The sequence below is a fragment of the Microcoleus sp. LAD1_D5 genome (assembly GCF_036702115.1).
In the GTDB taxonomy this organism is placed as follows: Bacteria; Cyanobacteriota; Cyanobacteriia; order Cyanobacteriales; family Microcoleaceae; genus Microcoleus.
The window spans coordinates 1-46,456 of record NZ_JAUBSA010000050.1 but is presented as its reverse complement, the minus strand read 5'-3'; the positions used below and the strand labels follow the sequence as shown (position 1 = coordinate 46,456).

Sequence of the window (46,456 nt, the reverse complement as noted above, 5' to 3'; positions counted from 1 at the left end):
GTTTTGGAGTAACAGCTTGCCGGATATTTAAAGGCAGCTACTTTTAGATGCGCTCGTTTTTTAGTCTAAACTCCAGTATTTTATAGCAATTTGAATTCACCCAAGTTTGCCAGCACATTGATATGGTGCGTCTGACACAAAAAATTTGTTTAAATCAAAACAATAGATTTCTGACACACCATACAAGTTGATTTAACTATTATATTATCCTTGAAATGAGGCAACCGAAACCCGATCGCGCCCTGCTTCTTTCGCCCGATAAAGCGACTCGTCGGCGATCGCAATTAGCTCCCCCGGCTGCGATATTGGCGCCGGAATGGAGCAAGCTACACCCAAACTCAGCGTCACGTATTCGCTGACAGCAGACTTAGCGTGAGGTATGTGCAAACCCCGCACCTGTTGTGCGATCATTTCAGCTACGCAAGTCGCACCTTCAATATCCGTATTCGGCAAAACTACTACAAATTCTTCCCCACCGTAACGCGCTACTAAATCTGCCGGTCGCTTTACCGAATGTTGGATAACCGCCGCCACTTGCCGCAAACATTCATCCCCCGCTTGGTGACCGTAAGTGTCGTTATAAAGTTTGAAATAATCAATGTCGCACATAATCAAAGACAGCGGTGCTTCTTCCCTTGCCAAACGCCGCCATTCCGTCTCGAGGTATTCATTAAAAGAGTGGCGGTTTCTTACCTCAGTCAAACTGTCGTAAGTTGCCAAATAGTGCAAGGCTCGATTCACCGTTTCTAACTGCTTTTTCTGCTGCTGCAACTGACGGTTGAGCTCCGCCAACTGCTGTTCGGCTGAGTGCGATCGCAACAAATTTCTCACCCTCGCCAGCAATTCCCTCTCGTCAAAAGGCTTTGAAATATAATCATCAGCACCCGCATCCAAACTTTCGATCCGAGCTTCCATCCCCGCTCGCGCTGTCAAAAAGATTACCGGAGTCGATTTCAATTCTGGCGTGTTCCGAATCTCCTTAAGCAAATCCAGTCCGTTTTGTCTGGGCATAACTTGGTCGCTCACAATCAAATTTGGCTGCAAAGTTTTGGCTTTTTCTAAACCTTCAACCCCGTCACTCGCCACGGCGACTCGATAGTACGGAGTTAATAAAGTTTGGAGGTAAGCCACCAAAAAATTGTTGTCTTCTACTACCAGCAACAGCGGTAATTCTCTGCTGTCAGTTGTTAATAGTTCCTCATTATTTTTGTCGTCAGAACTGTTAGGTTCCGGCAGCGGGGTCTGGAGTCCGCTCGCCCCGACATTTCCCGAACCCCACTCTCCGGCGCCGAATCCAGTCAGTCCCGCCAATTGGGCGATCGCGCTCACTAACTGATTCGCTTCCACCGGCTTCGACAAATGCCTCTGAAACCCCGCCTCCAGCGCCGATGCCGAATCTTCTTCCTCGATGCCTTCGGTCAGCGCCACGGCCGGCAGCAGTTCCCTGTGCTCGGAAATTTCCATTGCTCTGATGCGGCGGATCAAATCGCCGCCGTCGGCTCGCGATACCGTCATATCGCTCACCAACACGTCGGGCCGCGACTGTTGCAACTCGGCCATCGCTTCGGCGGCGCTACCCACCGCTGTTACCTTGGCTCCAAATGCTTCCAGGCCAGTTTTGAGAAATTTCCGGATCTCGGCGCTGCTTTCCACCACCAGGACTTGCTTTCCCGCTAGGGGTTTGGAAACCGATCCGGGTCTGCTTTCACTTTGGGCGATCGCAGCAGTGCGATCATCGGCTGCATTTTTGTTGGCAATCGGTAGCAGCACCCCAAAGGTGGCCCCCTGACCGATACCGGGACTCGAAGCCCAAACACTTCCCCCGTGCAGTTCCACTAACTGCTGCACAATTGAGAGCCCCAGCCCCAGCCGGTGGTGTTCCTTGCTCTGGAAGCTGTCTGCGGGGCGGAAGTAGTCAAAGATGTGTGGCTGAAATTTGGGGTCGATGCCGCAACCGCTGTCGCTGACCCGAATCAAGACGCCGGACGGACTAGGATCGAGGCGCACTTGAACTGGGTATGCTGTCGATTCTGGGGTGAATTTGATGGCGTTGGTAACGAGGTTCCATACTACTTGTTGCAAGCGTTCTGCATCTGCCAAAATGTAATCGACGGCGGGGTCGAAATGTTTTTCTACGCGGATGTTTTTAGCCTCGGCGTCGGGACGGAGGGTATCGATCGCAGATTCTACGATCGACGGGAGGTGAACTCGGCTGATGTTCAGGCACACTTTCCCCCGCAGCAGCCGCGAGAGGTCGAGGAGATTGTCTATTTGTCGGTTTTGTAATTTGGCGTTGCGCTCGATGATTTCCAAAGCGCGGCTGGTGGTGGCTTCGTTGAAATTGCGCGATCGAGCTAGCTGCGCCCATCCCAAAATCGCGCTCAGGGGCGATCGCAGTTCGTGGGAGGCGATCGCCAGAAATTCGTCTTTTGCCCGGTTGGCTTCGATTTGGGTGGCTTCAACGGCTTTGCGATCGGTGATGTCAAATCCGATCGCCAAATACTGACAGGGTTTTCCCTTAGAGTCCAACAGCGGAACTACTGTTGCGTACACCCAATAATCACTTCCATTCTTGGCTTTATTCTTAATATCTCCTTGCCAAACTTCACCTTTGGCAACAGTTGATAGCAGCTTTTTGATTAATTCCGAAGATTTATATTCCGAATGGAGGATGCCGAAGTGGCTGCCGATTAGTTCGGCCTGGGAATAGTTGGAAATAGAGCAAAGTCGTTCGCTGACATAGTTGATAATTCCTCGCGCGTCAGTCCTCACCGCAAGTGCCGATCGGTCGATCGCTATTTTAAAATCTAAACATTCTTGCAGCAACGAATCTCGTTCTTTTGTCGTAGAAATATAGCCTGGGCTATCAGGCGCGTTTTGTTGCTGGCGAGCGGGCTTATCCTTGTTCCGTTGTTGGATTTCCATTGCTTCTATCTTCCCCTGACGGCTGACACCTAATCTAATCGCATCCTGATTCATTATCACTATTTTCTTTCCCGCGCCGGCGGGTGCAATATTTTGTATCTCTTCATCTTCCGGAAAAATTGGCAGACACCACATCCACTCGGGAGTCACATCAATTTTTGTTTATAGGGGACTAAATTTTGTCAATCTGAGGACTGATTTTTTCCTATCTAGCCGATCATCGGCTGCTTGCTAATTCCCTTTTATATTTTATATTTTCTAGTTTACTATGTGGAATTACTGATAAATTTATGGTGGGAGCACGCGCCTAGAGTTGCATTCTTGTTTTAAACGGGTATCATAACCGTCAACTTTTTTCTCACAATTACTCCTGCTAGCTGGCCCAAAGTCTCGTCTTCGGCAGGCTTTCGGGTCTGTAGCATTCTGCCTCATCTGCACTGAAAGACAATATGTGCAGGGCTAGACAGTTCCGAAATCATGGGCGGGTTGGGGTGCACGAAGTCCCTATCTGGCGATCGTGCGTAACTTCTTTTAAATTATTTTCTTCTACATCTTGACAGGTCTGTAACTTTTTTGTATTATAAATGTAATATAACCTCGAACGATAGAACCGCCCAACTGCATTGACGCACTCAACTATTAACAACTTGAGGAAAATAGTCTGTGAATTTAGACAGGGTACGCGAGCAATTTGAACAAAGAGCATTTGATTATGACGGCTTAATTCCCCGCCTCATTCCGCGCTATCGCGAACAACACGATTTAATATTGCAGTTAATCCCTTTTAAAACTAATGCTAACATAAAAGTTCTGGATTTAGGCGCGGGGACAGGCATACTGTCGGCAATGATTTTGTCAGCATTTCCTCAAGCAAATGTCCTAGCCTTTGACATTGCCCAAAATATGCTGAAAATTTGCCAAACAAACTTGTCCGCTTTCCGAGAACGGCTGACCTTGCAGCAAGGAAACTTTGCCGAAGATGATTTCGGCAGCGGTTACGATTTGGTAGTTTCAGGCTTGGCAATCCACCACCTCGACAGCGCATGCAAACAACAGCTATTTCACAAACTTTTCCACTCGATGAATCCAGGGGGAATCTTGCTAATTCGAGATATTGTGACAGGTGCTACTCCCCGGCTGACTGAGCAATACGAACAGTTGTGGCGGCAGTACATGAAAGCTAACGGAGAAGACCATGCAGCATGGTTTCACAACTATCTAAAAGAAGATATTCCCTCCTCTGTGGAAGAGCAGACCAAGTGGCTTGCAGAAGCTGGTTTTGCCGACGCTGGATGCCACTGGCGCTATCTAAATTTTGCGGTTTTTGGCGGACTTATCCCAAGGTAAAATGTATTCGGCCGAAGGTAAAGTTTGTGATAATTATCAAAAGATAAATTTCGTTAAAAATCGCACACCGAAGATTTTTTAATTTCACAAGGCAGAACCTAATTATGTAGATACTTAAAGGCGCCTTTTTCCGCTAGAAGTCGCGCCTAAACTTATTTATACTAGGAAATTTAATTTTCCCTAAACCTGTAGGGGCAGGTTCAGTCAAGCGTCATCTAGCAGAGCCAACAGATTCACTCTACCCGCCCCCACCAAACGATATAACCCGCTAGTGACATTTTGCAAAATGTGATTTAAAAACTCAATAAATAAATTAAAATTATGAACCCTTCTCGATTAGTAAAAATCAGCCGATATCTCAGCAAACACCTGCGTCACGCGCCCTCGCGCATCGGCATTGAACTCGCTCCCGGTGGCTGGATTCCTGTTAGCGAACTCCTCGATGCCTGCCAAAAAAACAACTTTCCAGTTCAGCTTGCAGAACTCCAGGAAGTAGTCGCGCAAAACGACAAGCAGCGCTTTTCATTTGACTCCACAGGCACTCTAATTCGTGCTAACCAAGGACACAGCGTAGAGGTTGACTTGCAGTTAGAACCTGCTGTTCCCCCGGATATTTTATATCACGGAACAGGTACCACTGCCGTCGAGTCTATTCTCAGTCAAGGAATTAGGAAAATGTCGCGCCATCACGTTCATTTGTCCGTGAATATCCAGACGGCGCGCCAAGTAGGTGCAAGACATGGCATCCCAGCAGTCTTTACTGTAGATGCCGCAGCCATGCAACGTGATGGTCATACATTTTACTGCTCGGAAAACAAAGTTTGGCTAGTAGATTTTGTGCCGCCCACGTATCTCAAAATAAGTTGATAATTTTCACTTTTTTGTAGAATGTGTACCACAAAAAATGTAAAATAAAAGTAAGTCGGAGTTTTGCCAAATGAGTGCGGAAGATATGGGCGATCGCGAAAACAATTTTCATCAAAACAATTCTCAAAATAGAGGTCTGCTAGGCTCTGGTTGGCGACCTTTTTACCGTCAATTTGATTTGGAACACCTGGTACATTTAGCGTCGAGCGACCCCTTAGAACTAGCTCAAAAAACTTTAGGGGCAGCTAGCGACATTGCCGACGCAATGGGACGGCACCAATATACCTGGTGGGCAAATATTTTAAATGTATTTTCGGAAAATACTCGCTACGAAATTGATGAATTTTGGGATTACATTACTCCGCAGCCAGTTTACCCGGATTACCGCTACAAAGACGTTTTAGTTACCGAAACGCCTGTGGTGCAATTGGTCAGCCGCGCTAGCATTCCCATCGACTACGTTCTCAACAAACTCCAAGAGATTACTGTTTTCAAAGTTCTGGATTTGCTAGGAAAACCGGATGCAATTACCCAGTCTTTTATGGAGCGACATTTTTCTTATCCTTCGGAGCGGTTTGTTAGCTGGGAACGCTTGGAAGTTTTGGGTACTGTTTATGCTTCTTGGGCTCGATTCGGCTGCTGGCTACAAATTGACAGCTACGACAGGGGAAGACGCTGCTACACTCTAATTTGCCAAGATATTGCGCCGCTCGTTAGCAAGGCAACTTACAATTTAGCGGTGATTCTGGGGGGGTACAAAAGCCGCGTCGGACAGGTTCACAGCCAGTTCCCAATTCGCACGTTTTCTGCGGAGGTTCAAAGTTTTACCGATACAGTTCAGCAGGCAATTTTGGATCAAAATCAGTTGGCTGTTTTGGTTAGTGGCGAACCGGGTACGGGCAAAACTGCTTGGACGCAAGCGGTAGCAAAGGAAATTTTAGTGCCGCTGGGTTATGTAATTTTTATCTTAGACCACGATGCTGTGGAAAATTTTGTGCCACCGAGTTATTTAGAGCGGATTTGTATTATTATCAATGAGGCTGATAATTTGGCTCAAGATCGATCGACTGCCGAGGCCCAACGCACTAACAAAACTGAACACATTTTGAGTTTGCTGGATGGAACTTTGTATCAAAGCGTCATCGACGAACACGGCATTCAATTTCAGCAAAAACTCGTAGTTTTGATGACTTGCAACACCACTGAAAGATTAGATCCTGCAATGTTACGGAAAGGGAGAGTGGATTTTACCAGTGAATTTACGCACAAATTTGTTTGAGCGCTCTCTTGCATTCTCAAGCTATCTGGCGATCGCACTGGCTACACGCTCTCATACCATGTTCGATGTGGGATTTTCAATTAATGAATTGGGAATGACTGAGGAAGCTCATGGTTTGGATCACTGGCCTACAGTTGCATTCTTTTGGGAACTTGTATAAAATATCCCACAATTACCAGGAAATCTTCAGACTCTCAAAGTGTGGGGGAAAATTTCTTGAGTACCTATAGACCATTGGTGTCAACAATCGCCTATAACCCTTTTTCTCTCTTGTTTTTTGCCTAGTCTCGCTGCCCTCTTGCGCCCCGGAATAGTCGGGGGAGACAAGAGATCACTCCAGTCCCCTCCGACAATTATTCGGGGGGCGGTTGCGCGATATATGCCTAATCGTCAAACAGCAACCGGGCACTAGCTTTGGTCTTAAATTGACACTAATGCCTATAGACATATCCCCATCAAAAATGATATCAATGATGGGTGATACCCTCTAAGGGGATCGTCCGAGAGAGCAAATCAGGGGAAAACAGCATTTTTGGTCTCAAACAGAATTTTTCAAACTTGACAGCTATGGAGGAAATCCCAAACCGTGCAAACTAAGCCAGTTCAGCAAAAAAGTCAGGGACTGGGAAGGTACGTTGACGGGACTTTCCCCATCGCGCAACAACCCGCAGAGGCAACCGTGTCCGAGAGTAAAGACAGATTTCGGCGGTTTGTGGAGCGCTCCGCCGAGGCCGTGGCAATGGTAGATTGTGAAATGCGCTATCTGTCGGTTTCTCGTCGCTGGGAAACAGATTGCGGGTTGGGCGACGGCGAGGCGATCGGTCGATATCATTGGGAACTGTTCCCGAATCTCCCGGAATATTGGGAGCAAAATGCCCAAGCTTGTTTGACGGGAGTTTTGGAATACAGCGAGTTTGTGGCAGGGCGATCGATCGCATCTGTATCAGGAAAAATCGCAAGCGGCTGTGTGAGCGAGTCGGTAAGATGGGTATTTCAGCCTTGGACAAATAGCGAAGGTGCGATCGGCGGTTTGATTTTGTTTGCATCTAAGATAGCTGAGGCTCCCGCTCAAACAAATTGCTCTAATAAATTTCAGTCCGAGGTCAAAAGCAAGCAGTTAGAAACAATACCACAACTAACTCAAATTGCCCTCGAAAATGCGGCTGATACAATCTTTTTTAGTACCTCCGACGGTCAAATTTGTTACGCGAACAAAGCCGCTTGCCATCTTTTCGGCTACTCGGAATCGGAACTGCTAAACATGAGGGTTAGCGACATCGATTCGCAGTTGCCAGCATCGGCTTGGCCCGAACACTGGGCTCAACTCAAGCAGCAAACCAACCTCACTTTTGAAACCAGCTACAAAACCAAAGACGGCGCCAGTTTTTCCGTCGAAGTTAAAGTCAATTATTTAGAATACGGCGGCTGCGAATACCGCTGCGCGATCGCCCGCGACATTTCCGCTCGCCTCGCAGCAGAATCAGCGCTCGTAGAGGCAAAAGAGCAACTTCAAGCCGTTTTGGACGCCGTGCCCGGATTAGTTTCTTGGGTAAGTTCAGATTTGCGCTATTTGGGAGTAAACCGACATTTAGCTAGCGCTTACAAAATGCCGGCAGAACTATTTATCGGTCAAAAAGTAGGTTTTTTAGAGACAAGTCCCAAATTTAACGATTTAGTATACGATTTCTTTGCCAACCATAAAAAGAAAACATCTCAAGAAGTAACAGCGAACATCAGAGGAGAAAATAAAACTTATCTAATAGTAGCTCAAAAATACCATAACAATACGGCGGCGGTATTTGTGGGATTGGACATTACAGAAAGCAAACAGTCTCTTTTTGCTTTGCAAGAATCCGAAGAACGCCTGCGACAACAAGCGGCTAAATTAGAGCATACGCTGTTAATTTTGCAGCAAACTCAAACTCAACTGATTCAAACAGAAAAGATGTCATCTCTGGGGCAGTTGGTAGCAGGAATCGCGCACGAAATTAACAATCCAGTTAGTTTTATTTCGGGCAATGTCAGCCACGCCACTGGCTACATTCAAGAACTGCTGCGATCGATCGACCTTTACCAAAAATATTATCCCCATCCCGTGCCGGAAATTCAAGATTTGATGGAAGAATTAGATTTAGACTTTATCAAAAAAGATTTGCCAAAACTGCTAAATTCAATGAAAGTTGGTTCCGAAAGGATTCGCGATGTCGTGCGATCGCTCCGCTTGTTCTCGCGTACCGACGAAGCCCAAATGAAGCCTGCGGATATCCACGAAGGTTTGGACAGCACTGTTCTGATCTTGCAAAATCGCCTGCAAGCTAAAGGGGGACGACCGGGGATTTCTCTAGTTAAAGAGTACGGAGATTTGCCGCGAGTTCACTGCTATGCGGGACACTTAAACCAAGTGTTCATGCACTTGTTGACAAATGCGATCGACGCTTTGGAAGAAGGGGGGAGAAATCCCGAAAAGTATGGTAAAATGCAAAATCATTCTTACTTGTCTTCAGCCAGGTCGGGCTCTAAAATATTCAATCCCGAAATTCGGATTCGCACCTCCGTAGTAGGGGAAAACGAAGTTGCGATCGCCATTAGTGACAACGGCCCTGGGATGACTGAAGAAGTCCTCGGCTGCATCTTTGACCCTTTGTTTACCACTAAATGTCCAGACACGAGCACAGGCTTGGGTCTAGCAATATCTCAGCATTTAGTAGTAGAAAAGCACGGCGGTAAGTTGCACTGTGTTTCGCGTCCGGGAGAGGGAACTGAGTTGATCATTAAAATTGCGATCGGCAAAGATTAATTAGCTATTTACAAATAGGAAATAAGATGGTAATTGAGTGGCTCAAATTTAAAGTACCTCAAGAAAAGTGGGAGCAGTTTATTCAGAGAGATCAGGAAGTTTGGACGGCGGGACTAAAAAGTTGGGACGGTTTTTTAGGCAAAGAAATTTGGGTAGATCCGGTGGAAAATGAGGTGGTGATGTTGATTCGCTGGGAAACTAGGGAGAAGTGGAAGTCGGTGCCACAAAGCACAATCGATGAGTTGGATGCCAAAATGGGCGATTTGCAAATTGCGATCGCCGAAAGTCGCGAATATCAAGTTCGCTAGTTTTTGCATTAGTTAGTCAGCAGTCAGTTGAGCGTGTTAATTTTTGAAAGATTAATCATGAGTTTTACCTTGATTGTACCGCAGACATCGACTTGGTATTTGGTGTGAAGGGCGATCGCTCTCGGTAAAATCATTGCAGTGTTTGGTATTTCCTGTTAGGGGCGATCGGGCCACCCCTTGCTTTCCACCTATGCAACCACAGATAACCTGGAAACTTTCGGATCTGATTTGTTGTGCGGTGTGCGCTACCTAGACAGTGACAGACTTGGCAATTTTTGCCAGCAATCGCAACGCTTCATTGACAGAAGCTGAGTCTCGAAATATTTCTGCTACGTCTGGATCGAGAATCACAACATTACTTGATTTCATATAGGCTTCATAGTATTTGCCACGGACACCACCTGAAAAATCGTATTCAGGTCTCATCTCGTCATTAATTGTTACTTCAGGTTCCTGACTCATAGCTTTTTCTCTCTTGTCGGGTGGCTAAACGGGCGCTGATTAAACGCACTTCACCTTCTCGTTCTGTATGGGACACAACAAAAAGGCGCTGTAAATTTGACTGATCGATCGTTAAAAGACGGAACTCACTTACAGAGTGGTTAGGGTCAGAAATTGTAATAGCCAGTGGATCTCCGAAGACAGTGACAGCTTCTTCAAAAGACACACCATGCTTTTTGGCATTACTACTCGCTTTGCTTGAGTCCCACTGAAACTTCATAGATCTATTCTACTCTCAAGCAGAAGAGGGAGGTTGGTAATTGCCTAGCTTACTGGTCTATTTTACTATTTAGGGCAAAATGGCGAAAATCAAAAATGTCAATGTGACTGACTTCTAGGAACTCATAGACTCTGAGGAATGTTGAACTGCTGCTGTAGCGCTGTCATCGCTTTCTCGGCTGGGATTCCTTCACCTCGATCGGGCGATCGCCACCCGTACAATCATCGCAGTGTTTGGTATTTGGTGTGAGGGGCGATCGCTCTTTCATTTTACGCGATCAGTCATCAGAAACAAGAAAGGGCGATCGCTATCTGTGCAAGCCTTGCACTGTTTAGTATTTGCTTTGCTGAACAGTTTTGAGGTAAACTATAATTGCTCAAAGTTTCTGGAGTCTGACATGGAAACAATGAAACTGATCTCGCATATTGGAACCGATGGCATATTGCTTCTCCAAATGCCCACTGAGTTTAAAGATACTTCTGTTGAAGTGGTAGTAGTTGTACAGAGTCTACCATCCGAGGAAATTAAACCGAAGTATAACGCTTGGGGAAAACTGACTACTAAAAAATCAATTCAAGCAGCAATTGCGGGAATGCTACAACTGCGGCAAGAAATTGCCTTGGATAAAAGCTCAATCCGTTCCATGATTGAAGAAGGGCGCAGGTTTTAATGCAGTTTGTATTGGATTGTTCTGTAGTCATTAGTTCGTGCTTAGTCGATGAAGATAACGATTATGCCAATGCTATACTCGCGATGATGCCAGATTGCGAAGCATTTGTACCAGGCATCTGGTCACTAGAAGTTGCTAATACTCTCCTGGTTGCCGAGCGACGCAACCGCATGACAACCGAGCAATCTGAGATAGCTATTGCTTTGTTACAATCACTTTTAATTCAGGTTGACGAAGCCACGGATAGCAGCGCACTATCGTCAACTCTGGTGCTAGGAAGACAAGAAGGTTTAGGTGCTTATGATGCAGCTTATTTGGAGTTAGCACTACGATTGGAATTGCCGATCGCAACTCTTGATAATCGCTTGGCGGAAGCGGCAACTCGCTGTGATGTGGGGTTGGTAGCTGTTGGTGGAGAAATGCCAGAGATGGAGCCGTAATGCAATTGACAACAGATAATTGCTGCATTGGTTTCATGCGATCGTTCTTTCATTTTAGGCGATCGGTCATCTGAAAAAAGAAAGGGCGATCGCATCGGGCTGAAAAAATAGTAAGGGCGATCGCTCTTTTATTTTAGTCTATGGATCATCAGAAACAAGAAAGGGCGATCGCTCCGGGTTGAAAAAATAGTTTAGACTCTATCAGGACAAGTTCCCTGCCAGCTTCTCTGAGTACCAGCCTGATCGCCCTTTGGCAAGTTCTCAACTTTAGTAGCTCCCCCAAGTTTTTTTAAGTCGGAGTCACTGCTGACACCACAGGCATATAACAGCAAGTGTTTAATGCCTATCTTTTTAAACGGAAATCAGTACCGCGATTTGGGAAGCGGTTGTAGAATTCCTCTCTACCGATTTTAATCGAGTCTCCACCGCCAACCGCTGTTACAAACTCAATGCTATTAACGTAATGCCTATAGTATTGACCGTCACGATGACGAATTACCAATGCACCAGGTTCACCCGCTGGGGCATATGGATCGACTGAACCATTACAAGGGATGTCAGCGACTACAGGATTAACACTCATAATCTGGTTAAACAAAGTAGAATTAACAGTCCGTTGAACAGGAACTCGACTCCAAAGATTTCTGAAGCGTGGGCAACCAAGTGCATAGGACTGTTTAACATCTTCAAAGACTGCAATAGCTGGCTTTCCTTGATACTCGATGATGTAGTCAGGAACACCATTGCCAGCATAAGCAATTGAGGCTGGAATAATGCTGAGAATTGAGATACCTGCTGTAAGGTAAGCTTTTAGAACCAACTTCGATTTCATAGTTATTTAATAGGCGAAAAGGTATAAAATGGCAAGCAGTTAGTCTCTGCTTTGCTCCTTATTACTTCTTCTATGGTATTATAAATCAGGGATTGATTTAGTAAAAAAATGTTCAATTTAGTATACAAAATTTCCCCAGTTTCACTCTCTTCGATCTATTTGTGTAGAAAAATGTACAAAAAAGTTCTCAAAAGCAGACAAAGGTGAGCTATAATACACACAGCTCTCACATCCCTCGCTCCGATGAATCTTAAAGAAATGTTAAATCTCGCCGATCGCATAATCTTTGAGAAAACGGGTCAACACCTTGACGATTTACAAGCAGCGGTACTCCGGGGGACTCTAGAACGTGAGACATACAAGCACATAGCCAAAGACTTTGATTGTTCGGAAAGTAGTGTTCGGAAAGTGGGATCGGAATTGTGGCAAATACTTTCAGAAGAGTTGGGAGAAGATATCAGTAAATCAAATTTACGATCGGCAATGGAGAGGTTGCAAGTCTCGATAGTTTCACATTCTGCACAAGACTCTGTGCAAATAGGCTTCGTTAATTTTTGTGGAGAAAACAGAGACCCGCCAGATATTCCAAACTCACAGCCACCAAATCAGGAAACATCTAATCCAAAACAAACCAAAACTTTGCATCAAGATTTAAGCGAAATGCCGGAGTTAGGTAATTTCTTCGATCGCACCCCCTCTCTTAACACCCTCACAACCTGGATTCTACAACAAAACTGCCGCCTCATCACCATCACCGGCCGACTCGGTATCGGCAAAACATCCCTAGCAGTACAACTCGTACAACAAATCAAAGACGAGTTTGAATACGCAGCTTGGTTCACACTAGACGAATTCCCCACCATCGATAAATTTCAATCTAACCTAATACAGCTTTTTTCCAATTCCGAAAATCTAGATTCATCCCTAACAAACCAGAAACGCTTACCGCTGATTAAGTATTTACAAAGCCATCGCTGTTTAGTAGTCTTAGATGACGTTCACAACCTTTTCTGTAGCGGCGAATTGGCAGGAAAATATAAACCAGAATACGAAGAATATCGCTCCCTATTCAAACAGATAGAAAAATTATCCCATCAAAGTTGCTTTCTGCTAATCGGTTGGGAACCACCGAAAGAAGTTCCTCAACTCACAAGCGAAAATACTCCCATTCGTACCTTACAACTCACTGGTTTAGACACCGCGGCCGCACGGGAAATACTCAGAAATAAAGGATTAGCAGAACTAGACAACTGGGAAACACTCATTCAGGGCTACCAAGGCAACCCCTTCTGGTTAAAAAGCGTGGCGACTCTGATTCAAGAGTTGGGAATCGGCGCGAATGACTTATTAATAGCTGTTTGATCGAAAAACAGGAAAGTCTTTACACTTTGCCACCTGTACTGAAGCAATATATCAAAGGGTTATAACTCACATCTTGCACTATTCTCAAGAACAGGCAAGATGCCTGTTCCACAAAGAGTGAATTTTCTTGTGGAACAGGCATCTTGCCTGTTCCTAAAAAGCTTATTGACAATGGTGCAACATCTCAGTTATAACCAAATTAGTCCTGGACGCATAAATACCAAAGAAACCGGGTTTTTTACCGAGTCTGCGGGCTGCGACGAAGTATTTTTGTAAAAAAACCAGGTTTATGAACCCCATGCGTAAATCCTAATTTTAAGAAAATTTTGCATAGAGAGCTGAAATAAAATTCACGCTTAAAAAGCCTACTCCTAGTATGAGAATGATAAAGATGGCGATACTGAAAATAGACTTTAGCCGATCGCCAATTCCGCGTTTTTCTGAGTTCATTGGTCAATTTTTGCAGTAAATTTGAGAGGGGCAATTGAGAAAGTGTAAATTTTATACCAATGCGCGAACAAAAAGGCAACTCCAGACACGCTCCAAATCCTGATCGCGCTCAGTAGGTCGCATTTTTTTAACTTTTAATCTAAAATCTAAACTCTAAAATAGTCTTAGGCATTTTTCGGTTAGCCCGGGCAGCTATTGTCGATCGCCCGAACCCGATGGCGCTAACTCCTGTAAAATAGAGGGCGCGTTGGGGCGAACCTTTTAACAGCCGGAATTAGGGGCGATCGTCACAGGCTCCCAAATACATAATAATATGGCAGTCATCCTTAACTTACTCACAAAGGTAAAAATAGAAGAGTGCCAAGAAATAATCTAAAACATATAACTGAAAAAAGGATAGAAATCGATGCTCCACCCAGTCGCGCAACCTTACCAACAACGAGCAAATACTATGACCCAAAGAGCCGTGCGGAAGCCAAAACCCTCTGTTGCAAACCACTTGAGACCAAGTTTTCCTCAAAGGCACTGGCTCGAGCTGGCAGAGTACGCCTCTCTGGCGGCCTCTGGTGTGGGTTCCCTGGCGGTGGCAGTGTCGGGTCAAGCTTTTTACGGGGTGGCTCCCCTAACTTTGGCTTTGTCGCTGAATGTTGCTAACCGGTATCGATTCGAGCAGCAAGTGCGGGTGCATCAAAATTCGGAAATGGCCCAAGTCCAAAAGTCTGTAAATAAGGTCGAAAAAACGGCCGTGACGGTAATTGTTAAATTACGCAAGCAGTTGTCTGCAGATATTGCAGCGCTGCGCCAGCAAATGGCTGCACTGCCTAGGCATGAGGCTGTTGAGGAGTCGATCGACATCCAGCGGCAGTTGCTGAGTTTAGGAGAGTCGGTAGCTTCTTTGCAAGAAATCGTAGCGTCTGCTGTGCTCGATGTCCGCCAGCAGGTGAGCGAACAACTGCAAGATTTATCGGTTGGCCAACAGGCGCATCTCCAAGCTGTAGAACAGGCTATAGAGCAACTGCAAAGCGCGACGCAAGGCTTGGTAGAAACTTCTATCACCAGAGACGATTGGGAAGTAGTAAATACTCGATTTTTGGAAATCCAGAAAGTCATGGCCAATTTGCAAAGCCAACTGCAAGTTCCCGCGCACCAATCAACTGCGGATTTGTCGATAGTCCAAGCTCAAATCCACCGTTTGGAACACGAGCAGCAAGAAGTTGTCAAACCTCACCTCAAGCGCTTAATCACGGTTGTCAAGGAGTTGCAGCACACAGCAGAGAACCGTCAGTAGTCATTAGTCAGCAGTCATTAGTCATCAGTCATTAGTCAGCAGTCATTAGTCATCAGTCAGAAGGAAGATTTTTTCTCTCGGACACTGAGACACTCAGACACTCTCCGACTGTCGCCCGATCGAGTCCAAATTTTTGGACAACTGTGTTACAAAATGAAAAGCTAATCTGTCTAGTTCACCTGTTTTCAACCTGTTACAAGAAAATTAAATGACTGCAACCGTAACTATTGCTGATAACCCGTTACTAATCGGTCAAGGATTGCCCCCATTTGACGCGATCGAACCAGAACACGTAGTCCCCGCTGTTACCCAACTGCTGACCGAACTAGAAGCCTCGCTAGCTGACTTAGAATCGTCTGTAGAGCCGACTTGGAGCGGCTTAGTAGAACCATTGCAGCGACTCGGAGAGCGTTTAAATTGGAGCTGGAGCATTGTCGGACATTTGATGGGCGTGAAAAATAGCCCGGAACTGCGATCGGCTCACGAAACAGTGCAGCCGGAAGTAGTAAAATTTTGGAGCAAGCTCAGTCAAAGCAAACCGCTTTATGAAGCTTTTAAAGCGCTGCGGGCTAGCGAAAATTGGGACAGCTTAGAGTCAGCTCAAAAGCGAATTGTCGAAGCCGCTGTCCGAGACGCCCAACTCTCCGGCGTCGGTTTAGAAGGCGAGCAAAAAGAGCGTTTTAATGCCATTCAATTAGAATTGGCGGAAATTACTACCCAATTTTCCAATCACGTCCTCGACGCTACCAAAGCATTCAGCATCACCCTCACAAACAAAGATGAAATTGACGGTTTGCCACCGAGTTTGTTGAGTTTAGCAGCTCAAGCCGCTCGCAGCGCGGGCGAAGAAAATGCGGATGCCGAAAACGGCCCTTGGCGGATTACTTTAGACTTTCCGAGTTACGGCCCTTTCATGCAGCACAGCACCCGCCGCGACTTGCGCGAAAAGTTGTACAAAGCTTTTATCGGCAGAGCAAGTAGCGGAGAATTGAATAACTGGCCGTTGACCGATCGCATTTTAGCTTTGCGCCACGAAAAAGCTGCTTTGCTCGGATTTAGCAGTTATGCCGAATTGAGCTTGGCGAGCAAAATGGCTCCCGACGTGACAGCAGTGGAAGCTTTGTTAGAAGAATTGCGCTTAGCTAGTTATGATGCTGCTGTCAAAGATTTAGAAGAATTGAAAGCTTTTGCTGCCGAAAAAGGCGCGCCGGAAGCTGGAGATTTGAAGCACTGGGATGTAGGTTTTTGGTCGGAACGGCGCAGAGAAGAAAAGTTTGCTTTTAGTGCCGAAGAATTGCGGCCTTATTTTGCTTTGCCACAGGTATTAGAGGGGTTATTTGGATTAGTAAAACGGCTGTTCGGCGTGACAGTAACTGCGGCGGACGGTCAAACTCCTGTCTGGCACGAAGATGTGCGCTATTTCCAAATAGACGATGAAGCGGGAAATACGATCGCCAATTTCTATTTAGACCCCTACAGCCGCCCCGAAGAAAAGCGCGGCGGTGCTTGGATGGACGAGTGCGTGGTGCGCGCTAAATTTGTCGAAGCGGGAAAAACAGCTACGCGGTTGCCGGTGGCTTATTTGGTGTGCAACCAAAGTCCTCCGGTTGACGGCAAACCGAGTTTAATGACTTTCTTGGAAGTCGAAACTTTGTTTCACGAATTCGGTCACGGTTTGCAGCATATGCTGACAACGGTAGACTATCCGGGGGCTTCGGGCATCAATAATGTTGAGTGGGATGCAGTGGAATTGCCCAGTCAATTTATGGAAAATTGGTGTTACGATCGCGCGACTTTGTTCGGGATGGCAAAGCATTACGAAACCGGGGAAACTTTGCCGGAACACTACTATCAAAAACTGCTAGCAGCGCGCCACTACATGAGCGGCAGCGTTATGCTCCGGCAAGTACATTTTAGCAGCGTTGATATCGAATTGCACCACCGCTATCGATCGGGCGGCAGCGAAACTGTAGCCGATGTCCGCAACCGCATCGCTAAAACTACCACTGTTTTGCCTCCTCTGGAAGAAGACGCATTTTTGTGCGCTTTCGGACACATTTTTGCGGGTGGCTATGCGGCGGGGTATTACAGTTATAAATGGGCGGAAGTGCTCAGCGCTGATGCTTTTGCGGCGTTTGAGGAAGCGGGTTTGGAAGATGAAAGTGCGATCGCCTCTACAGGTAAGCGCTTCCGAGATACAGTATTAGGATTGGGCGGGAGTTTGCACCCGATGGAAGTGTTTAAAACTTTCCGGGGACGCGAACCGAGCACTAAAGCTTTGTTGAGACACAGCGGTTTAGTTGCGGCTTAATCTGGCTTAATCTACTGTGGAATAACTGGGGATTAATGCGGATGAATTTATCTGCATTAATCCCTGTTTTTTGTTAAAGAAAATTTGCACATATCCTGTATGTATAGGGTGCGGTGTGGATGAAGTCTTACCGCTATAATACATATCAAATCCGGTAGCATCGGAATTATATCTCTCTGTTCTCTGTGCTCTCTGCGGTTTAATCATTCCATTCCAATGCAACAGGAATTCATATCATGCGTAAAACCACTTTTTGCCTAACTTGTGCTTAATTCAAAATGTTTCTAGTAAAAACTAAAGCGCTCAGATTTTTATACTAATCCCAAAAACTATTGCTACATATAATCGTGTTACCATCTGTAGGGAAACGGCAATGCCGTGTCCGGTGCGGGACTCGGCAAATTTTGATAATAGTTATAAAATTGATAATTCTAGCAACACTTTTTTTATGGGTATTAATAGGACTAAAATTTTCACTACAAACCCATTTTATTGTAGAACATCATGCAATAAACATCTGTAGTTTGGCACATCATCCCCCATCTTTTGGTGGAAAATCGCGCAGAAAGTGCGATCGCCAGCAGCTTTTAGTTTAGGTTGAAGGCTCATCCAAGCAGCATTTGCGAATATTTGTTGTCATTTAACACTAATTATACTTAACTTTCCCTGTCCCGGAAATTAACTTTATATTTCGCAACATTTACGGGCTATTTTTTCGATACAGCGAATGCTTTTATTTGCAACTCAAAATCGACGCTTTTACCAAATCTTTAAGATAGAGCGGCAACAGCGAGTCTTTTTTAAATTTTTGATAAAGAACGGGGTACTCGGCGTCAAAAGGGTAAAAATTTTAGGTAAAAACTAAAAAACTTATTGGGAATTAATTTGATAATTCTCAAAAAATTTTTGTATATTATATGATAAAAAGTAAGGGTTAATAGTCCATCGTTCACCTACAGATTAAGATTTTCATGGATATTCAATTAATTAATATCGGTTTTGGTAACATTGTGTCTGCTAATCGAGTGATTGCCATTGTAAGTCCCGAGTCAGCGCCAATTAAGCGAATTATTACTGATGCGCGGGAGCGGGGACAACTGGTTGACGCAACTTACGGCCGCCGCACGAGAGCGGTAATTATTACAGATTCGAGTCACGTCATCCTCTCGGCGATTCAGCCGGAAACGGTTGCTAATCGTTTTGTGATCAGCAAAGACGGTCAAAGTCGGGATGATTGAGGTTTGTTAGTTGCAATTTGAGCGCTTACAGTTTAGAGTAAGCAGAAACTTAAATTGTTACACGTTTCTCTTCTAAAAATGAAATCTGGTAAATTAATTGTTCTGACGGGGCCTAGCGGTGTGGGGAAAGGCACCTTAGTACGATCGCTCCTCAATCGCCATCCCGAATTGTATCTTTCGGTATCGGTGACAACTCGATCGCCCCGTGAGGGAGAAATTGAGGGACAGCACTACTATTTTGTCAGCCGCAGCCGCTTTGAACAAATGGTTGAGGCTGGAGAGTTGGCGGAATGGGCCGAGTTTGCCGGTAATTTTTACGGTACTCCTTATTTTGGTCTCAAGCAAGGAATTGGTGAGGGAAAATGGGTAATCCTCGAAATTGAGTTGGAAGGAGCTAGGCAAATTAGGAATAATTTTCCAGAGGCGCTGCGAATTTTTATTTTACCTCCTTCTTGGGAAGAATTGGAACGGCGCCTGCGGAGTCGGGGTCAAGATTCCGAAAGTGCGATCGCCCGTCGGTTGGTGCGGGCTAAAGAGGAAATTGAAGCCGCAGGGGAATTCGATTTCCAAGTTGTTAATGAGGATTTGGAAGTTGCTTTGAAAAAGCTAGAATCAATACTTAATTTGGTTGAGCTTTCAGGTAACTAATGACTAATTACCCATTTCTTCGTCCTGGCTAAAACTTCGCTACTTTGTTTGATAGCAACACAAACTTTTAAATTCAATTCCAGAATATTAGAGGAAGGCGAAATTTTTCTCAACGGTTCAATTTCGCGAGCAGAACAGCCCAACATTTCCATATAAGCTAGCGTCCAGCCAATAGCTGCAATGTCCCTTACATTGCCTTCTCCGGCACAAAGGTAACAATCCAATTCGCCCTCCGGCCCACACTCAGGACAAACCCAATTGCCCAGTTGTGAATAGGGCAGATTTGTGCGGGAGGCGGATGCAATTGTTAATGCTTTAATATGATTTTGAACTACTTGTTTAAAACCTCGGTTTTGGTCGCTGCGGTGGTCGGAATTACCGTGCGATCGCCCGATTGCTACTGCTTGCTGTTGTAGCGAAGCAAGAGATGCTGTTTGGTTCTCCCTGGTTACTCTAGATTCCCCTAGGTTCGCAGTTAGCTGAATACCATAGTCTTTCGACTCCGCAGTCTGAGAGTGGTTGAGTGCGCTGGAGGAATCGGGTTCGGAAGTTGTGAAGGATGTTTCTATTTGATCGGCAAAATCTTGCATTGAGAGGTGATGTTCGATCGCCAAAGACCAAGTTCTTTTATGTCGGAGGTCGCCATATTTTCTGGCTTCTTCCTCAGTAATGCCGATCGCCGCAGCCTCTTGGCGCAGCACATTCATCGAAGTCATTGTATCTGATATCATTAGTTTGTTTGCAGTTAAAATTACGATCGCCCGCTCAGCCTACAAATAAATTACCTTAGATATACTACAATAGTCCGGACTATTTTGAGATCCTAGTCGGAAACCATTGATTTTCCGTTATGAAGGAGATTTCACAATCGCCCTGAAACCCTTATTTGACGCTTGGCAATCACACACTGTCCGAAGCATTGATAGTAGCCTAAATCTAAAATCTAAAATCTAAAATCTAAAATTGGATGACTTCAATTCTTCCCGATACAGCTTTATCTGTTGCCGGACTAACATCTTACCTGCAAGACTTGTTGGAGGGCGATCGCAACCTGCAATCAGTTTGGCTGACAGGCGAGGTGTCGAACGTTTCGCACCACCCCAGCGGCTGCTTTTTCACTCTGTGCGACACCGACAAAAGCGCTGCTATTCGCTGCGTGGTGTGGAATTCTCAGCGGCAAAAATTGGTGCAAATACCCGCAAAAGGGGAACAGTTGCTGGTTTTGGGAAGCATCCGGCTATACAAAAATCGCGGCGAGTACCAGTTGACTGTTGTGCAATCGCTACCGGCTGGGGAAGGATTGCAGGCTTTGCGGTTGCAGCAATTGCGATCGCGCTTGGATGCTGAGGGTTTCTTCGATCCCGCCAGAAAGCGCCCGATTCCCGCACACCCGCAAATTGTGGCGGTGGTGACATCCGATACTGGCGCTGCTTGGGGAGACATTCAGCGGACTCTAGCCCAAAGATATCCGGGTTTGCGGGTGTTGCTGTCGCCGACAGGAGTGCAGGGAGAATTGGCTGCTGCTGCGATCGCCCGCGCGATCGCCCGGGTAGAATTGGACGGTAGGGCGGAGGTGATCATTTTAGGGCGTGGCGGCGGTTCTGCGGAAGATTTGGCTTGTTTTAATGATGAGAGAGTTGTCAGGGCGATCGCCAATTGTGCGATTCCAATTATCACTGGTATCGGGCACGAAAGAGACGAATCTCTCGCCGATTTAGTAGCAGATAAACGAGCCCACACTCCCACTGCTGCGGCCGCTCAAGCTGTACCAATTTTAGCCGATCTTTACTTTGAACACAAGCAGCGAATGGTCAATTTAGCAAGTGCTGTGCGGGCAAGATTTCAGACAGAAGAAGAGCATTTGCAACTGTTACAAAATCGATTAAAACGTTTGCCTGCGACCTCCCGAACTTTGCGGCAAGCAACTGGTAAACTGGAGGTATTGCAAGAAAAGTTATCCGCACTGAATCCGGCGGCGGTATTGCAAAGGGGTTATGCGGCGGTAATCCAAAGTGACGGTACGATCGTCCGCACAACTGACGGTTTGGAATTGGGAGAGGAATTGACTGTGAGGTTGAGTCGGGGCGTGCTGAAAGTTAAGATTGTAGAAGTATTGGATGCGGAAGAAAAGTTATGATTGATTCGCAGTTGCGCCAGTCAGACTGGAATTATGAGGAAACGGTCGATCGAATTGAAGCAATTATCGATCGGGTGGAATCGGGAGAGTTGCCTCTAGAGGAGGTTTTCGAGCAGTTTGGGGTGGCTGTGGAGTGTTGGCAGCAGTGCGAAAGTTTTTTGGCGCGGGGGAAGGAACAGATGGATTTGTCGATCGAGCTTTTGGCTGCGGAACCCGATTTTTAAGCGCAGGTGAACAGGGATTAAGGCGGATGAAATAGCGTGTTTTGTCGAACTCCATACTATCGGCAAGGGTTTCGGCTATCCTTAGATGAATATTAGAAAAAATACTAGCCTGTTGGCTGCGATACTATGTTGGAGCGAGAAATTCAGTAGGCTGAGACAAGTCAATTTCAACAAGCCTTGAGTCTTGTCAACAGACATTGATTATCTAGCGAGAGATTAAAGACCGCTAAAGTGAGGGGGCAGCATTGGGTAATCGGCGAAATGTTTACGCTTCCCTGGGCAACTAGGCCAAGGCGATTGAGTACCATCAGCAGTCGTTGACCATCCCCCGTAAGGTTCATAACTGCCAAAAATCGAGAGCCAAACATGATTAGACTTCCTGGAATTAAAGTTTTAGCCCAAATTTACGAAAGTGCCAATTCCCTGGTGTATCGGGGAATTAGAGAACAAGATCACAAAACAGTAATTCTCAAAGTTCTGAAACAAGACTATCCCACGCCCTTTGAGCTAACCCGATATAAGCAGGAATATGAAATCACCCGCAATCTGGACATAGATGGTGTGGTTAAACCTTATGCCTTAGAACCGTATCAAAGAACTTTGGTTATTATCTTAGAGGATTTTGGCGCATCATCCTTAAAACAATTGATGAATGACCGTGTAGGGACGCATGGCATTGCACCCCTACCAGAATTTCTCAACATCGCTATCAGAACGGCTGAGATTTTAGGTACTATTCACGCTGCCAATGTCATCCACAAAGATATTAATCCTGCCAACATCGTCTTTAACCCAGAAACAGGAATTATCAAAATTATTGACTTTGGTATCTCCACTCAATTAACCCGCGAAAATCCTACGCTGAAAAATCCCAATGTTTTAGAAGGCACTTTAGCCTATATATCACCGGAGCAAACGGGACGAATGAATCGTTCTTTAGATTACCGCACTGACTTTTACTCTCTCGGCGTTACCTTCTACGAACTACTTACGGGACAGTTACCTTTTGAAAGTACCGATGCGTTGGAACTGGTGCATTGTCATATCGCCAAACAGCCAATACCCCCTCATCTTTTAGGAGGAGGAGAGGGGGAGAGAGGGAGAGGGGGAGAACCTTGTCCTAAAGCCGTTTCGGATATTGTCATGAAGCTGATGGCGAAAATGGCAGAGGAACGATATCAAAGTGTCTGGGGACTCAAAGCTGATTTAGAAGAATGTCTCTTTCAGTTACAAGCTAATGGGACTATAGCAGATTTCCCTCTCGGTTCTAAGGATATTTCCGACAAGTTTCAAATTCCCCAAAAGCTTTACGGACGAGAGTCAGAAGTTAAAACCTTACTAACAGCGTTTGACCGAGTGAGTCAAGGCACAACTGAAATGATGCTAGTGGCAGGTTATTCCGGCATCGGTAAATCAGTATTGGTGGCAGAAGTTCATAAACCCATCACTCAAAAACGCGGCTATTTCATCTCCGGAAAATTTGACCAGTTTCAGCGCAATATTCCCTACTCAGCTTTTGTCAGTGCCTTTCAGGGATTGATGCGCCAACTGTTAACCGAAAGCGAAGCACAACTAAACCTCTGGCGAGAAAAACTCCTTGCTGCTTTTGGTTCCAATGGACAAGTGATTATTGAAGTGATTCCGGAAGTAGAACTGATTATAGGCAAACAACCACCCGTCCCAGAATTAAGCCCCGCTGAGTCCCACAATCGCTTTAATCGGGTTTTCCAAAACTTCATTCGGACATTTTGTGCAAAAGAGCATCCTTTAGTCATCTTTCTAGACGATTTGCAGTGGGCGGACTCGGCAACGCTCAATTTAATCGAACTGATAATGATGGATGCGAATACTCAATATCTCTTTTTGATTGGGGCGTATCGGGATAATGAAGTCAACCCCAATCATCCATTAATTATGGCTCTTGAAGAGATACGCTCTGAAGGGAAAATGGTTAATCAAATTACTCTAGCACCCTTACAGAACGAACATATTAATCAGTTGATTGCCGAGACTCTGCATAGTGATACCTCCTTCGTTAAGCCCTTGGCAGAATTAGTAGTACGAAAAACAGGAGGCAATCCTTTCTTTGTTAATGAATTTCTGAAAACTCTGCATACAGAAAATCTGCTCACCTTTCACCTCCCTCAGTCTTCCCTTGCTAAGAGAGAAAGTCAAGAGAAATTTTGGCAGTGGAATATTGCCGAAATTGAAGCACAAGGCATCACTGATAATGTGGTGGAATTAATGATTGGCAAGCTGAAGAAACTGCCAGAATCTACTCAGCAGGTTTTACAGTTAGCGGCTTGTGTTGGCGCTGATTTTGACTTAAGCACCCTCTCTATCATCTGTGAAAAATCACCAGCCAAAATTTCTCTAGACCTAACGAGAGCAGTGCAATTAGGGTTAATCCTACCCACGTCCGAGTTAAACGAAGAACTGTTAATTCAAGACTATAAATTCGCGCACGACCGGGTACAACAGGCAGCTTATGCTCTCATTGATGATGACCGTAAAAAAGCGGTACATCTTCAGATGGGTCGGCTGTTACGAGCGAATGTAGCAGATGAGGAGCTACCCGAAAAAATATTTAAGATAGTCGATCATCTGAATGTAGGGCGAGAATTGATAACAGATGAATCCGAACTTATTCGCTTAGCGCAATTGAATCTTGAGGCAGGAAAAAAAGCCAAAGATTCAATGGCTTATGCTGCTGCTTTAGCTCAATACTTCCTGACTGGGATAGAAGTTTTACCGGGGAATATTTGGAACGAGCATTACGAGCTGACCTTTAATTTATATCGAGAAAGGTCTGAGTGTGAATATCTCTGTGGCAACTTTAATAAAGCAGAAGAAGTCTTTGACCTCATTTTAACTCAGGCAAAATCTAATTTTGATAGAGCGGAAATTTATAGCATTTGTTTAGTGTTGTATGATACCACTGGCAAGTATTTAGAAGTGCTTTCTCTAGGTTCAAAAGCTTTAAAAGCTTTTGGCTTAAATTTACCTACAACCAACCAATCAGAAATCTTGTTATCAATCGAATCTGAGTTGCAGTTGTACCGAACCAATCTGGAAAAAATCAATATAGCGGAACTAATTGATGCCCCAGCAATGACAAATCCAGAGATAAAAGCCTGTATGAAGCTCTTAATGAATATGATTACGCCTGCTTATTACAGTGACCAAGATGTGTTTACTCTAAGCTCACTGAAAATGGTCAATCTTTCCATTCAACATGGTAGCTCAAAGGAATCAGCTTATGGATATGGTCTCTGGGGAACTCTAGCTGGTGCAAGACTATTTGACTATAAGGTGGGCTATGAATTTGGTCAACTAGCGATGAGGCTGACGGAGCAGTTTAATAATGCTAATTTAGCTTGCAAAGTCTTTAATATATTTGGGGCGCACACTAGCCCCTGGCGAAGCCATCTTAAGAAAAGTATTCCAATTCTGAGAAAGGGATACCTAGCAGGGGTGGAAACAGGAGATGTTTACATAGGACCTAATTCTTATAATTTGATTCTACAAAGAATTCTCGCCTCCGATAATTTTAGTAGTATTATTGAAGAATCCAGCAAGCATCTGAATTTTCTCAAGCAAATCAAAAATCATATCTTTGCTGAAGCCCAGCAACTGTATCAGCATTTTCTCTTCAATTTGCAGGGATTAACCCCAAACAAATTTTCTTTTAGTGATGATGAATTCAATGAAATTCAGTGCGTCCAGATGTGGCAGGAAAATACTTTCCTGCCTGGAGTAGCAGCGTATAACATCTTTAAAACCCAAATCTTATTTTTCTATGGGGATTATGAAAAGGCTTTAAATCAAGCAAGAGAAAGCCAGGAAACTCTGGTTTTTGTTACGGGTATAGCCGTTCAAGCCGAACATTACCTCTACTACTCCCTAACTTTAACTGCCCTTTATCCAACCGCCAGCTCCTCAAAACTGCAGGAATATTGGGAAACATTAGAAGCCAATCAACAAAAAATGAAAATTTGGGCAGATAACTGTCCAGAGAACTTCCTTCACAAATACCTGTTGGTGGAAGCAGAAATAGCTCGCATCTCTGGTAAAGAAATAGAAGCGACATGGGAGTTATACGATCGCGCGATCGCTTCAGCCCGTGAGAATGGCTATATCCAGAATGAAGCTTTGGGTAATGAACTAGCAGCTAAGTTTTGGTTAGGTAAAGGTAAAGAGAAGATTGCTCAACTCTACATGAGTGAAGCCCACTATGGCTACCAACACTGGGGTGCAACAGCCAAAGTGAACGACTTAGATACGCGCTATCCTCAGTTATTACAAAGAAAGACCTCGAACAGGGGAACACTTAGCACAAAGCTATCTACGCCGCCTACCACAACTGGTAGGAGCACTTCTTCGGCTCTGGATTTGACCACAGTCATGAAAGCTTCGCAAACCCTATCTGAAGAAATTGTGCTAGATAAATTACTGGCAAAATTGATGCGGATTATTATTGAGAATGCCGGAGCGCAAAAGGGCTTCTTGATTTTGGAAACTAAGGGGAAATTGCTAATTGAAGCTGAAGGCTCTGTGGATAAAGATGGCGTGACTGTGTTGCAGTCAATCCCTATCAAGTCTGTAGGGGAACCTGGGGATAAACTTTTAATTTCTCATATAATTGTTAACTATGTAGCTCGCACGCAGGAAAGTGTAGTCTTGAGCGATGCTGCTAATGACCCTAAATTTGCTAATTCCCCCTACATCAAAGTACATAAGCCTAAATCAATTTTGTGCTTCCCTCTCCAACATCAAGGTAAACTGGCAGGAATTATCTATTTAGAAAATAATCTAACCACAGATGCTTTTACTTCCGATCGCGTAGAACTCTTAAATCTGCTTTCCTCTCAGGCAGCAATTTCCATTGAAAATGCCCGTTTCTACAATAATCTCACCGAACTCAACCAAGCTTTTGAGCGCTTTGTCCCCCGTCAATTCCTCCAATTCTTGGATAAAGAAAGTATTATTGAGGTTAAAGTAGGCGACCAAGTTCAACAGGAGATGTCGGTACTCTTTTCCGATATTCGTGACTTCACAACTTTATCGGAAAGTATGACCCCTCAAGACAATTTCACATTTATTAATTCCTATTTGTCTCACATGGAGCCAGCTATTACTGAAAACCAAGGGTTTATTGATAAATATATTGGCGATGCAATTATGGCTCTATTTAGTGGTGAGGCAGATAATGCAGTGAAAGCAGGAATTGATATGCTGCACCGTCTTACCGAATATAATCAACATCGCACCGCTTCTGGATACGTGCCGATTAAGATTGGTATTGGCATCAATACAGGTTCTTTAATACTCGGTATGGTTGGGGGAAAAAACCGGATGGATAGCACGGTGATTAGCGATGCAGTGAATTTAGCCTCGCGGATAGAAAGCTTGACTAAACAATATGGGATTTCGATGTTAATTAGTCACCACACTTTCCAGTCTTTGCCAGATTCTAACCAGTATGCTATCCGTCTTATCGATCGCGTAAAAGTTAAGGGAAAATCAAAAGCGGTATCGATGTTTGAAGTTTTCGATGCCGATCCGCCTGAGACTTATGAGGGCAAGGTAGCCACGAGAACGCTATTTGAAGAAGCTTTGATACTCTACCATTTGCAAAAGCTTAGAGATGCTGAGCGATTATTTGCTGAGTGCCTGCGCCGCAATCCTACAGATAAAGCAGCTCAAATTTATCAACAGCGCTGCACTCAACCCGATCGGGACTAAGGAGGCGTTAGCTCAAATCTTGAAATGGGGGTTTGAGTAGCAATCGAGGCGTTGCTTAATCAGGGTATGAAAAAAATAAGTTGAAAATCCCCAAGCTTTGTGGATACTGGTTTCCATGACTGGCATATTTAGCCTTTCATACCATAAATCAGCAACGCCGGGAATTTTCCATTGCGCTTTTGAAGAGATATCGCAGGAGTCACCCAGTTTATGCACATTCAAAAAATAAATCATATCAAACCCTATTGATAGCAAAGGATTTGATATGAAGCGAATTCTATTAGCCAGGATTTGGTATAACGCAGTTTCTACAATTTGTCGATCGACCTTTTGGCTTGATCTGCCAGATTTTTCACCGCATTTTTAGCATCTTCTGCTGCGTGGCGGGCGGCAGCTTCGGCTTGTTTGGCTTTGCCTTCAACCTGGTCTTTTCTGTTGCCCGTGATACTACCGAAAATTTCCTGAGCTTTGCCTTCTAAATTTTTGCCGATCGCCTTAGCTCTGTCTTCTGCACTCATAATAAGCTCCGTTTGGCAAGTTGCTATAGTAACATTGTAAAATTAACTCGGCTGCAATTGCCTTTAACTTCATATTAATTTATATTCTGCTTGACCTCGGTCTTCTTCTGAGGATTTACTTCCGGCAAACTCGTCACTCAAAAAGCCAAGGATTTTTTTTGACAACTGTATACATCCGTCAAATTCGTCATAAACAACTATTTCAAACTCGCCGCAGCAACTTTAATCGGTTCCAGCAATTCTAAGGGCAAATGCAGCATATTCAATTGGGTGCTATCTGCTGCTTTCCTTTCAGGATCGGGGCCGTGATAATCGCTGCCACCAGTTGCCAGCAAACCGTAATGAAGACACAAATCTTTCAACTTTTGGATTTGGCTAGAACTGTGGCTGGGATGGTATACTTCAACTCCCATTAAACCAGCATCTACTAATTCTTTTAAGACTTCCTCAACAGCGCCGCCGCGAAATAAATAAGGGTGAGCCCAAACTGGTACTGCGCCGCAACTCTTCAGTAAATCAATGCCTTCGACGATCGAGAATTTCTCGTAATGAACATAAGCCGGGCCGTCATCTCCCAGCCAGCGATCGAATGCTTCCCGCGATGATTTCGCGTGACCGGCTTTTACCAGCGCAGAGGCAATGTGAGGCCTTCCCGGTGCCATTCCTGGGGATGTTTTTGGCAGTTCGATCGCGTATCCCATAGCTGCTAATTTTTCGACCATTTCCTGCGATCGGCGAAACCTTCCTTCCAGGCGATCGTTCAAAGGAACGCGCAACTTATTTGCATCGGGATAAAAACCTAAAATGTGCAGCGAACGGCCGTTGTGAACGGTGCTGAGTTCGAGTCCGGGGACTATTTCGATACCGTGCAAAGCAGCAGCGGCGAAGGCTTCATCCCAACCCGACATCGTATCGTGATCGGTGACGGCCAAGGCGCGAACCCCCGAAGAAGCGGCGGCGGCTACGAGTTCGGCAGGGGTGAGAGTGCCGTCGGAATAAGTAGTGTGGCAGTGGAGTTCTAGCATTTTTTCTGGTAAGTTAAAGTCTGTGAAACCTGCAATTATTCCCCTCACTCACGCGACATATATCGTCCCTGCGCTCGACAAGTTTTTGGGTAATTTCAATCTATTAGCTGTAATAAATTTTCGCGCCTTTAAGTGGGAGATTTATGTTTATTAAAAGCTGGCGTGGGGTGGGCATCTTGCCCGCCTTTTCAGTTGAATTTAGATACAGAACACCTTAGCTATTTCTTGATTTCTCGCATTGGATGAAGGACACCCTCTGGCAATTTGGAAGGAATCGGCGATATTTCCATACTTTGTATGTTGTGAACTGGGATAACTACCAGTTTATCTGCCAATTCGAGAATTATCGGGTCTGCCGTCAACATTTTGTGCAGGCGAGTGCCTAAAGTTGCTTGCTCTCCTACTGTTCCCTCTGGCGCAATGAACTGGAAGTGTTGCTGTTTGCCGTTGGTATAGTGGATTATCAGATCGATTATTCTTTCTTGGTTGGTTGCTTGCATAAATTTTTTTTCACTAACAGTCATCGGGACTTGGCAAAATTAACAATAAATCAAAACTGGCGATCGCACCACGATTGGAAAGCTCGTTGGAAAGATTTTGACCAAACGAGGCTGTCGGTATGAAAGTCCGGTTACTGCCAATTTTACCACAAAAACTGTACGGAAACTCGCCAACTTACCCAGTATACAATTGGCAGTCGCGCTGTCTTTGCTCCTCAATGCGCGAGAGCCTTCGCCAGCAATATTTGGTCGATCGGGCTTTCTTCTATGCCAGTTGGCAAAGTGGCTCAATTTAGCCTCTCTAGCGACTTGACTCAAAGCGGTCTCAAGTCATACAGCAGAGGCATTTGAGCGCTTTGGGTGTCAAGGTTTTTCGAGGTGGGAACTGTGGAGGTTAGGATAGTGGCATTCTGCTGTCACTGCCGTAGAGGATTGTTTTATAAATTAATAACATAACATTCAGGTACAGCTTATGAAATCCACACTTTGTTTTCCCGAAACTTCTCTTCACTCTAACGCAGTCACTGTTAATAATAATGCTATTGACTCTTGTATCCTTACAGCTTGGATTGACTTAGTAGGAGGAGATTTTGAAAGCTTGGGAGGAGATGATTGGCTTCCCTTGTGCGGCGACATTGATGACGGCGAAATTTACCGGGAATGGTTTTTTTGGCAAGACAGCGAAGTAACTCAAGAGTGGGAAGGTTACGATCCAATTACTAATTATCGAGTTGTGGCCTCTAGCCGAGAGATGCTGATTTCTAAAATTGATCAAATAGAAGATGCCAGAAAAATTTAGCTGTTCGGGACAAGGTTAAATCTTGATGCTCAACTTTAATATGAATTCTGTAAACCTACCCGGTTTCTTGGCCTAAAGGCATTAAAGAAACCGGGTTTTTCAGACCCCAACTCTAGGTTTGGGTTTAATTTCACGGGCAAAACCTAATAATTTATGTTGCTACTGCTTTTTGTTTTTCTCGTTCTAACTTGCGTTGCTTCAAGGCTGCAAGATTTTGTTTAATCGTGTCGATCGCAAATCCCGCCCCCTGCTGTTGGTATAATTCGCTGGCACGGATCAAATCTGCAACAGCCTCGTCATCCGATCGCAAATTTGCAAAAGCCAATGCACGATTGTGGTAAGCTTCTGCCAAAGTTGAAAATTGTTCTAAAGCGCTGGTAAATTTATCTTTGGCTTTGCGGTACTTTCCCGACTGATAAGCCTCAATTCCTTGTTGAAAATAAACGGAAGCTTTACTGCCGCTGTCGGTATCGGGAAATTCTGGGTAAGTTAAAATTGGTTCTTTAAAGAGTACAGAAATGCTGCCATTGCCGAAGTAAGCCCAAGTCATTGTTCCAAACCCAATCCCCAGCACAAGGGCAATAATGACAGACAGAGCAATAAAATTGGTGAGTTCCATAGAGCAATATTTGTTGTATTATAATATGATAAGTTAATTCCTAAATTCTGCAACAATGGCTGCGCGGATTGACCTCAACTGGAAATGGTTTTTCGGATCGCTAGCTTTAGTATTGTCGATCGGCTTAAGGATTGCAACTGCAAATTCGGACGCAGCCACCAACGCCCAAACTCAAGCAGGGTGGCAATTGTTGCAGCGGGGGGAGACGGGGTTGGTGGTAGCAATGCGACACGCGATCGCCCCAGGTACGGGAGATCCTGCTAACTTTAAGTTGGGTGACTGTTCCACCCAGCGCAATTTATCAGCACAGGGAAGAACCCAAGCCCAGCAAATTGGAGCCGAATTTCGCAACCGCAACATCAAAGTTGCCAGAGTTTTATCGAGTCAGTGGTGTAGGTGTTTGGAAACAGCAAAACTGATAAATTTAGACAAAATCGAACCGTTCCCAGCGCTGAACTCGTTCTTTAGCGATAGCAGCAAAGAAGCCAGACAAACAGCAGCAATTCGCAAATTAATTGTTGACAACCGCAACACAAAAGGCGCGATTATTCTGATAACGCATCAAGTAAATATTACCGCGATTACTGATATTGTACCGCAAAGCGGCGAAGCTGTGATTATCCAAGGCTCTCGACAAGGTAAAATTAAAATACTCGGACGAATTGGAGGATTTTAAAGAGATAGAAAGTTATAATATTACCAATTCCCCATTACTAATTCCCCATTAGCAATTTATATGAGTTTCCAATACAGCGCCGCCCTAGTTACTTTAGCAGACCTTGATAAGGAAGTTCTCGTTAAATTTTACACAAAATTTCTAGACATAGAACCCAACCCTTATATTCCCAATACTTATGCCGAATTTCAACTGCCCGGCTTAAGACTCGGCATCTTCAAACTCAAAGATTCCCACAAATCGGAATTTGCAAATCGAGCCAAAACAGGCATCAGTTTGTGTTTGGAAGTCAGCGATATCGAAACTGCGATCGCCCGAATTTGGGCTTTAGGTTATCCGCCCAGCGGAGAAATTATCAAAGCTTCTCACGGTCTAGAAATCTATGCCTTCGATCCGGCAGGCAACCGCATAATTTTACATCAATCCCATGAGAATGTAGGATGATGGCTAATGATTTGTGAACTCTCGACTTTCCTTCGCGTCATAAGCGTCTTCGCGGTTCGTTCAAAAAAATATCTAGTTCACAACCCGCTGAGGATTGCTATATAAGTTATGCAATTGCTTCACCACCTTCGCAATCACATTGTCAAACCCGCCTCTACAACTCAAAACGGCCTTAACTACCTAATTAGTTCAGCAAAACTATAAAAACTGATAATTAATAACAGCAATGCTGTCAGGTGAGTTAGCTGAAATTGAGGCTGCGGGCCGATCGATTCCCGCACCAAAATTGAAAAAGACGAACCAATTATATAACTCAGAGACAGCGTTAAATATTGCCACTGCAATGTTACACTCCACAGCCCGAGCAAAATCATCGCTAAAGTCAACATCACCAACTCAACAAAGCGAGGCGGATTGTGCTGAGTAGACAGAATCAAAGTGTCCAACCAATATTGCCAAGGTCTCATGTGTTAGCGATCGAGCTTTTAGATTTAGCCTTATAGCTTAACCTACGATCGCCATTCAGTTTGTTGCTGCAAACACCTTAAAGCCTCCGCAGTCTCAACCTGCGGAAATTGCCCATAAAAGCGACTGACACTGTAAAAAGGGTGAGGAGTCTCCAAGACGATCACCTTATCAGCCATCTGGGCCAAAAATCCCATCAAATCTGCCGGGGCGACAGGCGCGCAAATCCACAAAGCCAGCGGTTGCTGCGACTCCAAAGCCTTAGCCGCCACAGCCATCGTCATCCCCGTAGCAATGCCGTCATCTACCAAAATCGCCAAAGCCCCGGCCGCGCTCACATTGGGGCGTCCAGGAGACAAATCCGCCAGCAGAGATTGAGCATTATTTTGAGCCACGGGCAGTGCTAATTTTTGCAAGCGTAAATTGTGCTGCTTTTGCTTTTGCCAGAGAACGTGGCCGTCAGCAGTTGCAGCCCCGATCGCCAATTCTAAATTATCTGGGCGAGTAATTTTCTTGGCAACAACCACATCCAAAGGACAGCCCAAGCGACGCGCAATCGGCACAGCAACGGGCAAACCCCCGCGCGGCAAGGCGTAAACAATCGGTTTCACCGCCTTCTGTGTCATTAAATTCAACTTGCCGAACTCGTCCACAACTGCCTCGGCCAGTTTTTCGCCTGCATCGGCGCGATCGTCAAAAAACGGGTTAGAGAACATATTTTTGCCTGTACGAGCTCAACGAAATAATGTGAGACTTGCGAGTATTAATTTGAGATTGTGCGATCGACAGCATCCTATACAAGCTTCTAGCCAAACTCAAATCACCAAACCCGATCTAAACTATAAACTCTAGACTCAAAAAAATCTCCCTAATTGTAAAATTTATGTCCAGCGACTTGCAACTGAGCCTTTTTGACAACAATCAAAGTGCCACTTTCCAAACTGACTCAATACCAGCAAATGCCAAAATTCCCATTCCTCCGGGCACTTATCAAAATATGGAACAAATTGGCGAGCACTGCAACCGCTGTCACCGCTGCGAATTAGGCAATACGCGCACTCACGCCGTCATCGGGCGCGGCAATCCTCAAGCCTCAATTTTGATTGTGGGAGAAGCGCCCGGACAAAACGAAGACGAAACCGGATTGCCCTTCGTCGGGCGATCGGGCAAACTGTTAGATAAGATTTTAGAATCCGTGGGATTGAGTGCAGAAACCGACGTATTTATTGCCAACGTCATCAAATGTCGCCCTCCCAACAACCGCCCTCCGACAGCAAAAGAAATCGAAGCTTGCAAACCTTACTTGCTCGAACAAATTCGCATCTTAGACCCCAAAATTATTTTATTAACTGGTGCAACAGCCCTCAAAGGTTTGCTAAGCGACAAGCGGCCCATTAGTAAAATCAGAGGTCAATGGATTGAATGGGAAAATCGTTTGTGTATGCCAATTTTCCACCCGTCGTACTTGCTGCGAAACCCCTCCCGCGAACCGGAAACTCCGAAATGGTTTATGTGGCAAGATATGCAAGCTATCAAGGCTAAATTGGATGAATTAAAATAGTAATTGTCATGAATTTTTGTGGTTTATTTGTAGGGCGTGTTCACCAAAAATCTTTAATTCTCACCCACAATCTACAAAAACCAGCCCCACTCAACCCAAAATTCGTGAATTTTCTTACACATTTGTTCTGAACAGGCAAGATGCCTGTTCCACACACAAAGAGTAATTTTTTTTACACCTTTGTTCTAAACAGGCAAGATGCCTGTTCCACAATCACAATTATTTCTTGTGGGGTGGGCGTCTCGCCCGCCCAAAAATACAATTTAGTGACGAGACTACTTATTTTTTGCCTGACAATCGCGCAACCACAAACGAATAGCCTCAGCAATTTCGCTTTCACTATCTTGACCTAATAAAGGACGAATATCCGCCGCAGTACCAAACCGAGAAACCATTTTTGCTAATTCCCACCCATTCGCAGTTTTCATAAAAAACAACCAATGATATTGCTGAATTTCGACTCGTTTTCCCCCGCGATACTGCCGTTCCAAAGTAGTAATGAAAACTTGACTGGCATTTTCAGGAAGCGCATCTTCAAAATTTAAAGGTAACGGTTTAAACTCCGGGCGGCCCGCTAAAATTATTTGAGGCAGCGCGTAACCAGGCGGTGTATTAGTGTTAGGAGAAAAGTGTGATCGCACAATTACGCGATTAGCATAACTCGGCAAATCTTGTAACAGGCGATCGACCAAAGTTTCTAAATCAGCGGGACAGGGCGATCGCACTAACAAATCATACCGACTGGCATTGATACTGTGAGTATGATTTGTCACAAAATTAACTGCCCAAGTCGGAGTTGCCACCGCAGATATCAGCAGATAAACACAGATGAACGCAGATAAAATTCCATTGGCGTTCATGGGCGTTCATCTGCTGTAAAAAACAACATTCATATTGTTATTCAATCTCTTCACAAATCCGCGCAAAAGCCGCCGCCGGATCGTCGGAAGCCGTAATCGGCCGCCCAATCACCAGATAATCCGCACCAGCTTTCAAAGCCGCCTTCGGAGTCATCGATCGTTTTTGATCGCCGCCATCGGCCCATTTCGGACGCACACCGGGACAAACTAACAGAAAATCATCCCCGCAACTCATTCTTAACTGTTCCACTTCTTGCGGAGAACAAACAGCACCAGCTAAACCCGTTTCCTTAGCCAACAATGCCATGTGTAAAGCAAATTCTGGCAACTCCAAAGGTATTTTCAACTCAAAAGCCAACTGTCGCGAATTCAAACTCGTCAACAGAGTAATTGCAATCAACTTAGGAGTCGGTCGATCGACAGCCGCCGCCCCTTCAGTCAAAGCCAACTGTGCCGCTTTCAAAGCATCTTTACCACAAGTAGAATGGATCGTCAATAAATCCACATTGTACTTAGCAGCAGCACGACAAGCACCAGCCACAGTATTCGGGATATCGTGAAACTTCAAATCGAGAAAGATCCGCTTTTCCCGCTGTTTTAAAATTTCCAAAATCCCCGGCCCGGAACTCACAAACAGTTCCAAACCCACTTTCCAGAAAGATACATCAGGCAGTTTGTCCAGAAGTGCGATCGCCTCTTCTTGACTCGAAACATCCAAAGCCACAATAATTCGATTATCAGCGTTCATTAGCGTTCATCTTCAGTATTCATCTGCGGTTAAAAAAGACATTCAAGACACCAATCGCACAAACTTATTCTTCCCAACCTGCAAAACCTTACCGCATAAATCAACAGGTGATTCAAAAGTAAGATTAACATCAGAAACCCGATCGCCCTCCAACTTCACCCCGCCGCCCTGCATCAACTTCCGCGCATCACCGCTGCTTTTACAAAGCCCGCTAGCACTCAGAATATAAAACAACTTAGCCGGAAACTGCACACTTGCCAAAGAAAACTCCGCCACAGCATCAGCTTGTCCAGCAGCACCTTTAACCAGCGCAATTGCATCTTGTTGTGCGCGATCGGCTGCTTCCTTTCCCCGATACTGGCGCACCACATCCAAAGCCAAAAGTTTCTGTTTTTCTCGGGGATTTTCGGGCAATTCATCAAGCGGCAAATCTGTCAACAGTTCAAAATATTGGGCGATCGAACTATCAGCAATTTTCTCCAACTTAGAATACATAGTCAGCGGATCTTCCGACAAACCCACATAATTGCCCAAAGACTTCGACATCTTCTGTACGCCGTCAGTCCCTATCAAAATCGGCATCAGCAAACCAAACTGCGGCTTCATCCCAAAATGCCGCTGCAAATCTCTCCCCACCGCAATATTAAACTTTTGGTCGGTTCCGCCCAACTCCACATCCGCTTCCAAAGCCACCGAGTCGTAACCCTGCATTAGTGGATACAGAAACTCATGCAGATAAATCGCATTCTCCTGCTGCATCCGATTATCAAATCCCTCTTTAGCGAGCATCTGCTGCACCGTCATGGTCTTCAGCAGTTCCAAAATCTTCGCCAAGTCCAATTTCGACAACCACTCGGAGTTATAGCGAATTTCCAAACGACCGGGTGTGTCAAAATCTAGAATCGGACGCACTTGGTCTAAATAAGTCTTGGCATTTTCCGCCACTTGTTCGGCCGTCAACTGGCTACGCATCTCCGACTTCCCTGTCGGATCGCCAATTCTGGCCGTAAAATCTCCGATCAGCAGTACGGCTGTGTGACCGGCATCTTGAAAAGCCCGCAGCTTGCGGACGCAAATGCTGTGTCCCAAGTGAATGTCACTCCCTGTCGGGTCAATTCCCAGTTTGACGCGCAAGGGTCGATCGACTTTTGCCAGGAGTTGGGCTAAATTTTCGTCAGGGTTGCTAGAATCAGGTCGATCTGGAAAAATCTCGCTGACGCCGCGGTAAAGCGCTGAAAGGTTAGGAGTTATCATCGGGGAGCGATCGTCCATCATATTTTGCCAAAGTGCAGCAGAATTAGTTACACTCACTGGTTGACGCATAAAAACATAACTATCACGCTACTATAATCCCAAAGCTGACCGGCTTTCATTAGCTGACAGTCTCTAGGGTTCGCATCTAAAATTAAAAGTCTTAAACCCCAAATCGAGTGAGGAAGTGAAATCCACGTGTCAACCAACGCAGTCCGCAATAACACGGAAAACTCAGCCCCCGTATTCGAGTTTGTTCAGTCAGTCAGTAAAGTGACCGCCGGAACCATACTCAGCATGACAATGCTTGCCAGTTCCGTAGTCGCTGGTGGACTGGTTGGCTTAGCGATCAGCTTCCGAAATTTGCCAGATGTTCGGATCTTGCAAACCTACTCTCCCACAGAAACTACCCACATTTACGACATCAACGGCAAGCCGCTAGCCAGTATCCACGATGAAGCCAACCGGGATGTCGTACCCCTTGACCAAATCTCCCCGAACCTGAAACGAGCTGTTCTGGCGATCGAAGATAGCAACTTCTTCACCCACAAAGGCATCAACCCCGGCGGGATAGCCCGAGCTCTGATAGTCAACCTAGAGAAAGGTAGAACCGTTGAAGGGGGCTCAACTATGACTATGCAGCTAGTCAAGAACCTGTTTCTTTCTCCACAGTCAAAATTTAGTCGCAAGGTAGCTGAAGCGGTAATGTCTATCCGCTTGGAGCAAATTCTCAACAAAGACCAAATTCTGCAACTATACCTGAATCAAATCTACTTAGGTCACAACTTGTACGGCGTAGAGACAGCCTCTCGAAGCTATTTCAACAAGTCAGCAAGTAATTTGACTCTTTCAGAAGCAGCGATGCTGGCAGGCTTAATTTCGGCCCCCGAAGAATACAGTCCTTTCGTCAATTACAAGTTGGCAAAAGAGCGGCAAACCCTCGTTTTAGGCCGCATGAAGGATCTTAAATGGATTACGCCGGCCCAAGAAACTGCAGCCCGCCAGGAAAAAATTAAGCTAGGCAAAATTACCTCTTTTGGCGGCTCTCAAGTTCCTTACGTAACACAAGCCGTAGTCCAGGAACTGACAAGGCGTTTTGGGCGAGATGCCGTGGTTAAGGGAGGAATGCGCGTTCAAACCACGATCGACCTCAAAATGCAGCGCATAGCCGAAGAAACCGTCAAAGCGTGGCACAATCGGCTTTACTACCAAGGCCTGTTTTACGATCGCCAGGAAGGTCAAATTGCCCTAGCCGCCGTCGATCCCCGCACCCACTTCGTCAAAGCAATGGTGGGCGGCGTCGATTACGAAAAGAGTCAGTTCAATCGCGCCATTCAAGCACGTCGCCAGCCCGGATCTTCTTTTAAGCCCTTTATCTACTACGCTGCCTTTGCTAGTGGCAAATACGCCCCGGATTCAGTTGTCTACGACTCTCCTGTCGGCTACCGCGACGGCGACGGCTACTACTACCCTCAAAACTACGGCGGTGGCTTCTCCGGTGCAGTCAGCATCCGCAGAGCTTTGGAAGTCTCTCTCAACATTCCCGCCGTCAAGCTTGGCCAAGAAGTCGGATTGAATAAAGTGATTGAGATTTGCCGGGTGCTCGGCATCAGAAGTCCGATGGAACCGGTGGTTTCTTTGCCCTTGGGTGCCGTTGACTTGACTCCTTTAGAAATGGCCGGAGCTTTTGCTACCTTCGCAAACAACGGCTGGCATTCTGACACCACGTTTATCGTGCAAGTCACTGACAGCAGCGGCAACGTCTTGCTCGACAATACGCCCAAACCCAAATTAGTTCTCAATTCCTGGGCGGCGGCATCTGTCAACAGCGCCCTGCAAGGGGTAATTAGCAGCGGAACGGCAAGGGCTGCTCAACTAGGGCGACCGGCTGCTGGGAAAACTGGTACAACTTCCTCTGAACGGGATATCTGGTTTGTGGGTTACGTGCCGCAGTTGTCGGTGGCTGTTTGGATGGGCAACGACAATTATAGACCGATGAGCTACGGTGCTACTGGCGGTACTATTGTCGCCCCTGTTTGGCGTGATTTTATGAGCCAAGCTTTGGAAGGCGTTCCCGCAGAAAATTTCAAACCTGCTTCATCTTTTGAGCGGCCTTAATTATCAGTCATTAGCGATTAGTGATTAGTCATTAGGGATTGGGGATTGGGCATTGGGAATAATTTCTTTTTCTTCCTTCTTCCTTCTTCCTTCTTCCTTCTTCCTTCTGCTCACTAGGATTGTTTTTCGAGCTCAGATTTCATCCGCTCCAGCGTTGAGTTCATTTGCTCAAACATCTGCTGGGGCGTGATGCCAAATTGATTGAGCTGTGTTTTTAACTGCTCTACAGTCATCTGAGCCATGAAGTCCTCAGACAGCTCAAAGCGCTTCATAAAAATACGGTAGCGCTCCATCATTGATTCCATCTGAGCGATGAACATTTTCTTGCCTTCGCGATCGAATTTGCCGTAATTGCCACCTAGTTTGATGAGAGATTGATAGTCTTCAAACAACAGCTTGGCTTCTTGCTGAACAATTTCGGAATCAAAAAATCCCATAGCTTTCCTAATTTTTTAATATTCAACTAATTTTGATCGAGGCGAGAACTCCCGCTGCTTTTTGTACTATTTTATCAGTTGCCCGAGGAACTCCCTACCCCTCAAGGTACAAGAATAAGTAGAAATTGCCGTACAGCATAAGGCATGGGAATGGAGAATGGGGAATGGGGCATTGGGCATTGGGCATTGGGCTTGCGATGACAACAGTCAACAGTCAACTGACAACTGTCAACTGTCAACTGACTTCAAACTTCCCCGATGCGTTCTAGAGGCCAAAACCGCACTACAGCGCGGCCGATGATATTCTGCTTAGGTAAAAATCCCCACCTGCTGGAGTCGTTGCTGTTGTTGCGGTTGTCTCCCATCACAAAGTATTCATTTTCTGGGACGCGATAAGGCCCCCACTGGTATTTAGGAGGTTCGGCAATATATTTTTCGACGAGGGGTTGGTCGTTGAGATAAACTAAACCTTTTTTAACGGAGACGGTTTGACCCGGTAAGCCAATTATCCGCTTGATGAATGCTTGGTCTTGGGTAAAGCCTTGTTCTTGCAACTTTTCGGGCGGGGCAAATACTACGATGTCGCCAGTTTTGGGAGGTTCGAGGTAGTAGGAGATTTTTTCGACTACGACGCGATCGCCCACGTGCAGAGTGGGTATCATAGAATCTGAGGGTATATAGCGTGGTTCGGCGACCAAGGCTCGAATCACTATTGCTAAACTCAAAGCAATCATCACTATCTGAAGATTTTCTCGCTGCGACTTCCACGCTTTTTGCCACCAGCTTTCAGGCGGATTTTCTGCTACTTCTGTACCCAAATTCTTTTTTTCAGATGTCATTTATTTCTCCACTATATAGTTCTTGCTAATTATCTAATTGCCATTGAAGTAGCTCGCTCTAATTAAACGTAAAACTTTGTTGGGGTATTCAGAAACCCGGAAGGGCGAACACGGGGGCACCGTCCTACAGAAACCGAGTCGCTCGGTCTCATATTTTTTGAGACGAAGATACTTAGAAAAGTAAGCGTACATTCTGTTGATATTAACTCATAAAAAAGGCAGAGAACTAAGATTCTCTACCTTTTTTATGTGAGGATTTTGAGTTGTTTGCGACTGCGAGATTGGTTATTTCCAAACTTAACTCGCGATCGCACTTACTCAATCTTACTCAGCGCCTTGGGGCAGCAATTCCCGCTTTTGACCTTGCAGCACCTTAATAATTCCGTCCTCGCCCACATCCACAACAGCGGTGTCGCCGTCTTTGATGCGGCCCGAAAGGATTTCCTCCGCCAAGCTGTCTTCCAACAACCGCATGATGGCGCGGCGTAGGGGTCGGGCTCCGTAGCTGGGGTTGTAGCCTTCTTCTACCAGCCGTTCTTTGAATTTTTCGGTCACTTCCAGGGTGATTCCCTGTTCTGTCAAACGACCGAACACTTCTTTGAGCATGATGACGGCGATTTCCTTGACTTCTTCCTTGTTCAACTGGCGGAAGACGATAATTTCGTCGAGCCTGTTGAGGAATTCGGGGCGGAAGTAGTTTTTGAGTTCTTCGTTAACCAAAGAACGAATGCGGTTGTAATTAGCATCGGCTTGGTTGTCGCTGAACTCGAAGCCGAGGCCGCCGCCACCTTTTTCAATCACCTTAGAACCAATGTTAGAGGTCATGATCAGCAGCGTATTTTTGAAGTCTACGGTGCGACCTTTGGCATCAGTTAAACGGCCGTCTTCCAATATTTGCAAAAGCATATTGAAGACATCGGGGTGGGCTTTTTCGATTTCGTCGAACAGCACGACTGTGTAAGGACGGCGGCGGACTGCTTCTGTGAGTTGGCCGCCTTCGTTGTAGCCGACGTAGCCCGGAGGGGAACCGATGAGTTTGGAGACGGTGTGACGTTCCATGTACTCCGACATATCCAACCGAATCATGGCGTCTTCGGAACCGAAGAAGTAGCCGGCTAGGGCTTTGGTGAGTTCGGTTTTGCCGACGCCTGTGGGGCCAGAGAAGATGAAACTGGCGATCGGGCGATTGGGATTTTTCAAGCCAACGCGAGCGCGACGGATGGCGCGGGAAACGGCTTTCACTGCTTCTTCCTGGCCGATCAAGCGCTGGTGCAAGGTATCTTCCATGTGCAGCAGCTTTTCGGATTCGGATTCGGTCAGTTTGTTGACCGGGACGCCCGTCCAGCTTGCCACGATTTGAGCGATATCTTCTTCGGTGACAACTGGCGATGGGTCGGTTTCGCCGGTGCGGGCCGAGTCGGTTTTTTTGGCTTGGGAAATAGCGCGAATTTCGGCTTTGATGGTCATTTCCCGATCGCGCAATTCGCCCGCTTTGTCAAAGTCTTGAGAACGCACCGCTTCGTCTTTATCTTTCAGGACTTGGCGCAGTTCTTTGTCGAGTTCTTTGGCTGCGGGGGGCAGTTGGGAGTTGATCAGGCGGACTCTCGAACCTGCTTCGTCTACCAAGTCAATTGCTTTGTCTGGGAGGAAGCGATCGGAGATGTATCGGTGAGAGAGTTTGGCTGCGGCTTCCAGGGCCGTATCCAAGATTTTCAGCTTGTGGTGCTGTTCGTAGCGTTCTCGCAAGCCGAAGAGAATCTCGATCGTCTCGTCAACAGTGGGTTCGCCGACCATGACGGGCTGGAAGCGCCGCTCTAGGGCTGCGTCGCGCTCGATGTGCTTGCGGTACTCGTCTAGGGTGGTAGCGCCGATACACTGGAGTTCGCCTCTAGCCAAAGCCGGCTTAAGAATGTTGGCTGCGTCGATCGCCCCTTCAGCAGCACCTGCACCTATCAAAGTGTGCACTTCGTCAATCACCAAAATCACGTTACCCGCTGTGCGGATTTCGTCCATGATTTTTTTGAGGCGTTCTTCAAATTCGCCCCGGTATTTGGTACCAGCGACGAGCAAGCCGATGTCGAGGGTGACGACGCGCTTTTCTTCGAGGATGTCTGGGATATCGTTGTTAGCAATGCGCTGGGCGAGACCTTCGGCGATCGCTGTTTTACCGACTCCGGGTTCCCCGATGAGCACCGGGTTATTTTTGGTGCGGCGACCGAGGATTTGAATTACCCGTTCGATTTCTTTTTGGCGTCCGACTACTGGGTCTAGTTTGCCATCGACCGCCATTTGAGTGAGGTTGGCTCCAAATTCATCGAGGGTTGGGGTTTTGGTGCGAGCGCCGCCGCCAGTGGCTGCGACTTCTGCGGTTTCTCCCAGCATCCGAATCACTTGGGTGCGGACTTTCGACAAGTCTACTCCCAGATTTTCTAAGACTCTAGCCGCTACTCCTTCACCTTCGCGGATCAGGCCCAGCAGCAGGTGTTCGGTGCCGATGTAGTTGTGTCCGAGTTGGCGAGCTTCTTCGAGGGACAGTTCTAGAACCCTCTTGGCGCGGGGGGTGAACGGAATTTCGACTGCTACGAAGCCAGAGCCGCGCCCGATGATTTTTTCAACTTCAATCCGAGCATCTTTGAGGTTGACCCCCATTGATTTGAGGACTTTAGCTGCAACCCCGGTTCCTTCTCCGATCAGACCCAGGAGGATCTGTTCTGTCCCTACGAAGTTGTGACCCAGGCGGCGAGCTTCTTCCTGGGCCAACATGATTACTTTTATTGCTTTTTCTGTGAAGCGTTCAAACATGATTTATTCCCATCACCTGCTGCTATGTGCCCGTTTCGAGGTCACGCTCGCACAACGAGCGTTTATTTTCTCGTAGGGACAGGGCATTGCCCTGTCCCTACTCGTACTGCTTATTCTAGCGCGACACTCCCAACCGATCTGCCGCACTCGGCTGCGGTTGCAGATTCCAGGCTCATGTTGCAGGGTGGCTTTCAACTGGGAAGACCCAAATGGTGGCTGACCTACAACCTCCCCTAGACTGCAAGAAGATTGCTCTTCTCGGTCTGTGCCCAACCTACGACTACTTATTGATGGATTCTAGCACAATCTTTTTGGCTGTCATGCAGGTGCAAAAGTGATAATTCTCGAAAGTATAGGGCTATTTTTTTACAAAACTTATTGGTTAGGTCGATCGATCTAGCACATTGAAAAAAAGTTACGACTCACGCATGGCAGCCCAGAAACCGGTTTTTTTTTACGAAAAGACGCGTTGTAGCCCGCACACGGGCGTAAAAAACCCGGTTTCTAAGCGTCAGAGTGCGTCCAAGACTGAAAGTTTGTAGTTGCGGGAGCGCGCAACTACAAACCTAAAAATCCCTTGTAGTGTTGCTAAACTTTGAGGATTGACAACTCACAGCGGTCTCTGCAAAACCGGAGAAAGGTCAAGCCTAAAATATCCTTACAGGGAACAGTAGTTCCGAAGCCCAGAGACCGTCAATCTTTGCAATCAATTCACTTCCAGACCAGAGAAAGGTTTGATTGATGACGTTTTGCGCCTCAATATTGACGCCACCTACAATTATGTCAGTTGCTGCATTAAAGTTAACCATTTGGGCGTAATCATTTCCACCACCGACTGAGTACCAATTTGTCGTGTTATCACCAATATAAAATGCGTTAACCGAGTTACCGCTGGTGCCAATTAAAGTATCTACCTCAACACCAGACGGCCCGTTGCTTTCTGAACCTGTTAATATGTTCTGACCCGCACCACCTCCGAGAGTGTCGTTCCCCAAACCACCAAACAAGATATTAATGCCGTTTCCACCAGTGAGAACATCATTACCCTCGTCACCGCGAATGGTATTTGTGCCATTTCCGGCATTAATGTCGTCATTTCCAGCCCCGCCATTAATGGTGTCATTCCCTGTACCGGCAGCGATCAAATCACCACCAGCTTCCCCAAATATCACATTATTCCCATCTGAGCCACCAAGGGCATCAACTCCAGCCCCGCCGAAGATGAGGTCACTACCTGTGCCAGCATAGACAGTATCGTCTCCATCCCCAAAATAATAAGTATGGTTGCCGTTGTTGTTGTAATATTTCCCAAAAATCCCAGTTCCTGTTAATACGTCGTTGCTGTTAGTCCCATAGATGAAGCGATCGTTGGTTCCGCCATTAAGCTTAGCAGCAACCAGAAACAAAGGATTATCTTGAGCATCAACGGGAATCACTCCTTCATGCACTTGAAGAGAGTTAAGAGAATCCCCTCTATAGAAGTTTGGTCGAAATTGATGATCGGGCTGCGTGTCAGTCAGACCGAGAATATTGGTAGCTAAACGAGAATTATCGGCTGCATCAGTTTTAACCAAATTTGTGTAGGCGGTCACGACACGGCTGTGTTGAGCAGCTTGGTCTACGGGATTCAGGGGATTGGTGCCGAAGTCAAACAGGAAAGATTCCCTGGCGGTTCCAGCTTGAGCTTCATTTCCTGATACACTACTGATGCCATTAAAACTCCTTCTTGAAGCCGTAGCACCAAAGTCTAAGCGTTCGATTGGGTCTGCAATTCCTCCATTCCTTACATATCCATTTGATAGGTCAGTATCGAAGCCATTAATTCTATCGTATGGACTGACAAGTCTCGCACTATTTGATGCTGGGTCAAGGGCTGTAACCGAACCAACTTGACTCCCATAGGTAATATTGAAACTCGCGGCAAGTTCGCTGGCAAGGTTAGCACCAAGACTATGACCAACAATATTGAGTGCTGTGGCTGGTATTCCCCACTCCACAAGTTTGTTTCGGACTGTTGTTGCCACTGGAGTAATCCATGAACCAGACCTGTAAAGGTCTCCTATAGCGATCCCTGCTGCTGCATTATTTGTTGGGGTGCCGCTCACTTGCGTCCAGTCAAGGGCTAAAACTGTATCGTTTGGGTTAGCATCATCGATGGCTGTCGCCAGAGTTGCATCAAAAGAATCGCTGGGTGCTGTGAAACCAGGAAGCAGCAACCATACTTTTTGACCAGTCCATCGATCGGCAGAGGGAACCCCGAAGGGCGCACGGATATTTATTTGACGTTGACTAGGACTAAAAGCATTGGTAGGTGGTCTGTTAGTTTCGCCACCTGTCACCAAAAACGGAGTATCTATCGCTGTCATTGCCTCTTCCTCTCAAGTTATGTTGGTAAAGATGATTAATTGTTGGACTTTCTCCACAAGTGAGCTGCACCCAAGCCCAAAAAACCCAACAATGAGGCCAATGGGGAGTCTCCGGTACGGGAGTAGGAGGAGATTCGTTAATTTCTAAGGTCACTAGCCCCTCACCTCCAATAGTTCCATTTCGCAAGACGAACTTAAATATCCCACGATCTACAAACATAAATCCGTTATTTCCACCCCAAACTCCGCCATCATTTCCAGGAGCAACTTGAAAGCCAAATTGAATTGGAAGTCCGTTCTCAAAAGCTAAAACAGGATTATCTGGGAAGTTGAAATCATCACTGGCCGTATAGGTGACAGGAGTTAAGCCTGTAGCAAAGTCCAGAAATCTAAAGTTAAAAGACAGCAGCCCCCGTATATCTCCATTTCCGCCATTGATGGTCATGAACTCCGAGCCGACTTTTGTCAGATGTGTATCGTCGTAGGAAAAGTCCCCGGTGTAGACACTAGCGAAGTTGGGATCTGTGACTTTGACGACGTTAACTTTGATTGTGCCTGCTATTGTGGCTGCCATAACAGGCTCTCCTGCTAATGTAGATATTAAATATGTTGCCACGATAGCGGTCAGTCCATATTTTATGTTCATTAGATATTCCTGCTTTGAAAATTTCACCCACAACAGTGAGTTTTTTTAGGGCCGTAGCAATTAACGAAAACAACATCTTGCAATAAAGATTAAAGCTTCTTAGCGGTATTATATACCAATACTCCGGACAGTTTTTAAAGAGGGATGCGACGCCTACGGCAAGCAACGCTTACGCAATAAATCACAGAAGCGA

40 protein-coding genes and 1 pseudogene are annotated in these 46,456 nt (G+C 45.8%); 21 read left to right on the top strand and 20 right to left on the bottom strand.

Annotation, left to right across the window (positions count from 1 at the left end):
• Positions 1–204: 204 nt before the first annotated feature.
• Entirely contained in the window at positions 205–3,075 is a 2,871-nt protein-coding gene (locus tag QUA70_RS19590; protein WP_333334700.1) for a diguanylate cyclase domain-containing protein, read from the bottom strand.
• A 513-nt stretch (positions 3,076–3,588) separates the two neighbouring features.
• On the opposite strand from QUA70_RS19590, the gene QUA70_RS19585 reads away from it, so the two are divergent.
• From QUA70_RS19585 to QUA70_RS19560, 6 genes are all read left to right on the top strand, one after another.
• A complete protein-coding gene (locus QUA70_RS19585; protein ID WP_333349312.1) occupies positions 3,589–4,272 on the top strand; it encodes a methyltransferase domain-containing protein in 684 nt (227 codons plus the stop codon).
• 321 nt (positions 4,273–4,593) lie between these two features.
• Positions 4,594–5,139 carry an RNA 2'-phosphotransferase gene (locus tag QUA70_RS19580; protein WP_333334704.1) on the top strand — a complete coding sequence of 182 codons (546 nt, stop codon included), beginning with the start codon at positions 4,594–4,596 and terminating at the stop codon, positions 5,137–5,139.
• A 70-nt stretch (positions 5,140–5,209) separates the two neighbouring features.
• Positions 5,210–6,418, top strand: a complete 1,209-nt coding sequence (locus QUA70_RS19575; protein ID WP_333349315.1) for an AAA family ATPase — start codon at positions 5,210–5,212, stop codon at positions 6,416–6,418.
• The gene (locus tag QUA70_RS19570; RefSeq protein ID WP_333349317.1) at positions 6,393–6,578 is read left to right on the top strand and encodes a hypothetical protein; all 186 of its coding nucleotides are present in this window, start codon (positions 6,393–6,395) and stop codon (positions 6,576–6,578) included. Before QUA70_RS19575 ends, QUA70_RS19570 begins: the two co-directional genes overlap by 26 nt.
• 426 nt (positions 6,579–7,004) lie before the next feature.
• A complete protein-coding gene (locus QUA70_RS19565; protein WP_333349319.1) occupies positions 7,005–9,215 on the top strand; it encodes a PAS domain S-box protein in 2,211 nt (736 codons plus the stop codon).
• A gap of 26 nt (positions 9,216–9,241) precedes the next feature.
• Positions 9,242–9,523, top strand: coding sequence for a TIGR03792 family protein (locus QUA70_RS19560; protein WP_333334710.1), 282 nt, complete (start codon positions 9,242–9,244; stop codon positions 9,521–9,523).
• 249 nt (positions 9,524–9,772) lie between these two features.
• Here the strand turns inward: QUA70_RS19560 and QUA70_RS19555 are convergent, their stop codons facing one another.
• The gene (locus QUA70_RS19555) at positions 9,773–9,985 is read right to left on the bottom strand and encodes a hypothetical protein (RefSeq protein ID WP_106147613.1); all 213 of its coding nucleotides are present in this window, start codon (positions 9,983–9,985) and stop codon (positions 9,773–9,775) included.
• The gene (locus QUA70_RS19550; protein WP_333349320.1) at positions 9,969–10,244 is read right to left on the bottom strand and encodes a BrnT family toxin; all 276 of its coding nucleotides are present in this window, start codon (positions 10,242–10,244) and stop codon (positions 9,969–9,971) included. The genes QUA70_RS19555 and QUA70_RS19550 overlap by 17 nt, the downstream gene beginning before the upstream one ends.
• Before the next feature lie 406 nt (positions 10,245–10,650).
• Here QUA70_RS19550 and QUA70_RS19545 point away from each other — a divergent pair, with 406 nt between their 5' ends.
• Positions 10,651–10,914 carry a hypothetical protein gene (locus QUA70_RS19545; protein WP_333410551.1) on the top strand — a complete coding sequence of 88 codons (264 nt, stop codon included), beginning with the start codon at positions 10,651–10,653 and terminating at the stop codon, positions 10,912–10,914.
• The gene (locus QUA70_RS19540) at positions 10,914–11,354 is read left to right on the top strand and encodes a type II toxin-antitoxin system VapC family toxin (RefSeq protein WP_333349324.1); all 441 of its coding nucleotides are present in this window, start codon (positions 10,914–10,916) and stop codon (positions 11,352–11,354) included. The genes QUA70_RS19545 and QUA70_RS19540 overlap by 1 nt, the downstream gene beginning before the upstream one ends.
• Positions 11,355–11,697: 343 nt before the next feature.
• On the opposite strand, the gene QUA70_RS19535 is transcribed toward QUA70_RS19540, so the two are convergent.
• Positions 11,698–12,186, bottom strand: coding sequence for a hypothetical protein (locus QUA70_RS19535; protein ID WP_333334717.1), 489 nt, complete (start codon positions 12,184–12,186; stop codon positions 11,698–11,700).
• Between the two features lie 243 nt (positions 12,187–12,429).
• On the opposite strand from QUA70_RS19535, the pseudogene QUA70_RS19530 reads away from it, so the two are divergent.
• From QUA70_RS19530 to gmk, 5 genes and pseudogenes are all read left to right on the top strand, one after another.
• Positions 12,430–13,613: pseudogene (locus tag QUA70_RS19530) on the top strand (NB-ARC domain-containing protein).
• Between the two features lie 836 nt (positions 13,614–14,449).
• Positions 14,450–15,286, top strand: a complete 837-nt coding sequence (locus QUA70_RS19525; protein ID WP_333349326.1) for a hypothetical protein — start codon at positions 14,450–14,452, stop codon at positions 15,284–15,286.
• A 208-nt stretch (positions 15,287–15,494) separates the two neighbouring features.
• Positions 15,495–17,597: a M3 family metallopeptidase gene (locus QUA70_RS19520; protein ID WP_333349328.1), complete on the top strand. Its 2,103-nt coding sequence runs from the start codon at positions 15,495–15,497 to the stop codon at positions 17,595–17,597.
• 971 nt (positions 17,598–18,568) lie between these two features.
• Positions 18,569–18,835, top strand: coding sequence for an extracellular matrix/biofilm regulator RemA (gene remA / locus QUA70_RS19515; RefSeq protein WP_190659785.1), 267 nt, complete (start codon positions 18,569–18,571; stop codon positions 18,833–18,835).
• 78 nt (positions 18,836–18,913) lie between these two features.
• Positions 18,914–19,483, top strand: a complete 570-nt coding sequence (gmk, locus tag QUA70_RS19510; protein WP_333349331.1) for a guanylate kinase — start codon at positions 18,914–18,916, stop codon at positions 19,481–19,483.
• Here the strand turns inward: gmk and QUA70_RS19505 are convergent.
• Complete coding sequence (locus QUA70_RS19505; RefSeq protein ID WP_333349333.1) at positions 19,480–20,214, bottom strand: hypothetical protein; 735 nt, start codon at positions 20,212–20,214, stop codon at positions 19,480–19,482. The two genes, gmk and QUA70_RS19505, sit on opposite strands and share 4 nt — an antisense overlap.
• Positions 20,215–20,450: 236 nt before the next feature.
• Here QUA70_RS19505 and xseA point away from each other — a divergent pair, with 236 nt between their 5' ends.
• The 3 genes from xseA (at position 20,451) to QUA70_RS19490 (ending at position 27,589) form a co-directional block, all read left to right on the top strand.
• Positions 20,451–21,620: an exodeoxyribonuclease VII large subunit gene (gene xseA / locus QUA70_RS19500; RefSeq protein WP_333349335.1), complete on the top strand. Its 1,170-nt coding sequence runs from the start codon at positions 20,451–20,453 to the stop codon at positions 21,618–21,620.
• Complete coding sequence (gene xseB, locus QUA70_RS19495) at positions 21,617–21,844, top strand: exodeoxyribonuclease VII small subunit (protein ID WP_190740787.1); 228 nt, start codon at positions 21,617–21,619, stop codon at positions 21,842–21,844. The genes xseA and xseB overlap by 4 nt, the downstream gene beginning before the upstream one ends.
• Positions 21,845–22,210: 366 nt before the next feature.
• A complete protein-coding gene (locus QUA70_RS19490; protein ID WP_333349337.1) occupies positions 22,211–27,589 on the top strand; it encodes an AAA family ATPase in 5,379 nt (1,792 codons plus the stop codon).
• Between the two features lie 12 nt (positions 27,590–27,601).
• Here the strand turns inward: QUA70_RS19490 and QUA70_RS19485 are convergent, their stop codons facing one another.
• From QUA70_RS19485 to QUA70_RS19470, 4 genes are all read right to left on the bottom strand, one after another.
• Positions 27,602–27,823 (bottom strand): hypothetical protein, encoded by a 222-nt coding sequence (locus QUA70_RS19485; protein WP_333410549.1) that lies wholly within the window; start codon positions 27,821–27,823, stop codon positions 27,602–27,604.
• A gap of 74 nt (positions 27,824–27,897) precedes the next feature.
• On the bottom strand, positions 27,898–28,107 hold the full coding sequence (locus QUA70_RS19480; protein ID WP_333215835.1) for a CsbD family protein: 210 nt from the start codon (positions 28,105–28,107) through the stop codon (positions 27,898–27,900).
• A 197-nt stretch (positions 28,108–28,304) separates the two neighbouring features.
• The gene (locus QUA70_RS19475; RefSeq protein WP_039886987.1) at positions 28,305–29,132 is read right to left on the bottom strand and encodes a PHP domain-containing protein; all 828 of its coding nucleotides are present in this window, start codon (positions 29,130–29,132) and stop codon (positions 28,305–28,307) included.
• Between the two features lie 218 nt (positions 29,133–29,350).
• Positions 29,351–29,632: a hypothetical protein gene (locus QUA70_RS19470; RefSeq protein ID WP_333349339.1), complete on the bottom strand. Its 282-nt coding sequence runs from the start codon at positions 29,630–29,632 to the stop codon at positions 29,351–29,353.
• 472 nt (positions 29,633–30,104) lie between these two features.
• Between QUA70_RS19470 and QUA70_RS19465 the strand changes: the two genes are divergently transcribed.
• Positions 30,105–30,431 carry a hypothetical protein gene (locus tag QUA70_RS19465; RefSeq protein ID WP_333349342.1) on the top strand — a complete coding sequence of 109 codons (327 nt, stop codon included), beginning with the start codon at positions 30,105–30,107 and terminating at the stop codon, positions 30,429–30,431.
• Between the two features lie 151 nt (positions 30,432–30,582).
• On the opposite strand, the gene QUA70_RS19460 is transcribed toward QUA70_RS19465, so the two are convergent.
• Entirely contained in the window at positions 30,583–31,050 is a 468-nt protein-coding gene (locus QUA70_RS19460; protein ID WP_333349344.1) for a hypothetical protein, read from the bottom strand.
• A gap of 55 nt (positions 31,051–31,105) precedes the next feature.
• Between QUA70_RS19460 and QUA70_RS19455 the strand changes: the two genes are divergently transcribed.
• Together QUA70_RS19455 and QUA70_RS19450 are read left to right on the top strand one after the other, a co-directional pair.
• On the top strand, positions 31,106–31,726 hold the full coding sequence (locus QUA70_RS19455; protein ID WP_333349346.1) for a histidine phosphatase family protein: 621 nt from the start codon (positions 31,106–31,108) through the stop codon (positions 31,724–31,726).
• A gap of 60 nt (positions 31,727–31,786) precedes the next feature.
• Positions 31,787–32,170, top strand: a complete 384-nt coding sequence (locus QUA70_RS19450) for a VOC family protein (protein ID WP_333334153.1) — start codon at positions 31,787–31,789, stop codon at positions 32,168–32,170.
• A 176-nt stretch (positions 32,171–32,346) separates the two neighbouring features.
• Here QUA70_RS19450 and QUA70_RS19445 read toward each other — a convergent pair whose 3' ends face one another.
• Together QUA70_RS19445 and QUA70_RS19440 are read right to left on the bottom strand one after the other, a co-directional pair.
• Positions 32,347–32,607, bottom strand: coding sequence for a hypothetical protein (locus QUA70_RS19445; protein WP_445301495.1), 261 nt, complete (start codon positions 32,605–32,607; stop codon positions 32,347–32,349).
• A gap of 72 nt (positions 32,608–32,679) precedes the next feature.
• Positions 32,680–33,351, bottom strand: a complete 672-nt coding sequence (locus QUA70_RS19440) for a phosphoribosyltransferase family protein (protein WP_333349348.1) — start codon at positions 33,349–33,351, stop codon at positions 32,680–32,682.
• A 167-nt stretch (positions 33,352–33,518) separates the two neighbouring features.
• On the opposite strand from QUA70_RS19440, the gene QUA70_RS19435 reads away from it, so the two are divergent.
• Complete coding sequence (locus QUA70_RS19435) at positions 33,519–34,196, top strand: uracil-DNA glycosylase (RefSeq protein ID WP_333334157.1); 678 nt, start codon at positions 33,519–33,521, stop codon at positions 34,194–34,196.
• 275 nt (positions 34,197–34,471) lie between these two features.
• On the opposite strand, the gene QUA70_RS19430 is transcribed toward QUA70_RS19435, so the two are convergent.
• The 3 genes from QUA70_RS19430 to tyrS are packed head-to-tail and all read right to left on the bottom strand — an operon-like array spanning position 34,472 to position 37,079.
• Positions 34,472–35,056, bottom strand: coding sequence for a hypothetical protein (locus QUA70_RS19430; RefSeq protein WP_333334159.1), 585 nt, complete (start codon positions 35,054–35,056; stop codon positions 34,472–34,474).
• A 37-nt stretch (positions 35,057–35,093) separates the two neighbouring features.
• Complete coding sequence (gene pyrF / locus QUA70_RS19425) at positions 35,094–35,804, bottom strand: orotidine-5'-phosphate decarboxylase (protein WP_333334162.1); 711 nt, start codon at positions 35,802–35,804, stop codon at positions 35,094–35,096.
• A 42-nt stretch (positions 35,805–35,846) separates the two neighbouring features.
• Entirely contained in the window at positions 35,847–37,079 is a 1,233-nt protein-coding gene (tyrS, locus tag QUA70_RS19420) for a tyrosine--tRNA ligase (RefSeq protein ID WP_333349352.1), read from the bottom strand.
• A gap of 174 nt (positions 37,080–37,253) precedes the next feature.
• On the opposite strand from tyrS, the gene QUA70_RS19415 reads away from it, so the two are divergent.
• A complete protein-coding gene (locus QUA70_RS19415; RefSeq protein WP_333334164.1) occupies positions 37,254–39,173 on the top strand; it encodes a transglycosylase domain-containing protein in 1,920 nt (639 codons plus the stop codon).
• A gap of 113 nt (positions 39,174–39,286) precedes the next feature.
• Here QUA70_RS19415 and QUA70_RS19410 read toward each other — a convergent pair whose 3' ends face one another.
• The 5 genes from QUA70_RS19410 to QUA70_RS19390 form a co-directional block, all read right to left on the bottom strand.
• Positions 39,287–39,610 carry a DUF1825 family protein gene (locus QUA70_RS19410; RefSeq protein ID WP_006632589.1) on the bottom strand — a complete coding sequence of 108 codons (324 nt, stop codon included), beginning with the start codon at positions 39,608–39,610 and terminating at the stop codon, positions 39,287–39,289.
• Positions 39,611–39,855: 245 nt separating this feature from the next.
• The gene (gene lepB / locus QUA70_RS19405) at positions 39,856–40,449 is read right to left on the bottom strand and encodes a signal peptidase I (protein ID WP_333334166.1); all 594 of its coding nucleotides are present in this window, start codon (positions 40,447–40,449) and stop codon (positions 39,856–39,858) included.
• 324 nt (positions 40,450–40,773) lie between these two features.
• Positions 40,774–43,251 carry an ATP-dependent Clp protease ATP-binding subunit gene (locus QUA70_RS19400; protein WP_333334167.1) on the bottom strand — a complete coding sequence of 826 codons (2,478 nt, stop codon included), beginning with the start codon at positions 43,249–43,251 and terminating at the stop codon, positions 40,774–40,776.
• A gap of 647 nt (positions 43,252–43,898) precedes the next feature.
• Complete coding sequence (locus QUA70_RS19395; RefSeq protein WP_333349350.1) at positions 43,899–45,617, bottom strand: hypothetical protein; 1,719 nt, start codon at positions 45,615–45,617, stop codon at positions 43,899–43,901.
• Positions 45,571–46,191 carry a hypothetical protein gene (locus QUA70_RS19390; RefSeq protein WP_333334171.1) on the bottom strand — a complete coding sequence of 207 codons (621 nt, stop codon included), beginning with the start codon at positions 46,189–46,191 and terminating at the stop codon, positions 45,571–45,573. Before QUA70_RS19390 ends, QUA70_RS19395 begins: the two co-directional genes overlap by 47 nt.
• Between the last annotated feature and the right edge of the window lie 265 nt (positions 46,192–46,456).

Excerpts from the sequence above, each read along its gene's own strand:
- QUA70_RS19580 (WP_333334704.1), top strand. The coding sequence starts at position 4,594 with ATGAACCCTTCTCGATTAGTAAAAATCAGCCGATATCTCAGCAAACAC.
- QUA70_RS19575 (WP_333349315.1), top strand. The coding sequence starts at position 5,210 with ATGAGTGCGGAAGATATGGGCGATCGCGAAAACAATTTTCATCAAAAC.
- QUA70_RS19560 (WP_333334710.1), top strand. The coding sequence starts at position 9,242 with ATGGTAATTGAGTGGCTCAAATTTAAAGTACCTCAAGAAAAGTGGGAG.
- QUA70_RS19555 (WP_106147613.1), bottom strand. The coding sequence starts at position 9,985 with ATGAGTCAGGAACCTGAAGTAACAATTAATGACGAGATGAGACCTGAA.
- QUA70_RS19550 (WP_333349320.1), bottom strand. The coding sequence starts at position 10,244 with ATGAAGTTTCAGTGGGACTCAAGCAAAGCGAGTAGTAATGCCAAAAAG.
- QUA70_RS19545 (WP_333410551.1), top strand. The coding sequence starts at position 10,651 with ATGAAACTGATCTCGCATATTGGAACCGATGGCATATTGCTTCTCCAA.
- QUA70_RS19540 (WP_333349324.1), top strand. The coding sequence starts at position 10,914 with ATGCAGTTTGTATTGGATTGTTCTGTAGTCATTAGTTCGTGCTTAGTC.
- QUA70_RS19535 (WP_333334717.1), bottom strand. The coding sequence starts at position 12,186 with ATGAAATCGAAGTTGGTTCTAAAAGCTTACCTTACAGCAGGTATCTCA.
- QUA70_RS19525 (WP_333349326.1), top strand. The coding sequence starts at position 14,450 with ATGACCCAAAGAGCCGTGCGGAAGCCAAAACCCTCTGTTGCAAACCAC.
- QUA70_RS19520 (WP_333349328.1), top strand. The coding sequence starts at position 15,495 with ATGACTGCAACCGTAACTATTGCTGATAACCCGTTACTAATCGGTCAA.
- remA (WP_190659785.1), top strand. The coding sequence starts at position 18,569 with ATGGATATTCAATTAATTAATATCGGTTTTGGTAACATTGTGTCTGCT.
- gmk (WP_333349331.1), top strand. The coding sequence starts at position 18,914 with ATGAAATCTGGTAAATTAATTGTTCTGACGGGGCCTAGCGGTGTGGGG.
- QUA70_RS19505 (WP_333349333.1), bottom strand. The coding sequence starts at position 20,214 with ATGATATCAGATACAATGACTTCGATGAATGTGCTGCGCCAAGAGGCT.
- xseA (WP_333349335.1), top strand. The coding sequence starts at position 20,451 with ATGACTTCAATTCTTCCCGATACAGCTTTATCTGTTGCCGGACTAACA.
- xseB (WP_190740787.1), top strand. The coding sequence starts at position 21,617 with ATGATTGATTCGCAGTTGCGCCAGTCAGACTGGAATTATGAGGAAACG.
- QUA70_RS19490 (WP_333349337.1), top strand. The coding sequence starts at position 22,211 with ATGATTAGACTTCCTGGAATTAAAGTTTTAGCCCAAATTTACGAAAGT.
- QUA70_RS19485 (WP_333410549.1), bottom strand. The coding sequence starts at position 27,823 with ATGATTTATTTTTTGAATGTGCATAAACTGGGTGACTCCTGCGATATC.
- QUA70_RS19480 (WP_333215835.1), bottom strand. The coding sequence starts at position 28,107 with ATGAGTGCAGAAGACAGAGCTAAGGCGATCGGCAAAAATTTAGAAGGC.
- QUA70_RS19475 (WP_039886987.1), bottom strand. The coding sequence starts at position 29,132 with ATGCTAGAACTCCACTGCCACACTACTTATTCCGACGGCACTCTCACC.
- QUA70_RS19470 (WP_333349339.1), bottom strand. The coding sequence starts at position 29,632 with ATGCAAGCAACCAACCAAGAAAGAATAATCGATCTGATAATCCACTAT.
- QUA70_RS19465 (WP_333349342.1), top strand. The coding sequence starts at position 30,105 with ATGAAATCCACACTTTGTTTTCCCGAAACTTCTCTTCACTCTAACGCA.
- QUA70_RS19460 (WP_333349344.1), bottom strand. The coding sequence starts at position 31,050 with ATGGAACTCACCAATTTTATTGCTCTGTCTGTCATTATTGCCCTTGTG.
- QUA70_RS19455 (WP_333349346.1), top strand. The coding sequence starts at position 31,106 with ATGGCTGCGCGGATTGACCTCAACTGGAAATGGTTTTTCGGATCGCTA.
- QUA70_RS19450 (WP_333334153.1), top strand. The coding sequence starts at position 31,787 with ATGAGTTTCCAATACAGCGCCGCCCTAGTTACTTTAGCAGACCTTGAT.
- QUA70_RS19440 (WP_333349348.1), bottom strand. The coding sequence starts at position 33,351 with ATGTTCTCTAACCCGTTTTTTGACGATCGCGCCGATGCAGGCGAAAAA.
- QUA70_RS19435 (WP_333334157.1), top strand. The coding sequence starts at position 33,519 with ATGTCCAGCGACTTGCAACTGAGCCTTTTTGACAACAATCAAAGTGCC.
- QUA70_RS19430 (WP_333334159.1), bottom strand. The coding sequence starts at position 35,056 with ATGAACGCCAATGGAATTTTATCTGCGTTCATCTGTGTTTATCTGCTG.
- pyrF (WP_333334162.1), bottom strand. The coding sequence starts at position 35,804 with ATGAACGCTGATAATCGAATTATTGTGGCTTTGGATGTTTCGAGTCAA.
- tyrS (WP_333349352.1), bottom strand. The coding sequence starts at position 37,079 with ATGATGGACGATCGCTCCCCGATGATAACTCCTAACCTTTCAGCGCTT.
- QUA70_RS19410 (WP_006632589.1), bottom strand. The coding sequence starts at position 39,610 with ATGGGATTTTTTGATTCCGAAATTGTTCAGCAAGAAGCCAAGCTGTTG.
- lepB (WP_333334166.1), bottom strand. The coding sequence starts at position 40,449 with ATGACATCTGAAAAAAAGAATTTGGGTACAGAAGTAGCAGAAAATCCG.
- QUA70_RS19400 (WP_333334167.1), bottom strand. The coding sequence starts at position 43,251 with ATGTTTGAACGCTTCACAGAAAAAGCAATAAAAGTAATCATGTTGGCC.
- QUA70_RS19395 (WP_333349350.1), bottom strand. The coding sequence starts at position 45,617 with ATGACAGCGATAGATACTCCGTTTTTGGTGACAGGTGGCGAAACTAAC.
- QUA70_RS19390 (WP_333334171.1), bottom strand. The coding sequence starts at position 46,191 with ATGGCAGCCACAATAGCAGGCACAATCAAAGTTAACGTCGTCAAAGTC.